Annotated in this window: 49 protein-coding genes (1 of these 49 only partly in view); 14 read left to right on the top strand and 35 right to left on the bottom strand. The window is 69.8% G+C overall.

Going from position 1 to position 56,748, the window contains the following annotated elements:
- Positions 1-418: 418 nt before the first annotated feature.
- Both ABZY12_RS00005 and ABZY12_RS00010 read right to left on the bottom strand, forming a co-directional pair.
- A complete protein-coding gene (locus ABZY12_RS00005) occupies positions 419-712 on the bottom strand; it encodes a DUF397 domain-containing protein (RefSeq protein ID WP_356885373.1) in 294 nt (97 codons plus the stop codon).
- The gene (locus ABZY12_RS00010; protein ID WP_356885375.1) at positions 684-1,523 is read right to left on the bottom strand and encodes a helix-turn-helix transcriptional regulator; all 840 of its coding nucleotides are present in this window, start codon (positions 1,521-1,523) and stop codon (positions 684-686) included. Before ABZY12_RS00010 ends, ABZY12_RS00005 begins: the two co-directional genes overlap by 29 nt.
- 111 nt (positions 1,524-1,634) lie before the next feature.
- On the opposite strand from ABZY12_RS00010, the gene ABZY12_RS00015 reads away from it, so the two are divergent.
- The gene (locus ABZY12_RS00015; protein WP_356885377.1) at positions 1,635-1,859 is read left to right on the top strand and encodes a hypothetical protein; all 225 of its coding nucleotides are present in this window, start codon (positions 1,635-1,637) and stop codon (positions 1,857-1,859) included.
- Positions 1,860-2,128: 269 nt separating this feature from the next.
- Positions 2,129-3,079 carry a hypothetical protein gene (locus tag ABZY12_RS00020; RefSeq protein WP_356885379.1) on the top strand — a complete coding sequence of 317 codons (951 nt, stop codon included), beginning with the start codon at positions 2,129-2,131 and terminating at the stop codon, positions 3,077-3,079.
- Between the two features lie 59 nt (positions 3,080-3,138).
- On the opposite strand, the gene ABZY12_RS00025 is transcribed toward ABZY12_RS00020, so the two are convergent.
- The 4 genes from ABZY12_RS00025 to ABZY12_RS00040 form a co-directional block, all read right to left on the bottom strand.
- Positions 3,139-5,247, bottom strand: coding sequence for a hypothetical protein (locus ABZY12_RS00025; RefSeq protein WP_356885381.1), 2,109 nt, complete (start codon positions 5,245-5,247; stop codon positions 3,139-3,141).
- 174 nt (positions 5,248-5,421) lie between these two features.
- Positions 5,422-5,790, bottom strand: coding sequence for a DUF6113 family protein (locus tag ABZY12_RS00030; RefSeq protein ID WP_356885383.1), 369 nt, complete (start codon positions 5,788-5,790; stop codon positions 5,422-5,424).
- Positions 5,787-6,677 (bottom strand): N-acetyl-1-D-myo-inositol-2-amino-2-deoxy-alpha-D-glucopyranoside deacetylase, encoded by an 891-nt coding sequence (gene mshB, locus ABZY12_RS00035; protein WP_356885385.1) that lies wholly within the window; start codon positions 6,675-6,677, stop codon positions 5,787-5,789. The genes ABZY12_RS00030 and mshB overlap by 4 nt, the downstream gene beginning before the upstream one ends.
- 64 nt (positions 6,678-6,741) lie before the next feature.
- Positions 6,742-6,936: a hypothetical protein gene (locus tag ABZY12_RS00040; protein WP_137993529.1), complete on the bottom strand. Its 195-nt coding sequence runs from the start codon at positions 6,934-6,936 to the stop codon at positions 6,742-6,744.
- 166 nt (positions 6,937-7,102) lie between these two features.
- Here ABZY12_RS00040 and ABZY12_RS00045 point away from each other — a divergent pair, with 166 nt between their 5' ends.
- Complete coding sequence (locus ABZY12_RS00045) at positions 7,103-9,253, top strand: prolyl oligopeptidase family serine peptidase (protein ID WP_356885387.1); 2,151 nt, start codon at positions 7,103-7,105, stop codon at positions 9,251-9,253.
- Positions 9,254-9,266: 13 nt separating this feature from the next.
- Here ABZY12_RS00045 and ABZY12_RS00050 read toward each other — a convergent pair whose 3' ends face one another.
- From ABZY12_RS00050 to ABZY12_RS00110, 13 genes are all read right to left on the bottom strand, one after another.
- A complete protein-coding gene (locus tag ABZY12_RS00050) occupies positions 9,267-10,211 on the bottom strand; it encodes a hypothetical protein (protein WP_356885389.1) in 945 nt (314 codons plus the stop codon).
- Positions 10,212-10,547: 336 nt separating this feature from the next.
- Positions 10,548-11,618 carry a dipeptide ABC transporter ATP-binding protein gene (locus tag ABZY12_RS00055; RefSeq protein WP_356885391.1) on the bottom strand — a complete coding sequence of 357 codons (1,071 nt, stop codon included), beginning with the start codon at positions 11,616-11,618 and terminating at the stop codon, positions 10,548-10,550.
- Positions 11,611-12,594 (bottom strand): ABC transporter ATP-binding protein, encoded by a 984-nt coding sequence (locus tag ABZY12_RS00060; RefSeq protein WP_356885393.1) that lies wholly within the window; start codon positions 12,592-12,594, stop codon positions 11,611-11,613. Before ABZY12_RS00060 ends, ABZY12_RS00055 begins: the two co-directional genes overlap by 8 nt.
- 5 nt (positions 12,595-12,599) lie before the next feature.
- Positions 12,600-13,580 carry an ABC transporter permease gene (locus ABZY12_RS00065; RefSeq protein ID WP_356885395.1) on the bottom strand — a complete coding sequence of 327 codons (981 nt, stop codon included), beginning with the start codon at positions 13,578-13,580 and terminating at the stop codon, positions 12,600-12,602.
- Entirely contained in the window at positions 13,573-14,496 is a 924-nt protein-coding gene (locus ABZY12_RS00070) for an ABC transporter permease (protein WP_356885397.1), read from the bottom strand. The genes ABZY12_RS00065 and ABZY12_RS00070 overlap by 8 nt, the downstream gene beginning before the upstream one ends.
- A 79-nt stretch (positions 14,497-14,575) precedes the next feature.
- Positions 14,576-16,201: an ABC transporter substrate-binding protein gene (locus ABZY12_RS00075; protein WP_356885399.1), complete on the bottom strand. Its 1,626-nt coding sequence runs from the start codon at positions 16,199-16,201 to the stop codon at positions 14,576-14,578.
- Positions 16,202-16,363: 162 nt separating this feature from the next.
- The gene (locus ABZY12_RS00080; RefSeq protein WP_356885401.1) at positions 16,364-17,512 is read right to left on the bottom strand and encodes a dipeptide ABC transporter ATP-binding protein; all 1,149 of its coding nucleotides are present in this window, start codon (positions 17,510-17,512) and stop codon (positions 16,364-16,366) included.
- Complete coding sequence (locus tag ABZY12_RS00085) at positions 17,505-18,563, bottom strand: ABC transporter ATP-binding protein (RefSeq protein ID WP_356885403.1); 1,059 nt, start codon at positions 18,561-18,563, stop codon at positions 17,505-17,507. The genes ABZY12_RS00080 and ABZY12_RS00085 overlap by 8 nt, the downstream gene beginning before the upstream one ends.
- 17 nt (positions 18,564-18,580) lie before the next feature.
- Complete coding sequence (locus tag ABZY12_RS00090; RefSeq protein WP_356885405.1) at positions 18,581-19,531, bottom strand: ABC transporter permease; 951 nt, start codon at positions 19,529-19,531, stop codon at positions 18,581-18,583.
- Entirely contained in the window at positions 19,524-20,450 is a 927-nt protein-coding gene (locus ABZY12_RS00095) for an ABC transporter permease (RefSeq protein ID WP_356885407.1), read from the bottom strand. Before ABZY12_RS00095 ends, ABZY12_RS00090 begins: the two co-directional genes overlap by 8 nt.
- 91 nt (positions 20,451-20,541) lie before the next feature.
- Positions 20,542-22,176 (bottom strand): ABC transporter substrate-binding protein, encoded by a 1,635-nt coding sequence (locus tag ABZY12_RS00100; protein WP_356885409.1) that lies wholly within the window; start codon positions 22,174-22,176, stop codon positions 20,542-20,544.
- 446 nt (positions 22,177-22,622) lie between these two features.
- Positions 22,623-24,524, bottom strand: coding sequence for a translational GTPase TypA (typA, locus tag ABZY12_RS00105; RefSeq protein ID WP_356885411.1), 1,902 nt, complete (start codon positions 24,522-24,524; stop codon positions 22,623-22,625).
- Between the two features lie 290 nt (positions 24,525-24,814).
- Positions 24,815-27,295 carry an ABC transporter family substrate-binding protein gene (locus tag ABZY12_RS00110; RefSeq protein ID WP_356885413.1) on the bottom strand — a complete coding sequence of 827 codons (2,481 nt, stop codon included), beginning with the start codon at positions 27,293-27,295 and terminating at the stop codon, positions 24,815-24,817.
- A 305-nt stretch (positions 27,296-27,600) separates the two neighbouring features.
- Here ABZY12_RS00110 and ABZY12_RS00115 point away from each other — a divergent pair, with 305 nt between their 5' ends.
- The 5 genes from ABZY12_RS00115 to ABZY12_RS00135 all read left to right on the top strand — a co-directional run bounded on the left by ABZY12_RS00115 (position 27,601) and on the right by ABZY12_RS00135 (position 32,550).
- Complete coding sequence (locus ABZY12_RS00115; RefSeq protein ID WP_356885415.1) at positions 27,601-27,825, top strand: hypothetical protein; 225 nt, start codon at positions 27,601-27,603, stop codon at positions 27,823-27,825.
- A gap of 10 nt (positions 27,826-27,835) precedes the next feature.
- Complete coding sequence (locus ABZY12_RS00120) at positions 27,836-28,675, top strand: hypothetical protein (protein ID WP_356885417.1); 840 nt, start codon at positions 27,836-27,838, stop codon at positions 28,673-28,675.
- Between the two features lies 1 nt (position 28,676).
- Positions 28,677-30,578 (top strand): fumarate reductase/succinate dehydrogenase flavoprotein subunit, encoded by a 1,902-nt coding sequence (locus ABZY12_RS00125; protein WP_356885419.1) that lies wholly within the window; start codon positions 28,677-28,679, stop codon positions 30,576-30,578.
- On the top strand, positions 30,575-31,348 hold the full coding sequence (locus tag ABZY12_RS00130) for a succinate dehydrogenase/fumarate reductase iron-sulfur subunit (RefSeq protein ID WP_356885421.1): 774 nt from the start codon (positions 30,575-30,577) through the stop codon (positions 31,346-31,348). The genes ABZY12_RS00125 and ABZY12_RS00130 overlap by 4 nt, the downstream gene beginning before the upstream one ends.
- Before the next feature lie 83 nt (positions 31,349-31,431).
- A complete protein-coding gene (locus tag ABZY12_RS00135) occupies positions 31,432-32,550 on the top strand; it encodes an amidinotransferase (protein ID WP_356886244.1) in 1,119 nt (372 codons plus the stop codon).
- A 69-nt stretch (positions 32,551-32,619) separates the two neighbouring features.
- Here ABZY12_RS00135 and ABZY12_RS00140 read toward each other — a convergent pair whose 3' ends face one another.
- Positions 32,620-33,639, bottom strand: coding sequence for a hypothetical protein (locus tag ABZY12_RS00140; RefSeq protein ID WP_356885423.1), 1,020 nt, complete (start codon positions 33,637-33,639; stop codon positions 32,620-32,622).
- Between the two features lie 126 nt (positions 33,640-33,765).
- On the opposite strand from ABZY12_RS00140, the gene ABZY12_RS00145 reads away from it, so the two are divergent.
- Both ABZY12_RS00145 and ABZY12_RS00150 read left to right on the top strand, forming a co-directional pair.
- Positions 33,766-35,874 (top strand): TPM domain-containing protein, encoded by a 2,109-nt coding sequence (locus ABZY12_RS00145; protein WP_356885425.1) that lies wholly within the window; start codon positions 33,766-33,768, stop codon positions 35,872-35,874.
- A gap of 86 nt (positions 35,875-35,960) precedes the next feature.
- Positions 35,961-36,668, top strand: coding sequence for a PspA/IM30 family protein (locus ABZY12_RS00150; protein WP_356885427.1), 708 nt, complete (start codon positions 35,961-35,963; stop codon positions 36,666-36,668).
- Positions 36,669-36,676: 8 nt separating this feature from the next.
- Here the strand turns inward: ABZY12_RS00150 and ABZY12_RS00155 are convergent, their stop codons facing one another.
- From ABZY12_RS00155 to ABZY12_RS00175, 5 genes are all read right to left on the bottom strand, one after another.
- Complete coding sequence (locus ABZY12_RS00155; RefSeq protein ID WP_356885429.1) at positions 36,677-39,244, bottom strand: SpoIIE family protein phosphatase; 2,568 nt, start codon at positions 39,242-39,244, stop codon at positions 36,677-36,679.
- Positions 39,245-39,391: 147 nt separating this feature from the next.
- Positions 39,392-39,811, bottom strand: coding sequence for an ATP-binding protein (locus ABZY12_RS00160; RefSeq protein ID WP_356885431.1), 420 nt, complete (start codon positions 39,809-39,811; stop codon positions 39,392-39,394).
- Positions 39,812-39,953: 142 nt separating this feature from the next.
- Positions 39,954-40,385 carry a (deoxy)nucleoside triphosphate pyrophosphohydrolase gene (locus tag ABZY12_RS00165; protein ID WP_356885433.1) on the bottom strand — a complete coding sequence of 144 codons (432 nt, stop codon included), beginning with the start codon at positions 40,383-40,385 and terminating at the stop codon, positions 39,954-39,956.
- Between the two features lie 24 nt (positions 40,386-40,409).
- Positions 40,410-40,589, bottom strand: coding sequence for an SPOR domain-containing protein (locus tag ABZY12_RS00170; protein ID WP_356885435.1), 180 nt, complete (start codon positions 40,587-40,589; stop codon positions 40,410-40,412).
- Between the two features lie 302 nt (positions 40,590-40,891).
- Positions 40,892-41,644 carry a GntR family transcriptional regulator gene (locus ABZY12_RS00175; protein ID WP_356885437.1) on the bottom strand — a complete coding sequence of 251 codons (753 nt, stop codon included), beginning with the start codon at positions 41,642-41,644 and terminating at the stop codon, positions 40,892-40,894.
- Between the two features lie 225 nt (positions 41,645-41,869).
- Between ABZY12_RS00175 and ABZY12_RS00180 the strand changes: the two genes are divergently transcribed.
- Complete coding sequence (locus ABZY12_RS00180; RefSeq protein ID WP_356885439.1) at positions 41,870-43,210, top strand: glycoside hydrolase family 18 protein; 1,341 nt, start codon at positions 41,870-41,872, stop codon at positions 43,208-43,210.
- A gap of 109 nt (positions 43,211-43,319) precedes the next feature.
- Here ABZY12_RS00180 and ABZY12_RS00185 read toward each other — a convergent pair whose 3' ends face one another.
- Positions 43,320-44,480 (bottom strand): DUF4190 domain-containing protein, encoded by a 1,161-nt coding sequence (locus ABZY12_RS00185; RefSeq protein ID WP_356885441.1) that lies wholly within the window; start codon positions 44,478-44,480, stop codon positions 43,320-43,322.
- Positions 44,481-44,742: 262 nt separating this feature from the next.
- On the bottom strand, positions 44,743-46,317 hold the full coding sequence (locus ABZY12_RS00190) for a S8 family peptidase (protein ID WP_356885443.1): 1,575 nt from the start codon (positions 46,315-46,317) through the stop codon (positions 44,743-44,745).
- Positions 46,318-46,521: 204 nt separating this feature from the next.
- On the opposite strand from ABZY12_RS00190, the gene ABZY12_RS00195 reads away from it, so the two are divergent.
- Positions 46,522-47,655, top strand: a complete 1,134-nt coding sequence (locus ABZY12_RS00195) for a threonine synthase (RefSeq protein WP_356885445.1) — start codon at positions 46,522-46,524, stop codon at positions 47,653-47,655.
- Here ABZY12_RS00195 and ABZY12_RS00200 read toward each other — a convergent pair.
- On the bottom strand, positions 47,640-48,122 hold the full coding sequence (locus ABZY12_RS00200) for a cupin domain-containing protein (protein WP_356885447.1): 483 nt from the start codon (positions 48,120-48,122) through the stop codon (positions 47,640-47,642). The genes ABZY12_RS00195 and ABZY12_RS00200 overlap by 16 nt on opposite strands.
- A gap of 128 nt (positions 48,123-48,250) precedes the next feature.
- On the opposite strand from ABZY12_RS00200, the gene ABZY12_RS00205 reads away from it, so the two are divergent.
- Positions 48,251-48,676, top strand: coding sequence for a nuclear transport factor 2 family protein (locus ABZY12_RS00205; protein ID WP_356885449.1), 426 nt, complete (start codon positions 48,251-48,253; stop codon positions 48,674-48,676).
- Positions 48,677-48,771: 95 nt separating this feature from the next.
- Here the strand turns inward: ABZY12_RS00205 and ABZY12_RS00210 are convergent, their stop codons facing one another.
- The 7 genes from ABZY12_RS00210 to ABZY12_RS00240 all read right to left on the bottom strand — a co-directional run bounded on the left by ABZY12_RS00210 (position 48,772) and on the right by ABZY12_RS00240 (position 56,163).
- Entirely contained in the window at positions 48,772-49,638 is an 867-nt protein-coding gene (locus ABZY12_RS00210; RefSeq protein WP_356885451.1) for a TauD/TfdA family dioxygenase, read from the bottom strand.
- A 31-nt stretch (positions 49,639-49,669) separates the two neighbouring features.
- Positions 49,670-50,683 carry a pyridoxal-phosphate dependent enzyme gene (locus ABZY12_RS00215; protein WP_356885453.1) on the bottom strand — a complete coding sequence of 338 codons (1,014 nt, stop codon included), beginning with the start codon at positions 50,681-50,683 and terminating at the stop codon, positions 49,670-49,672.
- Entirely contained in the window at positions 50,680-51,435 is a 756-nt protein-coding gene (locus ABZY12_RS00220; RefSeq protein ID WP_356885455.1) for a GNAT family N-acetyltransferase, read from the bottom strand. The genes ABZY12_RS00215 and ABZY12_RS00220 overlap by 4 nt, the downstream gene beginning before the upstream one ends.
- 117 nt (positions 51,436-51,552) lie before the next feature.
- The gene (gdhA, locus tag ABZY12_RS00225; RefSeq protein WP_356885457.1) at positions 51,553-52,929 is read right to left on the bottom strand and encodes an NADP-specific glutamate dehydrogenase; all 1,377 of its coding nucleotides are present in this window, start codon (positions 52,927-52,929) and stop codon (positions 51,553-51,555) included.
- Positions 52,930-52,987: 58 nt separating this feature from the next.
- Complete coding sequence (locus ABZY12_RS00230; protein ID WP_356885459.1) at positions 52,988-53,830, bottom strand: AfsR/SARP family transcriptional regulator; 843 nt, start codon at positions 53,828-53,830, stop codon at positions 52,988-52,990.
- A gap of 146 nt (positions 53,831-53,976) precedes the next feature.
- On the bottom strand, positions 53,977-55,125 hold the full coding sequence (locus ABZY12_RS00235) for a transposase (RefSeq protein ID WP_356885461.1): 1,149 nt from the start codon (positions 55,123-55,125) through the stop codon (positions 53,977-53,979).
- 402 nt (positions 55,126-55,527) lie between these two features.
- Entirely contained in the window at positions 55,528-56,163 is a 636-nt protein-coding gene (locus tag ABZY12_RS00240) for a ScbR family autoregulator-binding transcription factor (RefSeq protein ID WP_356885463.1), read from the bottom strand.
- 127 nt (positions 56,164-56,290) lie between these two features.
- On the opposite strand from ABZY12_RS00240, the gene ABZY12_RS00245 reads away from it, so the two are divergent.
- Positions 56,291-56,748: the 5' portion of a ScbA/BarX family gamma-butyrolactone biosynthesis protein gene (locus ABZY12_RS00245; protein ID WP_356885465.1), read on the top strand. Its footprint extends 427 nt past the window's final position; 458 of the gene's 885 nt are visible here — the first part of the coding sequence; its start codon is at positions 56,291-56,293; the stop codon falls past the right edge of the window.

Here is a 56,748-nt window from a genome sequence, read left to right on the forward strand (position 1 = left end):
ACTCCCAGCAGGTCACGGCAGCAAGGTCCGGCCATCCCACCACACATCACTGACATCACACTCAGTCAGCCCTCCACAGAAAGTGAGCCAGAACCCGTACTCATGGACATAGCCACCACGCCGGGGCCCGCTCGGCGCGCGGCGCCGTGGGCGGCGGTCGGGTCCGTGGACGGGTTGCGCTGCGGTGGCGTGGGGCTGCCGAGCCGTGCGAGCCACCCCATTCAACTGCGGCGCAGCTCTGACCCGCGGACGCTCCACGGAGCCGGACAACGAACTCAGCCCGGGCGTGGGACCCCACCCGAGCCGCCCTCCGAGTGTGAAAAGGCGCCCGGAGCCGGCCGGTCAAGGGTGGAGCGCAGCGGAATCGGCGAAGCCACACTCGGAGGGCGGCCATGTGCCAGGAACCGACAGACCCGGTTCAGCGGAGGCCGCCCGCCTTGACCGCGTCGACGAAGGGCGCCCAGGCGGTGGGGGCGAAGACCACGGCGGGGCCGGTGGGGTTCTTGGAGTCGCGGACGGGGACGTGGGCGGTGCAGGCGTCGTTGACTTCGAGGCAGTCGCCGCTGTTGCCGCCACTGTACGAGGACTTGTGCCAGGCGGCGTAGGCGTCACTGACTTCGAGACAGGCACCGCTCTCGCCACCGCTGTAGGAGGACTTCCGCCAGGCGGAGAGGACGGAGGCGTCAGGGATGCTGTTCGTGCTGTGCTGCATGCTCGTATTCCTCCGCGATGGACCTGATCAGAGCCAGCGACTTGCGGTGCGAGAGCGCGTCGCCCAGGGCGTGATCGTAGTCCAGCTGACAGGCCCGAACCATGGCCGGAGTCTCCCAGACACGGCCGGTGTTGAGGGCCTCCACGTACGCGATCGGCGGCAGGTCCTCGAACCACATCAGCGAGACCACACCTTCCAACAGCGCGTGATAGCCCGCGCCGAACGGCAGGGCATGCACCCGGATACGGCGGCTCTCCCCCAGGGCCACGATGTGACGCAGCGCCTCGCACATCACCCTCGGGCCGCCGATCTCACGCCGCAACGCGGCCTCGTCCAGGATCACCCAGACCATCGGTGAATCGAAGTTCTCCAGGATGCGCGCCCGCTCCAGCCTGGTGACGAGCAGCTTGTCACGCTCTTCGTCGCTCTTCGGTACGGAGCCCGAACTCAGGACGCTCTCGGCGTATGCCCTCGTCTGGAGGATGCCCGGGACCAGCGTCTGCCCGTACACCCGAATCACCGTCGCCTGCCCCTCGAACTCCAGCGCCTCCGCGAAGTGCTCCGCCACCGCCTTCCCGTCCAGCGTCGGCAGGAACCGTTCGAAGAAGCCCCCCGTCCCCAGCACCCGGTCCAACCGTCTCGCGTCGCTGACGTCCGGGCGGCGTCTCCCCGCCTCCATGTGTGCCAGGTGCGTCCGCGAGATGATCGTCTGTTCGCTCAGCTGTTCCTGCGTCAGGCCCACCGCCTCCCGGCGGCGTTTCAGCTCTTCACCGTATTTACGACGGGACTCCGGATTGTCCTCGATCGCCATGATCCAACTCCCCCACGTGCCGGTCGCGTTGTCACGTGAAAACCCCTACCGAGCGTAACGTGAGCCACGCCACTGTGTGACCGGATCGACACACAGAGCGAAAGGCTCGCAATGAACTCCCCTCACGGCCCGGGCGCCTTCGTCGCCCACACGGGCACCGACGTCTACGGCCCCGGCAAGGTCATCGGCGTGGACGGCGCGCACCGGCGTGTGCGCTTCGTGCACTTCGTCGCGACGATCCGCGCCGACGACCTGCGCCCCGCAACGCCCAGCGAGACCGAGGAGATCCAGGACTGGCTGCGGGCGAAGAAGCAGCGGTACGGGGGCGAGTGGTGATGACACTCCGCGTCTCGCGGGACGGCGGACGGACCTGGTCCGCGCCCCAGACGCACCGGCCTCGGCGCGGGACGGTGCCGAGCCAGTCGGCGCTGCGCCATCCGCCGTGCGCGTGCCCACGGTGCGTGCGCCAGGGGGAGAAGGCCATCATCACGTGAAGTGACGGTACGACTACGGATGTTGCGGTACGGTGTGCGCAAAGCGGCCCCCGAGCTGGTTGCAGCCAGCACCGAGGGCCTTCACTTCGAGTGCCAGGGAGGGCACCCGGAATGCTTCGGCATGCTATCGCGCCTGCTGCGCGCTTCACCCAGATCCCCAACGAGATCCTGCGCCATCCCCGCCTCAACGCGGATGCCGTACGCCTTCTCAGCTGGCAGCTCTCCCTCCCCGACGGGGTCGACGAGCCGCTGTCCAAGACCGCCGAACGAGCGAGCATCGGGAAGATCTCCTTCCTGCGCGCCAAGGGGCAGTTGAAGGCCGAGGGGTACGTCCACGAGTGGCGCGAGCAGGGGGAGCGGGGGCTCTGGCGCACTCGGCAACTGGTCTCCAACGTGCCCTTGAGCCCGGCCGAGGCCGCGCTCGTACGGGCGCCGGAGCACGTACCGGCACCCGCCCCCGCTCCCCCGCCCGCCCCCGCCCCCGCCCCCGTCACCGCGGCGTCACCGGCGATCGGCCTTCCGGCCGCCGGTGAGCCGTCGGTACGGTCCGTCGGACGTCATCCAGACAAGACCTCCGGAGGAAACACCTCCAACCCTCCCCCGCCGCCGCCTCCCGAGGCGCGGCGAGCCGTCGACGACCTCGCGTCCCTGGACCCCCGGCTGCGCGTCCCCCGCGCCATGCTTCCCGAACTCGCCGGGCTCGCCGCCCGGTGGCTGGAGGCGGGGCATTCGATCGAGTCGCTCAGGAGCGGGATCGCCCGCTGCCTGCCCGCCCGTGGGGAGCCGGTGCACCGGCCGGGCGGACTGGTGCGGTACATCCTGCGTGACGTACCTCCGCCGCGCCTCGATCCGCCGCCTGCGGCGCCGCCGCTGTCGGCGGTCGCTTCGATGCGGGAGTGCGAGGCGGACCGGCACGTCCAGCCGATGCTGTTCCGGCCGGTGGGGGACGAGACGCTGTGCGCGGCCTGCCGCCAGGACCAGGCGGCCGGCTCGGCGCCTGCGTCGCCCGCTCCCTTCGGCGCCGCCCTGGCGAGGACCGCGCTCCGGACCGGCGTGGTGTGACGAGGGCCCCCGTCCGGGGTGTCCGGACGAGGGCCCTCGTACATCGGGCGATGGCGGCGTCAGCCCTGCCCGCTCAGGTCGATGACCTTCGTGCGCTCGGCGGGGGTCTTGCCCAGCAGGGCCTCGCGCATCGCGAAGGCGACGTCGTCGGCGGAGACCTGATGCTTCTTGCCGTCGCCCTTGGTGATCATGATGCCGTCGAAGACGCCGTCGAGGAGCTCCTCGATCGCCGCCTTGTTGTAGACCTCCACCAGGCGGCCGTCGACCGCCTTCATGGAGAGGATCTTCGGCAGGGACCGCGCCGGACCGAACTGGATCTGCTTCGTGCCCGCCTTGATCGTGATCAGGTCGGACATGGCGGGCTTGGCGAAGTCGTTCATCGCCCGGTCCAGCTCGGCCTTGGTGATCGTGGGCTGGCGGGTCACGACGGGCAGCTCGACGGTGTTCGTCTTGCCCGTCTGGACCTGGGCGCGGTACGCGTCCTTGACGGAGATCATGGAGCGCATGACGTCCAGGCCCTTGCCCGGCTTGCCCTCCACGGCGGTGACCTTGCCCGGGGAGAACTTGATCGTGCCCTCGGTCGCCGAGCCGGAGGCTCCGGCCACGTCCTTCAGGGCAACGCTCAGCTTCTCCTCGTCCACCGGGAGCACCGGCTCGGCGACGCGTTCGCCGCCGAAGAGGGTGCTGATCACGGAGACGGGGTTGTAGTCGCTGCCCGCGGCACCCCGGACGGTCTCCTGGCTGTCGAGGGAGAGGCCCGCCTTGTCCGGTGCCAGCTCGACCTTCTTGCCGTCGACGCTGAGCTGGAGGGGGGTGCCGGCGCGCTTGCCGAGGGCCGCCTCCAGCTTGTTGACGGCCTCCTCCTTCGTACCGCCGCCGATGTCCACGCCGAGGACCGTGGTGCCCTTCGGGACGTCGGAGTGGTTGAGGAGCAGGCCGGCGCCGTAGGCGACACCGGCGAGGCCGACCACGCCGAAGGCGAGGAGGGGGAGCTTGGAGCGGCCCTTCTTCGCCGGGGCCGAGGAGGACGACGAGGAGGCAGGGCGTGCGGGTGCCGGCCTGCCGGAGGAGGCGACCTCCGGGGTCGAGAACCCTTCCTGGCTCCGGGGAGCGGCGTGCGGGCCCGGGGGGACGACGGGGATGCCGCTGGTGAGGGTGTCCCCGGAGATGTGACCGCCGTCGGCCGGCGGTCCCGGTGCGTGGGGAGTGACCGGTCCGGGGTTCTGCGGGGTCAGGACCGCGGTGTCGTCGGACATCTGCGGCACCGCCCCGAAGGGGTTGACGGCCAGCGGGTTGCCGCCCACGGAGCTGTCGCCGGTGACGGGGCCGGTCGTCGGGCCGCTGGGCGGCTGCGGGGCCGTGCCGTACGCGGCGTCGTCGTCCAGGGGCGGGGTCGTGAGGAACATCGGCGTACCGCCGGCGGGGGTGGCCGAGATCGAGGCGCCGCCGACCGTCGGGATACCGCCGGTCGCGGGTCCGGCGAAACCGGAACCGCGCGGGCCGCCGGCGGGCTTGCCAGGCTGCCCGGGCGCCCCCGGCCCAGAGGGACGAGGAGCACCCGCACCCGGACGCGGACCCGCGCCGCCCGTGCCACCGGCACCGGCACCGGCCCCAGAACCGCCCGCGGCACCTGTCACCGCGGCACCCGCGCCCATGCCGGACGGACCCGAACGAGGCGCGGGGGAGACCGGGGCGGCCGGGGCGGCGGGCGCCGCCGGCTTGCGCGGGGCGAACCAGTCGCTGGTCTTCTCCCCCGCCTTCGGCCGCTCCGGCCTCGCGGGCTCCGCCGGAGCGGGCGCGGGGGCGGGCTCCGGCTCGGGCGCCGGGGCCGGCGTCCGGGACGCTGCGGCCTCCGAGCCACCCTCTCGCGACGCGTCCGAGGCCGAGTCGGCGACGGGCTTGCGGACGACCACGGGCGGGATCGGACGCGAACCCGGAATGTTGATCCGGATCCGGGTCGTCAGCGTCGTCTCGGTCTTCGGCTCCTCCGGCTGCGGCCGCGACCGCGCGGGCGCGGCGGCACTCTCCTCCGCCGCGTCCTGCGTCGGGTGGAGCGACGGATACTGGCGGGATCCGTACGGCGGTGTACCCGAGGGGTACGCGGCTCCACCGCGCCCCTGGGCGCCGGAGGACGAACTGTCAGTCTCTCGACCAGTTTCACGACTCAAAGCAGGATCTCCCGGTTGGCTCCGCCGCCCGCTCTTGCTGATGCTCGTATACCCGGGCGGTTCGGCGGCGCGCACCACCATACTGTCCGCCGCCGCCCGGTACCGGACTGCCGTGCAATGAGCGACGGGCATTCCGGCCGAAGTCCGGGCAGCCCTCCACTCAAGTCGGCCTGCTCACGGGGCCGGTCGCGGAAGCTTCACCATCGTGGCGCACATCACAGCGATGGCCATGCCGCCCAGGAGATAGATCATCTCCGCGAGCCCGCCGCCGAAGACACCGTCGCCTTCCGGCCGTCCGAAACTCAGCAGCACGATGGTGAGGAGCCATCCCGCGCCGGGGACCATGACGCCGAGTTGTGTCTCGGTGGCGCGGAGCCCGCCGTAGAACACGCCCGCGGCACCGAGCAGGGCGAGGAGCAAACCACCGGGGAACCAGGCGTTTTGGACGAGCGAACCCGCCGCCGCGACCAGCACCCCGAGGGCGAAGAGGAATACGTACCAGACCACACGGCCGTTCACACGCCCGTCCACGCGCCCGTTCACGCGCTCACTCCCGCGAAGAGGTCGTCCTCGCGCACGCCTTCGGGTGCGCCGGGCGTACCCGCTACCAACTGGTAGTACTCCGTGGTGAAGATCGGCTGACCGAGGTTATTGGAGAGGGCGAAGAAGGGACCGTCCACGGCGATTTGTGTGACATGGGCACGCATCGCGGCGGTCTTGCGGGCCGTGTGGACCGTGCCGCCGTCGATCTCGGCGGTGATGAGCGCGTCGTCGACCACGCCGGGGACGTCGGTGATGTCCGCGATGCCGGGGAAGTCCGTTCCCTCGGCGCGCAGCCGGGCGAAGCCGGCCTCGGCGACGGAGCGCGGAACCCGGTTCCAGTAGATTTTGGCGATCTCGTGGGTCGGACCGAGGTCGGGACGGTAGGCGCCGTCCGCGGCCAGTTCGGCGGCTCGCATGGCGACGCGGTGGGCCTGGATGTGGTCGGGGTGGCCGTAGCCGCCGTCGGGGTCGTAGGTGACGAGGACCTGCGGACGGGTCTCGCGGATCACCTCGACGAGGTACGGGGCGGCGTCGTCGACGGCCGTGTTCCAGAAGGCTCCCTCACGCCGGTTCTGCTCGACGCCCATCATTCCGGAGTCGCGGAAGCGGCCGGGGCCGCCGAGGAAGCGGTGGTCGGTGACGCCCAGCTCCTTCATCGCGACGGCGAGTTCGCCGACGCGGTGGTCGCCGAGCCGGTCCTCCCGGTCGGGTGCGAGATGGGCGAGGCCGGGCGGGATGACCTCGCCCTCCTCGCCGAGGGTGCAGGTCACCAGGGTGACCTGGGCGCCCTCGGCCGCGTACCTGGCCATGGTGGCGCCGTTGTTGATCGACTCGTCGTCGGGGTGCGCGTGCACCAGAAGCAGACGACGGGCTGGGAGATCCGTCATGGCCCCACCCTACGAGGCGGGGCCGGTGACCAGCACGAGGCTCAGACTTCGAGGCCGCCGGCGCTCAGAACTTGAGACCGCCGATCATGCCCGCGACGTTGGTGGTGAGCGTGCTGATGGACGGGGCGATGGACGAGCTCGCCAGATAGAACCCGAGGAGCGCGCAGACCGCCGCATGTCCCGCCTTCAGCCCGGATTTCCGGATCAGGAGGAAGACGACGATCGCCAGCAGCACCACCGCCGAAATCGAGAGTGCCACGGCGGTTCACCTCCACACTTCTTCGGTCGGATATTCGGACGGGCAAGTCGGCGAGCATGTGCCAGGAGTTCCTTACCCACCTAGCGCTACGGATCATAACTATGTGTGGCTCCGTATCCATGGTGTACGGGGGCACAGGGGGGCGCACAGCGCTAGGTTCGGTCGTATGACCTCGTCGCGACAGCAGCAGTCGTACCCGCTCTCGTTTCCGCGGCAGTACGCCCGGACTCAGCGCTTCACCCTGGGCGTTCCGCGTGGCTTCACGGTGTCGCCCGACGGTGAACGCGTGGTGTTCGTCCGTTCCGGTTCGGGTACGGACCGGTCCCACAAGCTGTGGGTCCTCGATCTGGCCGGGCCGACGGGTGAGGCGCGGGAACGGGTCGCGGCCGATCCGGGGACGCTGCTCGCGGGACGGGCCGAGGAGTTGTCGGCGGAGGAGCGGGCACGGCGGGAGCGCAGCCGTGAGGGCTCGGGCGGGATCGTCTCCTACGCGGTGGACGCGGCCGTGGAGTTGGCGGCCTTCCCGCTGTCGGGGCGGCTGTACGCGGCGGAGTTGAGGGCCGGGACGGCGCGGGAGCTGGCGGTTCCGGGGCCGGTGATCGATCCGCGGCCCTCGCCCGACGGGCGGCACATCGCGTACGTGGCACGGGGCGCGCTGCGGGTGACGGGCGCGGACGGGCAGGGGGACCGGGCGCTCGCGGAGCCGGAGGACGCGCACACGACGTACGGCCTCGCGGAGTTCGTGGCGGCCGAGGAGATGGGTCGCGGGCGCGGTTTCTGGTGGTCCCCGGACTCGGACCGGCTCCTGGTGGCGCGGGCGCACGACCGGCCGGTGCGCCGGTGGTGGATCTCGGACCCGGCCCATCCGGACCGGGAGCCGCAGGCGGTGGCCTACCCGGCGGCGGGGACGCCGAACGCGGAGGTGCGGCTGTATCTGGTGGATCTGGCCGGGGAGCGTACGGAGGTCGGCTGGGACCGGGACCGGTATCCGTATCTGGCCCGGGTGCACTGGTCCGCGGACGGGGCTCCGCTGCTGCTCGTACAGGCCCGGGACCAGCGCACCCAGCTCCACCTGGCGGTGGACACGGAGACCGGGGCGACCCGGACGGTGCACGTGGACGAGGACCCGGACTGGCTGGAGCTGCTGCCGGGGGTGCCGGCCTGGTCTCCGGACGGGCGGCTGGTCCGGATCGCGGACGAGGGCGGGGCGCGAGTGCTCGCGGTCGGGGACCGGGCGCTGACCGGGGCCCGGCTTCATGTGAGGGCGGTCCTCGACATCGGCGAGAACGACGTGCTCGTGTCGGCGTCGGCCGGTGCGGAGGCGGCGGAGCCGGAGATCGGCGAGATCCATGTGTACCGGGTGAGCGAGCTGGGCGTGGAGCGGGTCTCCGAGGGGGTGGGCGTGCACTCGGCGGTGCGTTCCGGTGCGGTGACCGTGCTGGTCTCGGCCCGTCCGGACGTTCCGGGGAGCGTGGCGCGGGTGCTGCGGGACGGTGGACGGGTGGCGGTGGTCGCCTCGTACGCGGAGCCTCCGGTGCTGTCCGCGCGGGTGCGTCTCCTGGCGGGGGGCGCACGGCGGATTCCGTGCGCCGTCCTGCTTCCGGAGGGGTACCGGGAAGGTGACGGACCACTCCCCGTACTGATGGATCCGTACGGCGGGCCTCACGGGCAGCGTGTGGTCGCCGCACACCATCCGCATCTCACGTCGCAGTGGTTCGCCGACCAGGGGTTCGCGGTGATCGTGGCCGACGGGCGGGGCACGCCCGGCCGCTCCCCCGCGTGGGAGAAGGCGATCAGGAACGATCTGACGCCGACCCTGGACGACCAGGTCGAGGCGCTGCACGCGCTGGCGAAGGAGTTCCCGCTGGACCTCGGGCGGGTGGCGATCCGGGGCTGGTCGTACGGCGGTTATCTCGCCGCGCTGGGGGTGCTGCGGCGGCCGGACGTCTTCCACGCGGGCATCGCGGGGGCGCCGCTGACCGACATGCGGCTGTACGACACCCACTACACCGAGCGGTATCTGGGAATGCCGCAGGACAGTCCGGAGGTGTACGCGGCGAACTCGCTGGTCACCGACGACGGGCTGTCGGCGCCGGAGAACCCGGCACGGCCGCTGATGATCGTCCACGGGTTCGCGGACGACAATGTGGTGGTGGCCCACACACTGCGGCTGTCGTCGGCGCTGCTGGCGGCGGGCCGGCCTCACGAGGTGCTGCCGCTGACGGGTGTGACCCATATGACTCCGCAGGAGCAGGTCGCGGAGAACCTGCTGCTGCTTCAGGTGGACTTCCTGAAGCGGTCGTTGGGGATGAGCTAGACACCCCGGGGCGTCACCAACCGGGCGGCCGCGGGGACGGCGGGGCGGGCGGTGGGACCGGGAGGGACGGCGGGGCCGGGGTGACGCGGTGCTCGCCCCGGCCGACCAGGACGGCGAGCACGGCGGCCCCGGCCAGTAAGTAGAACACCGCCGTGAGCTGCGAGAGTTGCTCGACCCCGGCGAGGCGGGAGATCCGGTCGAGGATTTCGTACCGTACGGCCAGGGCGAGGCCCATGACGCCCGAGCCGCACAGCAGGACGCCGACGATCAGGCCGAGCGGGCGGGAGAAGGGGGACCGGGCGAAGGCGCCGCCGGCGGCGGTGAGGGCGAGCAGGACGAGAACGGCGCTGAGCCAGCCGGGCGGGGGCGCGAGCAGCGGCGCGAGGACGGAGCGTCCGCCGGTGAACCGGTCGATGCTGATCTCGACGGGGAGTTCGAGCGCCAGGTAGACCTCCCAGGCGGCGCGGACGAGGGCGGCGAGCAGCAGCAGGACGCCGGCGGCGACGGCGGGGCCCGGGTGGGGGCGGGCCGGAAGCGGCGTGTAGGGCGTGTCGGCGGAGCGCCGGCCGACGGCGGCGATGACGAGGAGACCGGCGGCGAGCCCGAGATCGAGGAGGGTGGTGACCAGGGCGGCGTTGCCGGCGCCGGTGGCCCACAGGCCGGGCAGGCGTACGGCGAGGGTGACGGACCCGGCGGCCGCGAAGGCGGGGGCGGCGAGCGGGGAGCGCAGGGCGGCGACGGCGGTGGCGGCGTAGACACCGATCAGCACCGGATCGAGCCCCGAGGTGGCGGACCGCTCCCGCGGCGGCAGGCGGTGGTCACCGGCCCAGTACCAGCCGAGGTCGCCGGGCGAGCCGGTCAGGACGGCGAGGTCCCGCAGGATCCAGCCGACGGTGATGAGGGCGAGCGCGGCGCAGAGAGCGGCTCCTGTGAGACGTGCTGCGCGGGTCACTGTCACGACGCCGATACTCACAGTGGCGACGCACCGAAACAAGAGGTTCCGCATGGGGGCGCACCTGCCCCGGCGAGTGAGCCGAAGGGCGCGCGGCTGCCGAAAGGGAGAACGCGCGCAGGCGGCGAGGAACGAGCGGCCGAGCACGATCGACCGTCGGCAGGCGCACAAAGCGCCCGGAGGAGAACCGAGCCCAAAAAAAGGGGGCGGCCGGCCGGGGCGGCATGGCGCGTCCCGGCCGGCCTACGGCACCCGCACGGCCGTACGCTGTCGAGCTTGGCGGGTTCGTATATCGGAGCCGGGTCGGTGAAGTTGCCTGTTGGTTAAGCGATCTGACGGCCGCTACCGCGATTCGTCCTCCGTCGGCACCACGTGCTTCTCCTCCGCGAAGTGGCAGGCCGAGTCGTGCCTCGCCGGGGAGTCCGTCAGCCGGAATTCCGCCGGGACGGCGAGGGCGGGCACCTCCAGGGCGCAGCGCTCCCGCGCCTTCCAGCAGCGCGTGCGGAAGCGGCAGCCGGAGGGGATGTTGGCCGGGGAGGGGACGTCGCCGGTGAGGATGATGCGCTCGCGGTGGGCGCGGGCCTCGGGGTCGGGGACCGGGACGGCGGAGAGGAGCGCCTGGGTGTAGGGGTGCGTGGGGTGGTCGTAGATCTCGGCGTCCGTGCCGATCTCGACGATCCGGCCGAGGTACATGACGCCGACCCGGTCGGAGATGTGCCGCACGATGGACAGGTCGTGGGCGATGAAGACGTACGACAGCGAGAACTCTCTCTGGAGGTTCTCCAGGAGGTTCACGACCTGTGCCTGGACGGAGACGTCGAGCGCCGAGACCGGTTCGTCGGCGACGATGATCTCGGGCTGGAGCGCGAGACCGCGGGCGATGCCGATGCGCTGCCGCTGGCCGCCGGAGAACTGGTGCGGGTAGCGGTTGATGTACTCCGGGTTGAGGCCGACCACGTCGAGCAGGTCCTGGACCTTCTGGCGCCGGGAGCCCTTGGGGGCGACCTCCGGGTGGATCTCGTACGGCTCGCCGATGATGTCGCCGACGGTCATCCGGGGGTTGAGCGAGGTGTACGGATCCTGGAAGACCATCTGGATGTTGCGTCGGACCGCCCGCAGCGCCTTGGCGGACATCTTGGTGATGTCCTCGCCCTTGTACGAGATGGTGCCGGACGTCGGGCGCTCCAGGTTGACCAGCATCTTCGCCACGGTCGACTTGCCGCAGCCGGATTCGCCGACGATGCCGAGGGTCTCGCCCGCCGCGAGGTCGAAGGAGACGCCGTCCACCGCCTTGACGGCACCGATCTGCTTCTTGATCACGATGCCCCGGGTCAGGGGGTAGTGCTTGTACAGGTCCCGGACCTGGAGGATCGCCTCGCCCTGGAGGCTGGCCTCACCGCGAGCCTCAGCCATGGAGGCACTCCTTCCAGTAGTGGCAGGCGCTGGTGCGCGGCACCGGGGACTCGGTGACCTCGTAGAGCGGCGGCACGTCGGTGCGGCACCGGTCCTGGGCGAGGGGGCAGCGCGGGTTGAAGGCGCAGCCGGGCGGGATGGCGAGGAGGTTGGGGGGCAGGCCCTTGATCGCGTACAGCTCCGAGCCCTTCTGGTCCAGGCGCGGAATCGATTCGAGCAGGCCCTTGGTGTAGGGGTGGGCGGGTGCCTTGTAGATCTCGTGGACGGGGGCGTGCTCGACGATCCGGCCCGCGTACATGACCGCGATCTTGTCGGCGACGTCGGCGACGACACCGAGGTCGTGGGTGATGAGGATGAGCCCCATGTGGAGCTCGCGCTGGAGTTCGGCGAGCAGCTCCATGACCTGGGCCTGGACGGTGACGTCGAGGGCGGTGGTCGGCTCGTCGGCGATGATCAGCTCGGGTTCGAGGGCGAGCGCCATGGCGATCATGATGCGCTGGCGCATACCGCCGGAGAACTGGTGCGGGTACTGGCCCACCCGCTCCTTCGCCGCGGGGATGCGGACCCGGTCCATCAGCTCGACGGCCCTCGCCCGGGAGTCCTTCTTCGACATCCCCCGGTGCACCTGGAACATCTCGCCCAGCTGGTCGCCGACGCTGATGACGGGGTTCAGCGAGGACAGCGCGTCCTGGAAGATCATCGCCATCTTGGCGCCCCTGACCTTGCGGCGATCCTCCTCCTTGAGCTGGAGGAGGTCCTGGCCCTGGAAGAGGATCTCCCCGCCGGTGATCCTGCCTGGCGGGACGTCGAGGATGCCCATGATGGCCTGGGCGGTGACGGACTTGCCCGAGCCGGACTCGCCGAGCACGGCGAGCGTCTCGCCCTCGTCCACCGAGTAGTCGACGCCGTTGACCGCCTTGGCCACCCCGTCCCGGGTGTGGAACTCCACGTGCAGATCGCGCACTTCGAGCAGCATGGGCTCTACCTCAGCTTGGGGTCGAGGGCGTCGCGCACCGCGTCGCCGAGCATGATGAACGCGAGGACGGTGACGGCCAGCGCGCCGGCCGGCCAGAGCAGCATGTGCGGGGCGTTGCGGATGTACTGGGAGGCGGAGGAGATGTCGATGCCCCAGGACACGGTCGGTGGCTTGAGGCCGACGCCGAGGAAGGACAGGGTCGCCTCCAGGGCGATGTACGTCCCCAGGGCGATGGTCGCGACGACGATGACGGGCGCGAGGGCGTTCGGTGCGATGTGGCGCAGCAGCATGCGGGAGTTGGAGGCGCCGAGCGCGCGGGCCGCCTGGACGTAGTCGTTCTGTTTGGCGGTGATGACGGAGCCGCGGGCGATCCGGGAGAGCTGCGGCCAGCCGAGCAGCACCATGAATCCGATGACGGGCCAGACGGTGTTGCTGGTGACGACCGACAGCAGGACGAGTCCGCCGAGGACGACGGGGATGGCGAAGAAGATGTCGGTGATCCGGGAGAGGATCGCGTCCCAGACGCCGCCGAAGAAGCCGGCGAGACCGCCGAGGACGGATCCGAGGACGGCGACGCCGAGGGTGGCGAGGACGCCGACGGTGACGGAGGTCCGGGCGCCGTGGACCGTACGGGTGTAGACGTCGCAGCCCTGGCCGTTGAAGCCGAAGGGGTGGCCGGGCTGGGAGCCCTCCTGCGCCTTGGCCAGGTCGCAGTCGAGGGGGTCGCCGGAGGCGATCAGGGAGGGCCAGATCGCGATGACGATCAGGAAGAGGATGACCAGCCCGGAGAGGAGGAAGACGGGGTTGCGGCGCAGGTCGTGCCAGGCGTCGGACCACAGGGAGCGGGGTTTGCCGGCGGGTCCTGTGCCCAGCGGTCCTCCCGGTGTCTTCTCCAGGGTCTCGCCCTCGCTCATGGCGAGGTCGACGGCGCCGCCGGCTCCGGTGGGGGCGATGGCGGCTCCTTCGTCGTAGTTCGGCTCAGGCATAGCGGATCCTCGGGTCGAGTACGGCGTACAGGAGGTCGACGAGCAGGTTGGCCAGCAGGAAGACCAGGACGAGGACGGTCACGAAGCCGACGACGGTCTGGGTGTTCTGGCGGAGGATGCCCTGGTAGAGCTGGTAGCCGACGCCGTGGATGTTGAAGATCCGCTCGGTGACGATGGCGCCGCCCATCAGCGCGCCGACGTCGGTGCCGATGAAGGTGACCACGGGGATGAGCGAGTTGCGCAGCAGGTGGCGGGTGATGACGCGGCGCCGTGGCAGGCCCTTGGCGACGGCGGTTCGGACGTAGTCGGCACGCTTGTTCTCGGCGATCGAGGTCCGGGTGAGCCGGGTGACGTACGCCAGCGAGACGGAGGCGAGGACGAGGCCCGGGACGATGAGTTCGCCGACGGGGGCCTCGGGTGAGACGGCCGGTTTGATCCAGCCCCATTTCACGCCGAGGAGGAGCTGGAGGAGCAGGCCGGTGACGAAGGTCGGCACGGAGATGACGACCAGGGTGAGCAACAGCACGCTGGTGTCGACGGGGCGGCCGCGGCGCAGGCCGGTGAGGACGCCGAGGGTGATGCCGATGACGATCTCGAAGACGATCGCCACGAGGGTGAGACGGATGGTGACCGGGAAGGCGTTGCCCATCAGTTCGGTGACCGGCTGGCCGTTGAAGGCCGTGCCGAAGTCACCGGTGAAGACGTTGCCCATGTACGTCAGGTATTGCTGGACGACCGGCTTGTCGAGGCCGAACTCCTTGCGCAGCTGGGCGGCGGTCGCCGGGTCGCAGGCGCGGTCGCCGCAGAGTCCGGCGATGGGGTCGCCCATCACGTTCACCATCAGGAAGATCAGCAGGGTGGCGCCGAAGAAGACGGGGATCATCTGCAGCAGTCGCCGGATCACATAACGACCCATGGGGGGCTCCGGGGGGTGGGGGGAAGGCGTACGGCCCGGCGCGGGAGGGACGCCGGGCCGTACCGCCGCTGCCCATACGTCAGTTGACCGTGATCTCGTTGTAGACGGGCACGCTGAACGGGTCCAGCGCGACGTTGGAGACCCGGTCCGAGTAGCCGGCGCTGCCGTTCTGATACCAGAGCGGGATGGCGCCCATGTCGTCGCGGAGGACTTCCTCGGCCCGCTGGAACAGCGCGACGGCCTTCGCGGTGACGGTCTCCGCGTTGGCCTGGTCGACGAGCTTGTCGAACTCCGGGTTCGAGTACTTGCCGTCGTTGGACGAGGCGTTGGTGTAGTACATCGGCTGGAGGAAGTTCTGGATGAGCGGGTAGTCCATCTGCCAGCCGGCCCGGAAGGGGCTCTTCAGCTTCTGGGTGGTGACCTGGTTGCGGTAGTCGGCGAAGGTGCCGACGGGGTTTCCGACGCAGGCGTTGTTGTTGCCGAGGGCGTTGTTGATGGAGTTGCAGACGGCGTCCACCCACTCCTTGTGCGAGCCGGTGTCGGCGTTGTACGAGATCCTCATCGTGCCGCCGGGGATGCCGCCGCCCTCGGCGACCAGCCTCTTCGCCTCGGCCGCGTTGAACTCGCAGGCCTCGCCGCAGAGCTCCTTGTAGCCGCCCTCCGCGCCGAGCACCGGGGAGGTCCAGTCCTTGGCCGGGGTGCGGGTCTTCTGGAAGATCGTGTCGGTGATCTGCTGCCGGTTGATCGCCATGGAGATGCCCTTGCGGAGCTTCTCCTGGCCCGGCCTGTTCCAGGCGGGGTCGTAGAACGGGATGGACAGCGTCTGGATGATGCCGGCGGGCACGTTGATGTACCGGTCGCCCAGGTCGGCCTGGACGTTCTTGAGCTGGGAGGCGGGCACGTCGTCGACGAGGTCGAGGTTTCCGGCCGTCAGGTCGGTGTAGGCGGTGTTGTTGTCGGTGTAGACCTTGAGGGTCACTCCGCCGTTCCGCGCCTTGTCCTCGCCGGGGTAGCCGTCCCACCTCCTGAGGGCCATCTGGGAGCCCTTGGCGTACGAGTCGACGGTGTACGGGCCGTTGCCGACGGGCTTGGAGAGCCAGGCGGCGTGGTCGTCGAAGAACGCTCTGGGCAGCGGGGCGAAGGCGGCGTAGCCGAGGGTCTCGGGGAAGGTGGAGAACTTCTGCGTGAGCTTGACCGTGAACGTCCTGTCGTTCACGACCTTCAGGCCGGACATCGTCTCGGCCTTGGGCTGGCCCTGTGCGGGGTGGACCTGCTCGTAGCCCTCGATGTAGCCGAAGAAGTAGGCGTTCTTCTGGTTGTTCCTCAGGTGGGCGCCGTAGTTCCACGCGTCCACGAAGGACTTGGCGGTCACCTTCTCGCCGTTGGAGAAGGTCCAGCCGTCCTTGACGGTGATGGTGAAGTTGGTCGAGTCGGTCGTCTCGATCCTCTCGGCGAGCATGTCCCTGGCCTCGCCGGTCTTCGGGTCGTACTTCTTGAGACCGCGGAAGATCATGTTGAGGACCTTGCCGCCCTGGACCTCGTTGGTGTTCGCGGGTTCCAGCGGGTTCTGCGGGTCGCCCCACGAGGAGCTCACGACGCCGTCGGCGCCACCGGCGCCGCTGTCGCTTCCACCGCCGCAGGCGGTCGCCGCGAGGGCGACGGCCACGGCCGCTGCGGCCCACCTGGCGTGCGTGGCTCCGCGCATGAGGTGCCTCCTGAGTCTCCCGAGTCTCACGTAGGCCTCAATATCACCCCATATACGATGTGATGCACTTTATTGACACCCGGACGCCGACCCCGGACGCACGGAGCCCCCGGCACCCTGAGGGGGTACCGGGGGCTCATCCCGTACAGATGTACGAGCACGTCAGACCGCGTGGACGACGTCCTTCTCCTCGGCGAAGTGGCACGCCGACTCGTGCGCCGCCGGAGTGTCCTGACCCTGGAACCGCTCGGGGATCGCCAGCAGCGGGACCTCGGTGGAGCACCGCTCCTCCGCCTTCCAGCAGCGGGTGCGGAAGCGGCAGCCCGACGGCGGGTTGGCCGGCGAGGGGACGTCACCGGTGAGGATGATCCGCTCGCGGCCCTCACGGGCCTCGGGGTCCGGAACCGGGACCGCCGACAGCAGCGCCTGGGTGTAGGGGTGCGTCGGGTGGTCGTAGATCTGCGTGTCCGTACCGATCTCGGCCATCTTGCCGAGGTACATCACGCCGACCCGGTCGGAGATGTGCCGGACGATCGACAGGTCGTGTGCGATGAAGACGTAGGAGAGGTTGAACTCGTCCTGCAGCTTCTCCATGAGGTTGATGACCTGCGCCTGGACGGAGACGTCCAGGGCCGAGACCGGCTCGTCGCAGATGATGATCTCCGGGTTGAGCGCGAGGCCGCGGGCGATGCCGATGCGCTGGCGCTGGCCGCCGGAGAACTGGTGCGGATAGCGGTTGATGTACTCGGGGTTCAGACCGACCACATCGAGCAGCTCCTGCACCTTGCGGCGCCGGTCGCCCTTCGGGGCCACCTCGGGGTGGATGTCGAAGGGCTCGCCGATGATGTCGCCGACCGTCATCCGCGGGTTGAGCGAGGTGTACGGGTCCTGGAAGACCATCTGGATGTTCCGGCGGACGGCCTTCAGCGCGCGGCCGGACAGCTTCGTGATGTCCTGGCCCTTGTAGAAGACCTCGCCCGCGGTCGCCCGCTCCAGGTTCATCAGCAGCTTGGCGACCGTGGACTTGCCACAGCCGGACTCGCCGACGATGCCGAGGGTCTCGCCCTGGTAGAGGTCGAAGGAGACCCCGTCCACGGCCTTGACCGCGCCGACCTGCCGCTTGAACAGGATGCCCTGGGTCAGCGGGAAGTGCTTGACCAGGTTGCGCACCTGGAGGATCGGCTCCCCGCGCCCGACCGGCGCCTCGATGGCGGCTACGGCCTCCGCCTCGGTGGCCGCGTCGACCGTCTCCACGCTGGTGACGTTCGGGGTCGCGTCCACGGCCTCATCCTTCTTGCCGAGCTCAGCCATGGATCGTCTCCTTCCAGAAGTGGCAGGCGCTGCCGCGGCCCGGCAGCTCCGTGCCGTCCTGCTCCGACACCGGCGCGAGCGCCGGCACCTCCGTACGGCAGATGTCCTCGGCCTTCGGGCAGCGCGGGTTGAAGGCGCAACCGCTCGGGATCTTGAGCAGGTTGGGCGGCAGGCCCTTGATCGCGTACAGCTCCTGGCCCTTCTGGTCCAGGCGCGGGATCGAGTCCAGCAGACCCTTGGTGTAGGGGTGCGCCGGGCGCTTGTACAGCTCGTGCACCGGCGCCTGCTCCACGATCCGGCCCGCGTACATGACCGCGATCTTGTCCGCGACGTCGGCGACGACGCCGAGGTCGTGGGTGATCAGGATCAGGCCCATGTTGTATTCCTGCTGGAGCTCCGCGAGGAGGTCCATGACCTGGGCCTGCACAGTCACGTCGAGCGCCGTGGTGGGCTCGTCCGCGATGATCAGGTCGGGCTCCAGGGAGAGCGCCATCGCGATCATGATGCGCTGGCGCATACCGCCGGAGAACTGGTGCGGGTAGTCGTTGACCCGGGCCGCCGCGGCCGGGATCTTCACCCGGTCCATCAGCTCGATGGACTTGGCCTTGGCCTCCTTCTTGGAGAGGCCCTGGTGCACCCGGAACATCTCGCCGAGCTGGTAGCCGACGCTGAGCACGGGGTTGAGCGAGGACAGCGCGTCCTGGAAGATCATCGCGATCTTGCTGCCGCGCACCTTGCGGTGCTCGTCCTCGGACATCTTGAGCATGTCCCGGCCCTGGAAGAGGATCTCTCCCTTGGTCACGAACCCCGGCGGGGTGTCGAGGATGCCCATGATGGCCTGCGCGGTCACGGACTTGCCGGAACCGGACTCGCCCAGGACGGCGAGCGTCTCGCCGGCCTTCACGGAGTACGAGACTCCGTTCACGGCCTTGGCGACACCCTCACGGGTCCTGAACTCCACATGGAGGTCCCGCACGTCGAGCAGCGGGCCGTCGAAGGTCTCGCCGTCACGCGGCGCGGGGACGCTCGCGGTCTTGTCGATGGTAGTCACTGCGTTCGTCCTCACTCTCAGCGCAGCTTCGGGTCGAAGGCGTCACGGACCGCGTCGCCGAGCATGATGAACGCGAGGACCGTGATGCTGAGCATTCCGGACGGGAACAACAGCGGGTGCAGGCCCTGCGAGATGCGCTGCTGCGCCTCGGAGATCATCACGCCCCAGGAGATGGCCGGGGGCCTGATGCCGATACCGAGGAAGCTCAGGGTCGCCTCCGCGCCGATGACCACACCCAGGGAGATCGTGGCGACCACGACCACCGGAGTGATGGAGTTCGGCATCACGTGACGGAACATCAGCCGCCAGGTCGAGGAACCCAGCGAGCGGGCGGCGGCCACGTAGTCCGCCTGCTTGACCTGCATGACGGCGCCGCGCATGACGCGGGCCATGGACATCCAGCCGACGACGGAGAGCGTGATGACCACGGCCATCACACCGGCGTTGCGCATGCCCTTCTCGTCACGGAAGTTGTTCAGGATGACGATCGCGGCGAGCAGCAGCGGCAGACCGAAGAAGACGTTGGTGACGAACGAGAGGAGGGCGTCCGTCCACTTGCCGAAGAAGCCGCCGAGGACACCGACGAGAACGCCGATGACGAGGGAGAACGCGGTCGTCAGCACGCCCACGATCACCGAGTTGCGGGTGCCGTAGATGGTCTGCGAATAGACGTCGCAGCCCTGGAAGTTGTAGCCGAACCAGGCGGACCCGCTCGGGCCCTCCATCGAGTGCTTCAGGTCGCAGTCGAGCGGGTCGACGCTGGTGAAGAGGCCCGGGAAGGCGGCGATGACCAGGATGAAGAGGATGAGCACCGCCGAGACGAGGAACATCGGCCGGCGGATCAGATCGCGGAACGCGTCCTGGGCGAGACTGCGCGGCTTCTCCCGGAGGGCCGCGGCCGGTGCCGGCGCGTCGGGCCCGGCGGTGTTCTCGACGACCGTGTCGGTCTTCTGGGTGGTTTCACTCATAACGAATCCTCGGGTCGAGCACGGCGTACAGCAGGTCCACCAACAGCGCGGTGATCAGATAGACGAGCACCAGCAGGCTGACGAATCCGACGACGGCGGGGCCGTCCTCCACGTTCAGCGAGCTGAACAGCTGGAAGCCCACTCCGGGGATGTTGAAGATGCCCTCGGTGACGATGGCGCCGCCCATGAGCGAGCCGAGGTCGGCGCCCAGGTAGGTGACGACGGGGATCAGCGAGTTGCGCAGCACGTGGATGCCGATGACGCGGCTCTTCGGCAGGCCCTTGGCCCTGGCGGTCCTGATGTAGTCGGCGCGGAGGTTCTCCGCGACCGATGCCCGCGCGAGGCGTGCGATGTACGCGAGCGAGACCGAACCGAGCACCATACCCGGCAGCAGATAGCTCACGAATCCGTCGTCGGTGCCCGCGACGGGGAACAGTCCCCATTCCTGCCCGAGGAACGTCTGGCCGACGTTGCCGAGCACGAAGATCGGGATGGCGATGACGGTCAGGGTGGAGACCAGCACCAGGTTGTCGATGAAGCTGCCGCGGCGCATGCCGGCGAGCACACCGGCGACGACGCCGATGACGAGCTCGAAGGCGAAGGCGACACCGGCGACCTTCAGCGTCTCCGGCCAGGCCTCGGCGAGGAGCTCGACGATGGGCCGGCCCTGCGCGATGGACTCACCGAAGTCGCCCTGGAGCAGCCCGGTGAAGTAGTACCAGTACCGCACCAGGAACGGGTCGTTCAGGTGGTACTGAGCCGTGAGCGTGGCTCTGATGTTCTCGGGTACGGGCTTCTCGCCGTACAGGTTCTGGATGGGGTCGCCACCCATCTGCGTGACGAGAAAGTAGACGATCAACGTGGTGCCGATGAAGACGGGCACCATCTGAAGGATTCGTCGGATGACGAACCGGCCCATGGGTCCTCCTCGCGAGAAACGGCGGGGGCCGGTGTTGCCGGCCCCCGCCGCCGTTCTCGACTCTTAAGTGTGGGTCAGATGTCTGAGGCCGTCAGGCCTTGGAGATCTTGGTGACGTCGACCCGGTTGAAGAGGTCCATCTCGACGTTCGTCACGTTCTTGGTGTGCGCGAACACGTTCTTGCCGAAGCGCAGCGGGATGACCGGCATGTCCTGGGCGAGGACGTCCTCGGCCTGCTGCCAGATCTTCTGGGCGTCAGCCGGCGACTTGGCGGCGCGGCCGTCCTCGACGAGCTTGTCGAAGTTCTTGTTGCTGTAGCCGTAGTAGTTCGAGGAACCACCGGTGGTGAACAGCGGGCCGAGGTAGTTCTCCATGGACGGGTAGTCCATGATCCAGCCCATGCGGAACATGCCGGAGAACTTCTTCTGCTCGACCTGGGTCAGCAGCTCCGCGAACTGCGGGACCGCCTGGCCGACGCAGTCGACGCCGAGGTTCTTCTTGACCTGGTTGCAGGTGGCGTCCACCCACTCCTTGTGACCACCATCGCCGTTGTAGCCGATGTTGATCTTGTTGCCCTCGATGCCGCCGGCCTTGGCCAGCAGCGCCTTGGCGGCGGCCGGGTCGAACTTGCAGGACTCACCGCAGGTGTTCTCGCGGTAGCCACCCACGACCGGGGAGACGAAGGAGCGAGCCGGGGACTGCGAGTCGTTGAAGATCACCTTGGTGATCTCCTCGCGGTCGATGGCCATCGAGATCGCCTTGCGGACCTCGGGCTTCGAGTACTTCTTGTCGTACGTCGGGAAGGCGACGAACTGGAAGGTCGAGGCCGGGGACGACTTGAAGCGGTCGCCGAACTGCTTGGTGGCGTTGGCCAGCTCGGAGGTCGGAACCTGCGGGATGACGTCAAGGGCGCCGGCGACGACGTCCTTATACATCGTCTCCTGCTTCTGGTAGATCTTGTACGTCACCGAGTCCACGAGGGGCTTGTTGGTGCCCGTGTAGTCAGGGTTCTTGACGACCTTGATGGCCTTGTTGTGGTCCCACTTGCCTTCGATCTTGAAGGCGCCCTGGCCGATCGGGGCCTGCTCGTACGCCTTGATGTCCTTGAAGGCGGCGTCCGGCATCGGGTAGAAGACCGTGTAACCGAGAACGGTCTTGTAGTCGGCGAACGGCTTCGCCAGCTTGACGGTGAAGGTGGTGTCGTCCACGACCTTCAGACCGGAGAGCTCCTTGGCGGTCGGCTCGGCGGCCTTCTTCGGGCCGTCCTCGCCGTCCGGGTCCGCCGGGTTGAGGGCGTCGTAGCCCTCGATGGTGGCGAAGAAGTAGTTGCCGTCGGCCGCGTTCGGGCCGTAGGCGCCCCAGTTCCAGGCCTGGACGTAGCTCTTGGCGGTCACCGGGGTGCCGTCGTGGAACTTCTGTCCCGGCTTGATCTTGATGGTCCAGAGCGAGTTGTCGGTCGTGGTGATCGACTCGGCGGCGTCCTCGACCGGCTGGTTCTTGTCGTCGTAGCTGACGAGCGGACGGAACAGCGCGTCCAGCACCTGCGAGCCCTCGGACTCGGTCGTGGTCGCCGGGATGAGGCGCTTCGGCTCGGAAATGCCGACGCTCACCGCGCCTCCGGCCTTCGCCTTGCCTTCCCCACCCTTGTCACTGCCGCCACAGGCGGTTGCTGCCAGGGCGACGACGATCGCGCCCGCTACCCACTTGGCGCTCTTGGCACCGCGCATGGGTTCCTCCTCATGAGTCCACTTGTCACTACGAGAGGGGGCACTTCGAGTCCGCCGACACCCCTGACGGCGATGTACTCAAGTTCCCCGAGTGTGCTCGTGAGTCGGCACTCCCCACAGTGCGAGACCCATTGACCCGAGCTCAATGGAGCCAACTATTAAGTACGTCCGGGCTGTAAACCACACTTAAGTGGTCTCGTTTTGACAACATCACCAAGGGCCTTGGGACCGAAATCCGGACAAAGCGATCACAGACAGACACCCCCGAAACGGACCGTTAACACACGTTCCGGAGAGCGACGGCCGATATCCGGACACCCGGCCCATGAAATGGATTTGACGAAAGGCCCGGGCCCCCGCAGTGACTGCGGGGGCCCGGGCCTTGAAGGTGAGACTATGTCAGGTCGACGCGGCGGAGATCACCACGTCGACCGTCTGACGGACGATCAGCCGTGCTTGGCACGGGAGGCGGTACGGCCGCGCTCCTTCTGGTCCAGGACGACCTTGCGGATACGCACGGCCTCCGGGGTCACCTCGACGCACTCGTCGTCGCGGCAGAACTCCAGCGACTGCTCCAGGGAGAGCTTGCGCGGCGGGATCACGTTCTCGGTGTTGTCCGCGGAAGCCGCACGCATGTTGGTGAGCTTCTTCTCCTTGGTGATGTTCACGTCCATGTCGTCGGAGCGCGAGTTCTCACCGACGATCATGCCTTCGTAGACCTCGGTGCCGGGCTCGGTGAAGAGCACACCGCGCTCCTGAAGGTTGATCATCGCGAACGGCGTGACGGAACCGGCGCGGTCGGCGACCAGCGAGCCGTTGTTCCGCGTGACCAGCGGGCCGAACCACGGCTCGTGGCCCTCGTGGATCGAGTGCGCGATGCCCGTACCGCGGGTCTGGGTCAGGAACTCCGTACGGAAGCCGATGAGGCCACGGGACGGAACGACGAACTCCATGCGGACCCAGCCGGAGCCGTGGTTCGACATGTTGTCCATCCGGCCCTTGCGGACGCCCATGAGCTGCGTGACCGCACCCATGTGCTCCTCGGGGACGTCGATCGTCAGGCGCTCGACCGGCTCGTGCACCTTGCCGTCGACCTCCTTGGTGACGACCTGCGGCTTGCCGATGGTGAGCTCGAAGCCCTCGCGGCGCATCTGCTCGACCAGGATGGCGAGCGCGAGCTCACCACGGCCCTGGACCTCCCAGGCGTCCGGACGCTCGGTGTCGAGGACACGGAGCGAGACGTTACCGATCAGCTCACGGTCCAGACGGTCCTTCACCTGGCGGGCGGTGACCTTGCGGTCCTTCACGGCGGACTTGGCGTCCGCGCCCTTGCCGGTGCCACCGCGGCCGACGAGCGGCGAGGTGTTCGTACCGATGGTCATGGAGATCGCCGGCTGGTCGACCGTGATCAGCGGCAGCGCGACCGGGTTCTCCGGGTCGGCCAGGGTCTCGCCGATCATGATGTCGGGGATACCGGCCACGGCGCAGATGTCACCGGGGCCCGCGACCTCGGCCGGCTTGCGGGTGAGCGCCTCGGTCATCATCAGCTCGGTGATGCGGACGTTGGAGATCGAGCCGTCCCGCTTGATCCACGCGACCGTCTGGCCCTTGCGCAGCTCGCCCTGCTCGACACGGAGCAACGCGATACGGCCGAGGAAGTTGTCGGCGTCGAGGTTGGTGACGTGGGCCTGGAGCGGCGCGTCCTCCTCGTACGTCGGGGCCGGGACGTGCTCCAGGATCGTGGAGAAGAACGGCTCCAGGTTGTCGCTGTCGGCCGGGACGGTGCCGTCCTCCGGCTTGGTCAGCGACGCGACGCCGTCACGGCCGCAGGCGTAGACGATCGGGAACTCGATCTGGTCCTCGTCCGCGTCCAGGTCGAGGAAGAGGTCGTAGGTCTCGTTGACGACCTCGTCGATCCGGGAGTCCGGGCGGTCCGTCTTGTTGATGCAGAGGATGACGGGCATCCGGGCCTGGAGGGCCTTGCGCAGCACGAAGCGGGTCTGCGGGAGCGGGCCCTCGGAGGCGTCGACGAGAAGGACGACCGCGTCGACCATCGACAGACCGCGCTCGACCTCGCCACCGAAGTCGGCGTGGCCGGGGGTGTCGATGATGTTGATCGTGATCGGGGCCCCGCCGTCCTTGGGGTGGTACTTCACCGCCGTGTTCTTGGCGAGGATCGTGATGCCCTTCTCACGCTCCAGGTCGTTCGAGTCCATCATGCGGTCGTCGAGGTGCTGGTGGGCGGCGAAGGCACCGGCCTGCTTGAGCATGGCGTCGACGATGGTCGTCTTGCCATGGTCGACGTGGGCGACGATGGCGACGTTACGGATGTCGTGGCGCGTGGGCATGGGTGCTTGCGCTTCTCTCGGATCGTGGGATGCGGCGTCAGTTCCTCTTACGCCCGCCGGGCGGACGCGCCACGGCTACGTCCCATGGTACGGGGCCGCCGCGCAAGGGGCTTCCCCGACCGTATTCGAGTGGATCTTCCGGGAGGTTCCGGGCTGTCTCGGTGGTGCCGTGCACTGGGGGTGCGGATACGAGCCGGCCGGGTCAAGGGGCCGGACGCGATCCTGCCCGCCGGGGATACCGGCGGGCAAGGCACTTGAGCGGGTTCTGAGGTTGTGACCTGCTCTTTTGGCTAGTTCTTCGTGTTTCGCTCGGCTCCCTTGGCGGTTTCGGCCTTCTTGAACCCGATGTCCTGGTAGAGCGGGGCGGCGAAGCCCCAGGCGCCCGCGTTCACCACGTTCTTCCTGGCCGCGACGAGCTGGGGACGCTGATAGAGAGGAATCGATCCGGCAGCGGCCCAGATCCGGGCGTCGGCCTGGCGGACCAGCTCGCGGGCCTCCTCCTCGTTCAGCGTGGCCACCGCCTGGTCGAACAACTGGTCGATACGGTCGGTGCCGACCCTGGCGTAGTTCTGCTCGACCAGGAGGGAGCCGTCCGAGGCGGGCTCGGGCTTGGCGAAGATCGGCCGGGCGTCCGTGGCGGGGAACGCCGACGCCGGCCAGGAGTAGAGGGCCAGGTCGTACTCGCCGGACGCGATGTGGTCCTTGAAGAAGCTGTCGTCGGAGACCTTGGTGACCGTGGTGCGGATGCCCACCGCGTCGAGCATCTGGACGATCTTGTCGCCGACCGCCCGGAGGGTCTCCGAGCCCGGTCCCGAGGGAAGGACGAAGCGGAGGCTGAGCGCCTTTCCGTCCTTGCCCAGGGGCTGGGTGGCCGCCCCCGGCGCGGCGGGGGCGGCGGTGCCGCGCGGGGCGTAGGCGCCGGCGACGCCCTTGTCGGCCCTGTCGTCCGCCTGCTGGGCCCTGGCCTCGGTCGTGGTGCGGGCGTCGGAGCCGAAGCCGGAGCCGGAGTCGCGGGTGGCGCCGAGCGCGGCGGCCTGGCGGAGCAGAGCCACGTTCTGGAGGGCCGCGCCCGGGGCGGGAGCGAGGATGTCGGTGCCGTTCTCCGGGCCCGCGGCGCCGAAGGCGGGCTCGGCCGCCTTGCCGTCCGCGGGGGCCGGCGCCGTACCGCCGGGCTTGTCGTCGCCGACGATGTACAGGCCGTCGTCGGAGGCGACGTCGGCCTCGGGCTTCTTCGCCTCGGGCCGCTTCTCCTCCCCTTGCTTCTGGCCTTCCGGCTTGTTCTCGCCGTCCGTCTTCGCCGGGGCCTTCTCCGTATCCTTCTGCGCGCCCGCCCCCGCCTCGCCGCCGGCCTTCGCCCCGGCCGGCTTCTTGTTCGCGCCGCCCGGCACCCAGCCCGCGTCCGCGAGGAGCGCCCGTGCCTCCTCGGTGTCCTGGCCGCCGAGCGCGTCACTGTTGTCCGCGTACGCCGCCTGCCCGGCCAGGGCGAGGTGGCTGCCCGGCGGCTTCGCGGGCAGCCCGAGCGGCTTCAGGACGAGCTCGGCCAGTTCCTGGCGGTCGATCGCCCGGGCCACCGCCCGCCGCACGCGCTCGTCGCCGAGCGGCCCCGACTCCCCGTTCAGCGACAGCTGGGTGTAGGCGGGTTCCAGGGACTTGCGCACCACGAAGGCGCTCAGCGCCCCCTGCTCGGTCGCGTACCGCTCGATCTCCCGCTGGTTCTTCTCGCGGGCGGCCTGGACCTCCTCCGCCCGCTCCGCGTCGGAGCCGTGCGCCAGCGCCCAGGACTTCAGCGCCGCGGACGGTGTGATCGCCGCGCCGGGCCCGTGGGACAGCGGCTGACCGCCGCTCCGGCCGGAACGGGCGTCGCGTACCGCCAGCGCGATCCGCTCCGCGGCAGCCCGGTCGATCTCGGCGAGGTCGAGACCGCCCGCGGCCAGCGCCGCCACGCGTTCCGTGCGCGGTACGGCCTTCAGGACGATCTTGTCCAGCTTGGCGGGCCGGCCCCACCAGCGAGGATTGCGGACGAGCGTGACGGTGCCGGCCTTCTGGTCGACCGGGCCCAGCTGGAACGGGCCGGCGGTCGACTTCAGCGTGGTGCGCGCGCCCTCGTTGAAGCTGTTCGGGGACCCCATCACCTCCTTCGGGTAGAGGGGGGTGAAGAGGGACTGCCAGTCGGCGTACGGCTTGCCGAAGGTGACGCGTACCTCCAGGTCGTTCTTGCCGCGCTCGATCTTGTCGATCCGCTCGTATCCGGAGTTGCGGGCGGTCCAGTACGCCGTGTCCCGGCCGCTCAGCGCGCGCCACTGGGCGACGAAGTCGGGCGCGCCGATCTCGCGGCCGTCGCTCCAGACCGCTTGCTGGTTGAGCTTGTAGAGGACGACCTGCTTCGGCTCCGTCTCGATGATCTGCGCGGACTCCAGATAGTCGGCGTTGCGCTGCGGCCGGCCGCGCGCGTCGAGGGTGTAGAGAGAGGGGAGCGCGGCCCCGGCGATGCGTGCGGTGGCCCCGTCGGCGTCGGCCTGGAAGGCGTTGAGCGTGGTGGGCATCGCGTCCACGGCCCAGTTCAGGGTGCCGCCGTCGGTGACCTGGTCGCGGACGGTGGGCGCGTGGTCCTGGGCGGCGACCGGGGCGTCGTCGGCATCGTCGCCGGAGCTGCAGCCGGCCAGCACGGAGACGGACAGCACCGCACTCGTGAGGGTGGCGACGGAGCGGAGGGTGCGGGAGCGGGGGCTCCTGGAGCATGCCCTCCCGCGAGGGGCGCCGACCTGGGCCATGACTTGTACCCCTTCGTCCAGTTTTATGGCATTTAGAGATGATCACACCTATTGCTCATACACTGAAGGGGACGCGGTCGGCCCGAGGACGGCGACACGGCGGCGCGGCGGGCGAAAGCCACCCGTGCGGCCCAACCGCCGGGCGAGTCGGCCGCCTCGGACGAGTGGAATCCCGGCACATCGCTTCAGATGGCTTCACAAGCGGGATGTGACGCGCGACACTCTCCCCCGAGCTCGGCTTCGCTCGAGCAGGGGGGACCCCAGCGCGTGTTCGCCACCCGCAATCGCGGAAGTGAGGGCAATCCATGACCCTTCAGGACGATTTGGCGGCCGTCAAACGCTGCCTCGAAGACCTGGTCCGTACCGTCGGACAACTCGAACGCAGCATCGCCGCGGAACACGGCGTCACCCCGGCGCCGACCACCGACCGGACGGACTTCGTGACGATCCCCGACACCCCCTACGACAGCGGGCTGTGGACGGACTCGGACGACGAGGGCCTGGGAGCACGCGACCGGCACGCGCCCTAGGAGACCTCCGTTGGCCACAGGTACCGAACCACCCTCCCTGAACACGGGGGCGTCGCCCTCCACCGGAGTGCACGCCCCCTCGCGTGCGGCCATCGCCCCCCGCCACCTGCGGACCGACCGCTGGTGGCTGGCGCCCGCCGCCACCGCCGCCGGACTGCTCGCCTTCGTCGTCTACTCCACGTGGCGAGCCTTCGCCAACAGCCACTACTACGCCGCCCCTTACGTCTCGCCGTTCTACTCGCCCTGCCTGGCGGAGAACTGCGTCCCGATGAAGGACGGACCCAACTGGGAAATCTTCGGCGGTTGGTGGGGCCTCTCCCCCGCCCTGCTGATCCTGATCTTCCCGCTCGGCTTCCGGCTGACCTGCTACTACTACCGCAAGGCGTACTACCGCGGGTTCTGGGCCTCGCCCCCGGCCTGCGCGGTCGCCGAGCCGCACAAGAAGTACACCGGCGAGACCCGCTTCCCGCTGATCCTGCAGAACATCCACCGGTACTTCTTCTACGCCGCACTCCCGGTCGCCGCGATCCTCACCTACGACACGGTGCTGGCCTTCCGGGACGCCTCCTACGCCTGGGGCCACGCGGGGCTCGGGACGGTGATCTTCCTCGTCAACATCGTGCTGATCTGGGCGTACACCCTCTCCTGCCACTCCTGCCGGCACATCGTCGGCGGCCGGCTGCGGCACTTCTCCCGGCACCCCGTCCGCTACCGCATGTGGGGTCTCGTCGGGAAGCTGAACGCCCGCCACATGCTGCTCGCCTGGACCTCGTTGATCAGCGTCGCGCTCTGCGACCTGTACGTGTACCTGCTCGCCACCGGCACCTTCGACGACCCGAGGATCTTCTGACATGGCGCAAGTCGAACGGCAGCAGTGGGACGTGGTCGTGGTCGGCGCGGGCGGCGCCGGGCTGCGCGCCGCCATCGAGGCGCGCGAACGGGGCGCCCGTACGGCCGTGATCTGCAAGTCGCTCTTCGGCAAGGCCCACACGGTGATGGCGGAGGGCGGCATCGCCGCCTCCATGGCCAACGCCAATCCGCACGACACCTGGCAGATCCACTTCCGCGACACCATGCGCGGCGGGAAGTTCCTCAACCAGTGGCGGATGGCGGAGCTGCACGCGCGCGAGGCGCCGGACCGGGTGTGGGAGCTGGAGACGTGGGGCGCCCTCTTCGACCGTACGCCCGACGGCCGGATCTCCCAGCGCAACTTCGGCGGACACGAGTACCCGCGGCTCGCGCACGTCGGTGACCGGACGGGCCTGGAGCTGATCCGCACGCTCCAGCAGAAGACCGTCGCCCTGCAGCAGGAGGACTTCCGCGAGACCGGGGAGTACGAGTCCCGGCTGAAGGTCTTCCAGGAGTGCACCGTCACGCGCGTGCTGAAGGACGAAGCGGGCCGGGTGAGCGGGGTCTTCTGCTACGAGCGGGAGACCGGGCGCTTCTTCGTCCTGGAGGCGCCGGCGGTGGTGCTCGCCACGGGCGGGATCGGCAAGTCCTTCAAGGTGACCTCGAACTCCTGGGAGTACACGGGCGACGGGCACGCGCTGGCACTGCTCGCGGGCGCGCCGCTGGTGAACATGGAGTTCGTGCAGTTCCATCCGACCGGGATGGTCTGGCCGCCGTCGGTGAAGGGGATCCTGGTCACGGAGTCGGTGCGCGGCGACGGCGGGGTGCTGCGGAACTCCGAGGGCAAGCGGTTCATGTTCGACTACGTCCCCGACGTCTTCAAGGACAAGTACGCGCAGACGGAGGAGGAGGGCGACCGCTGGTACGAGGACCCGGACAACAACCGGCGCCCGCCCGAGCTGCTGCCGCGTGACGAGGTGGCGCGGGCCATCAACTCCGAGGTGAAGGCGGGACGGGGCTCGCCGCACGGCGGGGTGTTCCTGGACGTGTCGACACGGATGCCGGCGGAGGTGATCAAGCGGCGCCTTCCGTCGATGTACCACCAGTTCAAGGAGCTGGCGGACGTGGACATCACGGCGGAGGCCATGGAGGTCGGACCGACCTGTCACTACGTGATGGGCGGTGTCGCGGTCGAGTCGGACACGGCGGCCGCGGTGGGCGTGCCGGGTCTGTTCGCGGCCGGTGAGGTCGCGGGCGGCATGCACGGCTCCAACCGGCTGGGCGGCAACTCGCTCTCGGACCTGCTGGTGTTCGGGCGGCGGGCGGGGCTCCACGCCGCCGAGTACGCGGCGGGGGCGGGCCGGCCCGCCGTTCCCGAGGACGCTCTCGACGCGGCTGCCGCGGAGGCCCTGGCGCCGTTCGGTGCGGCCGAGGCGCCGGCCGCGTCCTCGGAGGGGCCGGCGGAGAATCCGTACACGCTCCACCAGGAACTCCAGCAGACGATGAACGACCTCGTCGGCATCATCCGGCGGGAGAGCGAGATGACCGAGGCGCTGGAGCGGATCGCGGAGCTGAGCAAACGGGCCCGGCGGGCCGGGGTCGAGGGACACCGGCAGTTCAACCCGGGCTGGCACCTGGCCCTGGATCTGCGCAACATGCTGCTGGTGAGCGAGTGCGTCGCCCGGGCGGCGCTGGAGCGGACCGAGAGCCGTGGCGGGCACACCCGGGAGGACTGCCCGTCGATGGAACGGCAGTGGCGCGCGGTGAATCTGCTGTGCCGCGCGGAGGGCGACGGCATCGCCCTGGAACGGACACGTACGGAACCCATCCGTCCCGACCTGCTCGCGCTCTTCGAGAAAGAGGAGCTGGTCAAGTACCTCGCCGAAGAGGAGCTGTACGAGTGAGCAGCAGCTATCAGGCCGCTTTCAAGGTGTGGCGCGGTGACGCCGACGGCGGGGAACTGACCGACTTCACGGTGGAGGTGAACGACGGCGAGGTGGTCCTCGACATCATCCACCGTCTGCAGGCCACACAGGCCCCCGATCTCGCCGTGCGCTGGAACTGCAAGGCGGGCAAGTGCGGTTCCTGCTCGGCCGAGATCAACGGCCGGCCGCGGCTGATGTGCATGACCCGGATGTCGGTCTTCGGCCCGGACGACGTCATCACGGTGACCCCGCTGCGGGCCTTCCCGGTGGTACGGGACCTGGTGACGGACGTGTCCTTCAACTACGAGAAGGCGCGTGAGGTCCCGGCCTTCGCCCCGCCCGAGGGCCTCGCGCCGGGCGAGTACCGCATGCGCCAGGAGGACGTGGAGCGGTCGCAGGAGTTCCGTAAGTGCATCGAGTGCTTCCTGTGCCAGGACACCTGCCATGTGGTGCGCGATCACGAGGAGAACAAGGCCGCCTTCGCCGGCCCGCGCTTCCTGATGCGGGTCGCGGAGCTGGACATGCACCCGCTGGACGCTGCGCGGGAGACGGGCCTCGACCGCAAGCGGACCGCGCAGGAGGAGCACGGGCTCGGCTACTGCAACATCACGAAGTGCTGTACGGAGGTGTGCCCCGAAGGCATCAAGATCACGGACAACGCGCTGATCCCGCTGAAGGAGCGGGCGGTGGACCGGAAGTACGACCCGTTGGTGTGGCTGGGCAACAAGATCCGCAGGCGGGGGGCGTAGCCACGACAGGCCGCATCGCGCCACTTTGAGTAAGGTGGCCGGTACAGCAAGTCACGGACTCTGTGAGGAAGGCGGTACGCGTGATGGCGGCGCCGGCCACGACGGACAGCATCGCGGAACCTCTCGTTTCGCCGGTCAGTTCGCACAACGAGTGGGACCCGCTGGAGGAGGTCATCGTCGGGCGCCTCGACGGCGCGACGATCCCCTCCGATCATCCGGTCGTGGCCTGCAACATCCCCCCGTGGGCGGCGCGGTTCCAGGGGCTCGCCGCAGGCTTCCGGTATCCGCGCAGGCTGATCGAGCCGGCGCAGCAGGAGCTCGATCAGTTCATCGTGCTGCTGCGGTCCCTCGGCGTCACGGTCACGCGCCCGGACCCGGTCGACCACAGGCAACGCTTCAGCACCCCCGACTGGTCCTCACGAGGGTTCTGCAACACCTGCCCGCGCGACAGCATGCTCGTGATCGGCGACGAGATCATCGAGACCCCGATGGCCTGGCCGTGCCGGTATTTCGAGACCCACTCCTATCGCACGCTCCTCAAGGACTACTTCCGGCGCGGTGCGCGCTGGACGGCGGCGCCGAGACCGCAGCTCACCGACGAACTCTTCGAGGCGAACTTCCGCACCCCCGGGCCCGACGAGCCCATGCGCTACATCCTCACCGAGTTCGAGCCGGTCTTCGACGCGGCGGATTTCGTGCGCGCGGGACGGGACCTCTTCGTCACGCGGAGCAACGTCACCAACCGCATGGGCATCGACTGGCTGCGCCGCCATCTGGGACCCGGCTACCGCATCCACGAGATCGAGAGCCGCTGTCGCACCCCCATGCACATCGACACGACGTTCCTGCTGCTCGCGCCCGGCAAGCTGCTCGTCAACCCCGAGTACATCGACGTCGACCGCCTGCCCGACGTCCTGAGCTCGTGGGACGTGCTGGTCGCGCCCGAGCCCGATCCGCTCGACGAGCGCCTGCTCAAGATGACCTCGCTGTGCGGCAAGTGGCTCAGCATGAACATCCTGATGATCGACGAGAAGCGGGTGATCGTGGAGCGGCACCACACCGCGATGCTGCGCGCGCTCGAAGGATGGGGCTTCGAGCCGATCCCGTGCGACCTGCTGCACTACGCGCCGTTCGGCGGCTCCTTCCACTGCGCGACGCTCGACGTCCGGCGCCGCGGCACGCTGGAGTCGTACTTCTCCTGACTCACCCCCTGTCCTCGTGGCTCCGCCTTTCTCGTGGCTCCGCCTTCGCCCGACCGCCCTTTCCGGAGCTCAGTGCCAGCCCTCGCGGTAGGCCGTCCAGTCGCCTTCCTCCGCGGCGAAGTCGACGTAGAGCGCCACGCCGAACCGTTCGCGATCCCGGTCCGTGCGCCCGAGGCCCAGGCGGGTGCCGCGGATGGCGGCCTCGACGGTCTCCGCCGACTCGTGGTGACCGAGGTCGTCCTCGTGGAAGAAGGGCAGACCCATCAGCAGGTCGGTGTCCTCCGGCGTGACTTCGAGGGCCAGGCTGGTCTGCTGGGCGACATAGCCGCCGTACAGGCCCTCCAGCGGCATCCAGGTGTCGTAGGACATGACGGCGATCTGGTCGACGCGGCGGGCCACCTGGCCGAAGAACTCCTGCGACCACCACTTCTCGCTGCCGGTGAGCCCGCCGACCACGGTGTGCGCCGCCGGCAGCGGGTCTATCTGGTGGGCGGCGACGGACAGCGGCACCTTGCGGGCCTTCGTCAGCTTCCCCAGGTCGTCGAGGAGGGAGAGGTAGTGCTCGTCGTCCGAGTGCAGGGGTTCCAGGTCGAAGTGGACTCCGTCGAAGCCCGCGTCGAGGATCTGGCGGGTCGAGCCCACCACGGCCGCCCGGGAGGCCGCGTTCTCCAACCGCAGCCCTTCGGGGCCCTCGGTGGCCAGGATGTCGCCCAGCCAGGCCTGGACCCGGATGCCCGGCATCGTCCGGTGCACGCTCTCGATCAGCCACTTCGCCCGTGGGTAGCGGGCGGCGGGGAGCGTGCCGTCGTGTTCGAGCGGTCCGGCGTGGACGTACAGGTCGCGTATCCCGGTCCCCTTGATCCGGGCGGCGAACGCCTTGAGGTCGGCGTCCTTCTTCCGTCCGTCCACCCAGGCGTGGCCGAGCCAGATGGCGTCCTTGCCGCGCGTCAGGGTGCCCTCCTGGAGATCGCCCGCGTAGTTCATCCGCAGCGCGAGCGCGCTGCCGGCCGTCGGCACCAGCAGAAGGAGCACGAGGCCGAGGACGATCCAGCGTCCCCGCCGCCACCAGCCGCGCACGCGTGTGTTCATCCGAGCCCCCGAGATTCCCGTCGTCGTGATCATCACCGTAGAGGCGACCACTGACAGTGACGCCCTGGCCGGGGATACGGGTTCCGCCCGGTCGCGGGCGACTAGATCGGGACATAACCTCCCCATGTGACGCGAATAGCCACCCGAGCCCTTCTCGCGGTGCTGGTGGCGGCGTGGTGGCTGATCGTGCCCGCCGTTCACGGCGCCCGTGCCGACGACCCCGTCGTGCTGTCCCGCGAGGGTCAGATCACCGACAGGGTCGGGGCGCTGGGCGACCGCCGCGCAGCGGTCATCCAGGCCCTGGACCGGCTGTACGACGACAGACGGGTGCAGCTCTTCGTCGTCTACGTACGCGACTTCTCCGGCCGCTCGGCCGGGAGCTGGGCCGACGCCACCGCCGACCGCAACGGTCTGGGGGTCGACGACGTCCTGCTCGCGGTGGCCACCCACGACCGGCAGTACGCCTATTCGGCCGATCCCGCCTCCCGTTTCACCCAGGCCCAGCTCGACGACGTGGCGCAGACCGCCATCGAGCCGGCGCTGCGCCAGAACGACTGGGCCGGGGCGGCGATCGGCGCGGCGAACGGCCTCGACGCCGTACTCGCCGGACAGCCGGTTCCCACTCCCACGATCACGCCGGGCGCCGCCGATCCGGGCGGGGCGGGCGACGAGGGCGGCTCGGCGACGGACCTGGTGCTGCCGCTCGTTCTCGTCGGCGGGGCGGGGGCCGTGGCGGCCTACGCGTACACCAAGCGCCGACGGCGCACGGAGACCCGCACGACGCCGCAGGGCGGGCAGGCCGGCTGGGGCGCGCCGAAGGAGCCCGCGCAGCCTTCGCTGGACGAGCTGGACGGACGAGCCCGGCAGGAGCTGGTCGCCACCGACGACGCCGTACGCACGAGCCAGGAGGAACTGGGCTTCGCCACCGCCCAGTTCGGCGAGGCGGCGGTGGAGCCGTTCACCGAGGCCGTGGCCTTCGCCAAGGAGGAGCTGACGGCCGCTTTCCGGCTGCGGCAGCGGCTCGACGACGCGTTCCCTGAGGACGACGCCACACGCCGCTCCATGCTGGAGGAGATCGTCCGGCGGTGCGGCGAGGCCAACGCGCGACTGGACGGGGAGGCGGAGGCCTTCGACGAGTTGCGGGCCCTGGAGCGCCGTGCCCCCGAAGCGCTGGAGACGGCCGAGGCGGCGTTCCGCGAACAGACCGGGCGGGTCGCCACGGCGGAGGCGACGCTCACCGCGATGCGCGAGCGGTACGCCGAGACGGCCGCCTCCCCGGTCGCGAGCGACGTCGAGCAGGCCAAGGACCGGCTGGTCTTCGCGACGACCAACCTCGACCAGGCCCGGCAGGCGATCGACGCGGGCGACAACGGCGCCGCGGCCGTGCACATCAGGGCGGCGGAGGGCGCCGTCGACCAGGCGGCGCGGCTCGGCGAGGCGGTGGACCGGCGGGCACGGGAGCTCGCCGAGGCGGTGGGGAGACTGCCGACCGCGCTGAACGAGACCGAGGCCGACCTCGCCGACGCCCGCGGCCTGCTCGAGGGCACGGCGGAAGCGGTCTCCACCGCCGACCTGCAGGGCCGCATCGCCCGGGCCGAGACCGTGGTCGCCGATGTGCGGCGGACGGTGGACGCGGGACGCTACGACCCGATCGACGCGCTGCGGCGGGTCGAGGAGGCCGACGCGGCGCTCGACGAGGCGCTGGAGGGCGCGCGGGAGCGCGAATCGGGAACGCGGCGCGCCCGTGCGCTCCTGCAGCAGGCGATGCTGACCGCTCGCTCGGCGATCGGAGCGGCCGCCGACTACGTCACGACGCACCGCGGGGCGGTGGGGAGTGAGGCCCGTACCCGCCTGGCCGAGGCCCAGCGCCGGCTGGAGGAGGCGCGGGCGCTGGCCGCCGCCGAGGACCCGCAGGGCGCGCTGGCCGAGGCCCGGCAGGCGGACGCGCTGGCCCAGCGGGCGCAGGACCTCGCCGAGCAGGACGTCCGTATGTATGGGAACCCGAACGGCTTGGGCGGTGTAACAGGGGTGGGAGGTGGCGGCGGGCTCGGCGGTGCGGTGCTCGGCGGCATCATCCTCGGCGGACTGTTCGGGGACGGAAGAGGAGGCGGCCGCCATGGCGGGGGGTTCGGCGGAGGTTTCGGTGGAAGTTTCGGCGGGGGCGGAAGGGGCGGTCCCGGCAGCTTCGGCGGCGGGGGGACTCGCGGCCGGCTGGGCGGCGGCGGCCGTTTCTGACCCCGTCGACCTCACCGCGTTCATCGCGCTCACCGCGCTCGTCTCGTTCGTCTCGTTCGTCTCGTTCGCGTTCAAGGAGAAGGAACATGAGCAAGCAGACCATCCTCGGCCGTGTCGCCCAGCTGGCGAAGGCCAACATCAACGCCTTGCTGGACCAGGCCGAGGACCCGCAGAAGATGCTGGACCAGCTGATCCGCGACTACACCAGCAACATCGCGGAGGCGGAGCAGGCCGTGGCGACGACCATCGGCAATCTGCGGCTGATGGAGCAGGACCACCGGGAGGACGTGGACGCGGCGAAGGAGTGGGGCGAGAAGGCCCTGGCCGCGAGCAGGAAGGGGGACGAGCTGCGGGCCGCCGGACAGACGGCGGACGCGGACAGGTTCGACAACCTGGCGAAGGTGGCGCTGGGCCGCCAGCTCCAGTCGGAGAAGGAGGCGCGGACGGCCGAGCCGACGATCGCCTCCCAGACCGAGGTGGTGGAGAAGCTCAAGGCCGGCCTGGACCAGATGAAGAACAAGCTCGGCGAGCTCAAGGCGAAGCGCGACGAACTGGTGGCGCGGGCCAAGTCCGCCCAGGCGCAGAACCAGATGATGGACGCGGTGAAGAACATCGACGTCATGGACCCGACGAGCGAGCTGAGCCGCTTCGAGGACAAGGTGCGCCGCGAGGAGGCCAGGGCGATGGGCAAAGAGGAGTTGGCCGCCTCCTCACTGGACGCCCAGTTCGAGCAGCTGGACGCACTCGGCGACAGCGCGGAGATCGAGGCCCGGCTCGCGGCGCTCAAGGGGTAGGGGGCCGGTCAGAACATGCTCAGGAGTTGCTCCACCGTCGGCTCGGCGACGCCGTCGCCGTCCGGGAGGGGAAGTTCGAACCAGACCGTCTTCCCCCGAGGAGTGCGGCGCGAGCCCCAGGCGGCGCTGAGCAGTCCGACCAGTTGCAGTCCACGGCCGCCCTCGTCGGTGTCCCGGGCCCGGCGGCGCCTCGGCTGGACCAGGCCGGCGTCCCAGACCTCGCAGACCAGGGTGCGGTCGCGCAGCAGCCGCAGCCTGATCTCGCCTTCGCCGTACCGCAGGGCGTTCGTCACCAGCTCGCTGACGAGCAGCTCGACGGTGTCGACGAGGGGTTCGAGATCCCAGGCGGTGAGCTGGGCCCGGGCCAGTTCGCGGGCCCGGCCGACCGATCGGGGTTCCCTCGGCAGCCGCCAGTCGCCCACCGCGTCGGAGGGGAGCCCCTGGATACGGGCCATGAGGAGGGCGATGTCGTCCTCCCCGTGCTGGGTGTCCAGGGTCGTCAGGACGTGGTCGCACACGTCCTCGAGGGGCCGGGCGGGGTCGGCGAGCGCGCTGCGGAAGGCGCTCAATCCCTCGTCGAGGGGGTGGTCCCGGGACTCGACGAGTCCGTCGGTGTAGAGGGCGAGCAGGGAGCCCTCGGGCAGTTCGACCTCCACCTCCTCGAAGGGCTCGCCACCGACGCCGAGCGGCATCCCCGGGGGCACGTCGAGCAGCAGCGCCGCCTCGCCGGGTTCGACGAGGACCGGGGGCAGATGGCCGGCGTTGGCGAAGGTGCAGCGCCGGGTGACGGGGTCGTAGACGGCGTAGACGCAGGTGGCGAGGTAGACCTCGGAGAGTTCGGGTCCGCGGGCCTTGTGGGCGCGGGCGCTCTGCTGGGCGCCGGCCGGGGCGCCGAGGCCGCGGGCGATCTCGTCGAGATGGGAGAGGACCTCGGCGGGTTCGAGGTCGAGCTGGGCCAGGGTGCGTACGGCGGTGCGCAGTTCCCCCATGGCGACGGCCGCCCGCAGTCCGCGGCCCATGACGTCGCCGATGACCAGGGCGGTGCGGTGGCCGGGGAGTTCGATGACGTCGAACCAGTCGCCGCCGACCTCGGTGGCCGTGGTGCCGGGGAGATAGCGGCAGGCGATGTCGAGGCCGGCGGCCTCGGGGTCGCCGGGCGGGAGCAGGCTGCGCTGGAGGATGAGGGCGCGTTCGTGTTCGCGCCGGTAGAGACGGGCGTTGTCGATGCAGACCGCGGCGCGGGCGGCCAGTTCGACGGCGAGGGCCCGGTCGCGTTCCCCGAAGGGCTCGCTGCCCTTGGTACGGGAGAACTGCACGAGGCCGACGACGATGTCGTGGGCGACCATCGGCACCACGAGGGTGGACCGGACGAGGCCGCCGTCCGCGCCCGGCATGGTCCGTATGCGTCCGGTGCGCAGGGCTCCGGCGCAGGGCGAGTTGAAGGGGTAGCGGTGGACGGAGCCGACCTCGACGGGGTCGGTTCCGCAACAGCCGTCGCCGTGGGCGGTGTCCGGGGTCCTGGTCGGGGTGTCGGAGACGGCGCTGGCGACGGCGACCCGGCGCAGTTCGGCGCTGCCCGCTCCGTAGCCGACGTCGTGAGAGCTGCCCCACCGTCCGGGCGGAGCCTCGTCGCCGGTCAGCAGCCCTTGGTAGAGGTCCACGGAGGCGAGGTCGCAGAAGCCGGGTACGGCGACGTCGAGGAGTTCGCGGGCGGTGGCCTCCAGGTCGAGGGAGTTGCCGATGCGAGCCCCGGCCTCGTTGAGCAGGGCCAGATTGCGGCGGGCGTTGGCCGCCTCGCGGGCGGCGTTGTGCCGGCGGGTCACGTCGATGCCGAGCCCGGCGACCCCGATGGGCCGGCCCGTGCCGCTGTGTACGCGGTAGAGGTTGATGGACCAGTGGCGTCGGTCCGTGGAGCCGGGGGCCGCGCCGACGATCTGGAGTTCGGTGACGGCCTCGCCGGTCTCCAGCACCCGCTGGAGGGCGGCGGTCATCCGCTCGGCCTCGGTGTGCGAGAGGTAGTCGTGGACGGTACGGCCCCGGTGATCGTCGGCCGATCCGCCGAAGACGGTGGCGAAGCGCTGATTGGCGCGCTTGACGGTGAGGTCGGTGCCGAACAGGAGAAAACCGAAGGGCGATTGGCCGAAAATAGCCTGCGAGGCGGCGAGGTCGGTCTCGATGCGCCGCAGCGCGCGCACATCGACGACGATGCACAGCGCGGCCCGTTCCCCGGCGGAGGTCTCGCTGGGCATGACGTACATCTCGGCGATTCCCTCGGGGCGGTTCTGCCCCGGTATACGGAAGGGGACGAGGCCCGTCCACTCCTTGCCGTCGAGGATCTCCGCGACCCGGCGGCGGCCACGTTCGCGCAGGTCCGCGGGCATGAAGGCTTCGACCGGATCCTTGCCCATCGCCTCCTCGGCGGGCACGCCGAAGAGGTCGACGGCCCGCCGGCTCCACTGGTCGACGAGCCCGTCGGGCCCTATCGAGAAGGAGGCGACCCTGATGTAGTCATAGATCGAGCCGGGCGGGCTGCTCTGCCACACGACGCCGCTCGCCGTCTCAGGTATCTCGCTCACGCGACCGTCCCCTCCAGCTCACCGCACCGGACCGGCCATGCCCGCAGTATTCAGCACTACGGCCCCCGACGGCACGACGTTCACGATCACAGGGTGGTCTCGTTCATTTTGAGCCGAGCCCCCGTTGATCGTTGTCCCAACCCTCTTCTAACCAGGCAGAGCCAGCTCGAACCACACTGTCTTGCCCGTCCTGCCCTTGCGGGTGCCCCAGCGGCGAGCGGAACAGGCCACGAGCTGGAGGCCGCGGCCGCCCTCGTCATCAGGTCCGGCGGAGCGTTCGGTGGGCGGATCCGGAAGCGGATCGGAGACTTCCACGAGGAGGGCCGGGGGTTGGCCGGAGTCCTCGCCGTCGGTGTGGAGGAGGGCCAGCCGCACGCCGATGGGGCCCGAGGCGTAGCGAAGGGAATTGGTCACCAGCTCGCTCACCAGCAGGACCGTGACGTCACCGATCACCGCGTCGAGCCGCCAGGCCCGGAGCGTGTCGCGCACCGCGTGGCGGGCGGTGCGCACGGCATTCGCCTCCGCCGGAAAGTTCCATTCGGCGCAGTCGCCATCGGTGTCGATCACGCCCGATCACTTCCCCAGCCCAGCATCAGCAGGAAGGCCCACGTCCTATTTCGGGGGGTTAATCAGCACATACCCGATATTCAGGGCGGGATATCGCGAGCAGGGGTGCCGTAGGCGCACGGTGGCACGAACGGCGTAGAGCTCAGCCGCGCACTCCGTCCGCCGGGACGGCCGGCAGCCGCAGCCCGGCCTCGGCGACGGCGGGGCGGTCCTGGTCGAGCCAGTCGACGGAGGCCAGCTCGTGGCGGGCCAGCCAGCGCAGCTCGTCGTGGTCCTCCAGCGGGCGCGGTTCGCCGGAGAGCACGCGGGCGGTCCACACCTGAAGCACATAGCCGGGCTTCAGCGGCCACTCGCCTGGGATGCGCTCGCCGGGCTCGGTCTCGACGCCGAGTTCCTCGCGCAGTTCACGGACGAGGGCGTCCTCGGCGCTCTCCCCCGGCTCGACCTTGCCGCCGGGCAGCTCCCAGCGGCCGGCGAGCTCGGCGGGGGCGCTGCGGCGCGCGGCCAGCAGGCGCCCCCGGTCGTACACGGCTCCGGCGACCACGACCACGTGGTCCGCGCTGCTCTCTGTCATGGGCCGGAGCGTAACCCGCGGGGCTCAGACGGCGGGCTGTCCGATGCGCTCCACCCAGTAGAGCTGCTTGTGTCCACGGTCGTCGAGGCTGTCGGCGATCTTCTGGGCCTCGTCCTCGGTCGCGTACCGTCCGACGCGATAGCGGTTGCCGTTGTCGTCCTGGCGTATGACCAGCCAGGAAAGGACAGGGCCACTGTCGGTCATCGGGCTTCTCCCTCCGCCGGTCCGGGCGTCTCTAAGGATCTCCAGGAAACCGCAATCCGCATATGCCCGAGCCTACGCCTGACCTTTACACAGCGGATATGGATTTTCACAAAGAGAGACGAATCCGGCCGGGAACCGACGGAGGGAGGCCGAAGGTCATGCCCCGGAGCTCGACTCGCCGGCACGTGCGCAGCGCGAGAGCGGCGGCAAGATAAAGGAAGGCGAAAAAGATGAGGACGCGGGAAGTTGAGACGCCCTCACGTGGGATCACTCGGCGCGGACGCGACCGTCCGCCCGCCGGGTCACCGCACGGGCAGGTGGTACGCGATCCGGTAGCGGTCGGCCGGAACGACGACATCGGCGGTCTCCACCGCCCGCCCCGAGGCGTAGTACGTCCGCTCGACCACCATCACCACATGGCCGGGCACCCCGCCGAGCGCCAGCAGCTCCTCCGCGAGGCCCGGACGGGCGCCGACCTCCTCCACCACGTTGTCGACGACCACGTCGATCGCCGCCATCCGCTCGACGACCCCACAGCCGCCCAACGGCCCCTCCTCGGGAAGCATGACGGGCGTCCGGCCGGTGACCGCGAGCGGCTCCCAGGAGGTGGAGAGCATCATCGGCTCACCCGCGTCCCGGTAGACGTACCGCGTGCGCATCACGCGCTCCCCCGGCTCGATGCCGAGCCGGGCCGCCACGGCCGCGCTCGCCTGCTCCTGTTCGCTGTCGGACTCCCAGGTGCCGCGCGCGCCGTCGGCGGCCTGCTCCTGCCGGAAGGGGCTGGCGCCGGACGGCGGCCGGTACCCGGAGCGGGCGATCCGGCGCGGCACCGGCCTCTCCCGTACATACGTCCCCGAGCCGGATCGGCCCTCGACCAGACCTTCGGCCATCAGGACCTTGCGGGCCTCCAGGGCGACGGTGTCCGAAACGCCGTACTCCTCGCGGATGCGCGCCTGCGAGGGCAGTCGGGTGTGCGGCGGCAGCGAGCCGTTGGCGATCTTCTCCCGGAGATCGCTCGCCACGCGGAGATAGGCGGGCTGCTCACCGAACGTCACTGGACACTCCCCTCAGGTTGACGGACAGCTACAGCCTGACAACCCTGGGTGTCCACCCGCAAGCATGGGCCAAAGTTTCACTCGAAGTGATGACTTGCGTTTAGGGACAGCCTTACCGCGAGTATGGCCAACCAATCCATCCAACCCCTTGCGCTCTATTGGTCCAGACCAATACTTTCCTGTGCAGCACAGCTCCCTTCCGGCACACGCACAGGAACGAGCCTCATGCGTCGAACACCCCTTGCCCGACTGACGATCGCCGCGGTGTCCCTCGGCCTCATGGCCGCCTTCGCGCCCGCCGCCGACGCGTCCCCGGCCCCCCACCACGGCGAGCGCCCCTCGTACAAGCGCGTCGGCTACTTCACCCAATGGGGCGTCTACGGACGGAACTTCCAGGTCAAGGACTTGGACACCAGTGGCACGGCGGCCAAGCTCAGCCACATCAACTACGCCTTCGGCAACGTCGGCGCCGACGGCAAGTGCTTCACCGGCAACGTCCCCGGCGAGGCCGACGCCTGGGCCGATTACGTACGCCCGCTGGACGCGGCGGGCTCGGTCGACGGGGTGGCCGACACCGCCGACCAGCCCCTGGCCGGCAACTTCAACCAGCTGCGCGAGCTCAAGGCCAAGCACCCGGGCCTCAAAGTCATGATCTCGCTGGGCGGTTGGAGCTGGTCGACGCACTTCTCGGACGCCGCGCGCACCCCCGCCTCCCGCAAGGCGTTCGTCTCCTCCTGCGTCGACCTCTACATCAAGGGCAACCTGCCCACCGACGGCGCCCGCGGCGGCGCGGGGGCCGCCGCCGGGCTCTTCGACGGCATCGACCTCGACTGGGAGTGGCCGGGGTCCGCCGGTGACGTCGACACCGTCTTCCGCCCCGAGGACAAGCAGAACTTCACCGCGCTCGTACGGGAGTTCCGCACCCAGCTCGACGCGTACGCCGCATCCCGGAAGGAGAGGGGCAAGCGCAAGCACTACGAGCTGACCGCGTTCGTCCCGACCGCCCCCGCCAAGATCGACGCCGGCTTCGAGGTCCGCAAGATCATGCGCGACCTGGACTTCGTCAATCTCCAGGGATACGACTTCCACGGCTCCTGGGAGTCCACCACGGCGCAGCAGTCCGCCCTGTTCGCGAAGAACGACTTCAGCGTCGACCAGACGGTCGACGACTGGCTGCGGCGCGGCGCGCCCGCCCGCAAGCTCGTGGTCGGCATGCCCTTCTACGGCCAGGGCTGGACGGGCGTCACGGGTGGCGGCGACGGACTCGGACAGCCGGCCACCGGCCCGGCTCCGGCGACCTGGGCGAACGGTTACGAGGACTACAAGGCCCTCAAGAAGCTGGCCGACTCGGGAACGTACACAGTGCATCGCGACCGGAAGAACGGTCACGCCTGGCTGTTCGACGGGACGACCCTGTGGACCTACGACGACCCACAGGTGCTGCGCACCAAGTCGGCGTACGTACGGGCCAAGGGGCTCGGAGGCGCGATGTTCTGGTCGCTGGACGGAGACACCCCGGACGGCGAACTGATCACGGCGGTCGACCGGGTCCTCGGCCACCGCTGAGACGCGTGTCGCACGCGCGCGTGGACCGGGCCGTCTTCGGCCCGGACGAGGCGGGGCCGGGTCTCCCGAAGGAGACCCGGCCCCATCCGCTCACCCGAGGGCGCGGTACTCAGGCGGACGACGTACCGGACTCCCTCTGCCCGGCCAGCCCCAGGGCCGCGCGCGCCTTGGACTCCGCGCCCCAGGTGGTCAGGTCGTACGCCGTGTCGTAGTGCTCCCAGAAGGCGTCCTCGTCGGACGCCTTCGCCAGCTCGTCCCACTCCTCGGCGGCCGCGTCCAGCTCCTTGACCATCTCGGCCACGGGGGCGGCCGAGGCGCCCGGCCAGCGATGGCCCTTCAGACCCTTGCTCGCGGCGGTGAGGGCGTCACGGACCTCGGCCGCCCAGGCCGTGTTGGCCTTCAGGTCCTTGTCCGCCGGCTCCTCCGGCTCCGCGAACACGGCGATGTCGACCGGGTTGAGGGACTTGAGGAAGTGGGCCTGGTGGGCGTCGAGCGTGGTCTCGTCATTGCGCAGCGAACCCTTGACCGGTGCGCCCTCGCTGACGAAGGAACAGGTCACGGTCCGGTCGCCCGCTCGCCAGCTCTCTCGGGTGGGCAGGTGGTAGTACGTCCAGATGTCCTCCGGGATCGCCCAGGAGTCCCACGCGTACGCGTAGCCGATCTCCTCGCAGCGCTGCCCCGCGAGCCGGTCGAGCGGCTTCTCGCCCGGCCAGCCGGTGAACCCGGTGACCGGGAAGGTGCCGGTCACCTCGCCCTCGTGCTCGCCCGCGCAGTCCACGACCCCGATCTCCGAGGTGTCCGACTCCAGCTCGCCGTCGACGTCGTAGCACTGGCCGGTGCGCAGCGAGAGGGCGGACTGGGAGCGGGCCGCGTCCTCCATGCCCGCCTTGAAGTCCGTCCACATCTGGCCGAAGCCGCCGGTCACGAGACCGACGACCATCAGAAGGGAACTGATCGAGGACAGGACGATGCCCGCGACCGCGAGCCCCTTGCCCGTCTGCCTCCTCTTCTTGATCTGCGGCAGGGCGATCAGGCCGAGGACCAGTCCGAGGGGCGGGAGGCAGCAGAGAATGCCGGACACCAGCGACCCGACGGCCAGTCCGTTGGTGCCGGGCGACGGGGTGCCGTAGGGGCCCGGGCCGGGCCCGTAGGGGGTGCCGTACGGGCCGTAGGGCGCGGGCGGGCCGTAGGGGCCCGGGGTGTGAGGCCCAGGAGCCGGCCAGCCTTGCTGAGGCGGCGGAGAATCCTGCGGCGGCTGGGTGGGCTCCACGAGTAGGTGCTCCTGTTGGCGCGGGCGGTACGAACATACGATCGGGCGCGCGCATCGTACGCGGGGCGTGGGGCCGGCTCGCTACGCGGGTGACGGATACGGGCTCCCGTACACCGCGCGATGAGCATGACGAGGGGGCGGTCGTCCGCCGACGACCGCCCCCTCACTCATGTGCACCTCTCACGGGCGCCACTCATGTCCGCCGCTCGTGGGCGAGGACCCATGTGCGACGACTCATGTGCGACGACTCCTGCGCGACGACTCAGAACTGGAGCGCCCAGGAGTCGATCTTCCCGGTGTCGTAGTTCGCGTTGTCGCTGACCCGCAGCTTCCACGTGCCGTTCGCGACCTCCGAGGAGGCGTTGACCGTGTACGTGGTGTTGATGTTGTCCGCGCTGCCGCCGGAGCCGTACGCCTTCAGCGTGTACGCCGTACCGTCGGGGGCGATCAGCTGGACCTGGAGGTCACCGATGTAGGTGTGAACGATGTTCACGGGCACCTGCAGGGTGGAGGGCGCGTTGCCCGCGACACCGCTGACGGTGACCGGGGACTCGACGGTCGCGTTGTCGGCGATGGCGTAGTCCGCGGTGTTCTCGAACTTCTTGCCGGGCGGCGGGGTGGTGCCGCCGTCACCGATGTACAGCAGCTTGTTCGGCGAGCCGGTGCCCGGGCTCGTCACCACGTTCGGCGTGGCGGCGTCGGTCAGCGCCGTCGACACCTGGGCCGGGGTCGCCGTCGGGTTGCCCGCGAGGTAGACCGCGGCCGCGCCGGCGACGTGCGGCGTCGCCATCGACGTACCGGAGATGGTGTTGGTGGCGGTGTCGCTGGTGTTCCAGGCCGACTTGATGGACGAGCCGGGCGCGAAGATGTCCAGCACGCTGCCGTAGTTGGAGAAGCTGGAGCGGGCGTCGGTGTTGGTCGTCGAGCCGACCGTGATGGCCTCGGAGACCCGCGCGGGCGAGTAGTTGGAGGCGTTGGAGTTGTCGTTGCCCGCGGCGACGGCGTACGTGACGCCGGACGCGATCGAGTTGCGCACGGCCGTGTCGAGGGCGGAGTCGACGCCACCGCCGAGGCTCATGTTGGCGACGGCCGGCTTCACGGCGTTGCGGGTCACCCAGTCGATGCCGGCGACGACCTGCGCGGTCGTGCCGGAGCCCTGGTTGTTGAGGACACGGACGCCGACGATCTTGGCCTTCTTGGCGACGCCGTGGGCGGACCCGGCGACGGTGCCGGCGACGTGCGTGCCGTGGCCGTGACCGTCCTGGGCGACGTTGTCGTTGTCGATGGCGTCGTAGCCGTTGGCGGCGCGGCCGCCGAAGTCGCTGTGGGAGATCCGTACACCGGTGTCGATGATGTACGCCGTCACGCCCTGGCCGGCGCTGTCCGGGTAGGTGTAGCTCTGGTTCAGCGGAAGGGCCCGCTGGTCGATCCGGTCCAGGCCCCAGGAGGGCGGGGAGGGCTGGGTGGCGTTGATCGTGAAGACGCGGTTCTGCACGACGGACTCGACCGCTGGGTCGGCGGCGAGCTTCTTGGCCTGCGCCTCGGAGAGCTCGACGGAGTAGCCGTTGAGCGCCGAGGTGTACGTCTTCTTGATCTTCGCGCCGTACTCGGCCGCGACCGCTCGGCCTTTCGCCGACTCGGCCCGGGCGGACTCGTCGAGGGTGACGATGTAGCTGCCCGCGACCGTTCCGGGGGCTCCGGCGTTCTGGATGACACCTTCCGGGGCGGCCTCGGCCGCGGTGGCCGGGAGGGCGGAGACGGTGCCGAGGGCCAGGGCGGCGACGGCTATGGCGCTGGCCGCGGCGAGTCTGCGCCGCGAATCACGCATCACTGACATGTGAGGGATCCTCCTCATTGGTGGTGCGCTGCTGTGGGGGACGGCATGCGCATGTCAAAGCGGCGCGTACAGGGCCACCGTGAGGTGTCCTCACCGTTTCGAGCATCCGGCTGCCGAGCGAAAGATTGGCGGATCCATAGGAATCACACAAGACCTCCGGGCGCCCTGTCACAGACACGCCATACGCCTGTCATCCTGGCGCTCATGACGGCCTACGTGTGCTCCCGATGCCAGGTTCACGCCCCCGCGGACGCCCTCACCTGGTGTTGTCCCCGGTGCCGCGGTCCCTGGGATCTCGAGTTCACGAGCGGGCCGGTGTCACGCGCGTCCCTCACGTCACGCGTGAATTCCCTGTGGCGTTACGAGGAGGCGTTGCCACTGGCGACGCACGCGCCCGCCGTCACCCTCGGCGAGGGCCGCACACCACTCGTGCCGCTCACTGACACCGTTTCAGCCAAACTCGACTTCCTCATGCCGACACTGTCGTTCAAGGACCGGGGCGCGGCCATGCTCGCCGAACTCGCCCTCCGCCTCCGCCAGGGCGGCGGCCTGAGCCATGTGCTCGCGGACAGCAGCGGCAACGCGGGAACGGCGATCGCCGCGTACTGCGCGCGGGCGGGCCTCGACTGCGTCGTGTACGTACCGGAGGGCACGTCCCCCAAGAAGCTGGAGCAGATCCGGGCGCACGGAGCCCGCCTGACGGTGGTGGCGGGCGACCGCGAGGCCACCGCGCGGGCGGCCCGCGCCGCCGCCGACGCACCGGGCGCCTTCTACGCCTCGCACGTCTACAACCCGCACTTCCTGCACGGCACCAAGACGTATGTGTACGAGCTCTGGGAGGACCTCGGCGGCCGGCTGCCGGACACGCTCGTCGTCCCGGTCGGCAACGGCACCCTCCTCCTGGGCGCCGCCCTCGCGGTCGACGAGCTGTACGGTCACGGGCTCGTCGACCGGCGCCCGGCGCTCGTCGCCGTACAGGCCGAGGCGGTCTCCCCGCTCGCGGCGGCCTTCCACGCGGGCGAGGAGGAGCTGTCCGCGCCGGCGGCCGCCCACCCCACGCTCGCCGAGGGGATCGCGATCCCGAACCCGCCCCGCGCCCGCCAGATCCTGCGGGCGGTCCGCGCGTCGGGCGGCACCTTCCTGACCGTGACGGACGATCAGATCCGTGTCGCCCAGCGGGACCTCGCGCGACGCGGCCTCTTCGTCGAGCCGACGGGCGTGGCCTGCTGGGCGGCCGTACGGGCGGCGCCGCAGCGGGGCCGATGCGTCGTACCCCTGTGCGGGGCGGGGGCGAAGACGGGCCTCGCGGCGGGCGTGACCCCTCAGTCCGTCCAGTAGGTGTCGTGCTTGACGAAGAACTCCGTCCGCTCCTCGTCCGACATCCGCGCGACCGTCCCGACCTTCTCGAAGTACTCCTCACGCGGCGCGCCCGGCGCGAAGAGGATCAGGAACGACGCGGGATCGTCGGACGCGTTGTGGAAGGCGTGCAGCCCGCCGGTCGGCACGTACAGGAAGTCCCCCTTCTTCGCGTCGACCCACCGGGCGCCGTCGTAGAGACGGACGGTCCCGTCGAGGATGAAGAAGCTCTCGGAGATCGTCTTGTGGAAGTGCGTACCGGGGCCGCCGGCCTTGGGCGTCATGTCGACGCGGTAGAGGCCGAACTCACCGCCGGTGGAGGCGGTGGTGGCCAGATAGTGGGTCTGCGTGCCGTTGCCGACGGTGAGCTCCGCGGGAGCGTCGGCGCGGCGGAAGGAGGCGCTGACCTCGCCCTTCTCACCGTGGTAGCGGGGCTCGGGATACGACATGGCTGCTCCGTTCGTCATCGCTGTGCCCTCAAGATCCCAGGATCCCCGAGCCGCCACGCCGCGGTCACGGCACACGAGTGGGAAAATGAGGGGGAGGCACCACCCGGATCCGTACCAGGAGGTGGATCATGGGAGAGGCACGCGCGGTCATGGACCGCCTCACCGAAGCGATCACCACCCCGGACCTCGACACGCTGGCCGACCTCTTCGCCGAGGACGCCGTGGCGATCACCCCGGACGCCGGCGAGCTGCGGGGCCGCGACGCCATCGTCGAGTACTGGCGCTCGATGACGGGCTCCATCCCGGAGGCCACGTACACACCTGTGCACTCGTACGAGATCGGCGACACCGCGATCGACGAGGGCATCTTCAGCGGCAAGAACACGGGCCCGACCCCGCTCCCCACGGGCGAGACCCTGCCGCCGACGGACAAGAACGTGACCCTACGCGGCATCGACCTGGCCACGGTCAAGGACGGGCGCATCGTGAGCCACCGGCTCTACTTCGACCAGATGGAACTGCTGGGCCAGCTCGGCCTGCTCCCGGAGGTCTGACCGCACTTTCCGTCGGCCGAGTGCCGGCTCCTCGCTCCCGCCGCCCCTGGCGTCCCGGGCGCCGTCAGGGGCGGCGAGGAGCGGCGGCGGACGGGTCAGAGCTTCAGGAAGGGCTTCTCGCCGGCGATGTTGATCCGGTGCATCAGACGCTCGTGGGGGAAGTAGTCGGCCGCCGCGAAGTGCTGGGTGCAGCGGTTGTCCCAGATGACGAGGTCTCCCGTGGTCCACCGGTGGCGGTAGATGATCTCGTTGGTCTCGATGTGCCGGTAGAGGAAGTCCAGCATGGCGCGGCTCTCCGCGTCGGTGAGGCCGTTGATGCGTGTGATGTACGGGGCCGAGACGTACAGGGCTTGCCGGCCGGTCTCGGGGTGGGTGCGGATCAGCGGGTGTTCCACAGGGTCCTGGTCGGCGAACTGCTCGTCGGCGTCGATGCCCTTCTTCTTGAGTGATTTCTGCAGGGTGGCGTAGTCGGCGCCGAACGCCTTGCGGACGTCGTGGACCGCTGTGAGCTGGAGCAGCATCTGCCGCATGGGGGCGGAGAGCGTCTCGAAAGCGAGGTACATGTTGCCGAAGAGGGTGTCGCCGCCGACCTTGGGCGTGATCTTGGCGTAGAGCGCGGTGCCGAGCGGGGGCTCGGCCCAGCCGCTGTTGTCGGTGTGCCAGCTGTTGAGGCCCGGGGGCTTCTGCTCGTTGTTGTGGAGCACCATGACCTCGGGGTGGCCTTCCACGGTCAGGGGCAGGAGGTGGCTGTGGGCCAGGAGCTCGCCGAACCGTCGAGTGAAACGTTTCTGCTGTTCGACGCTCAGATCCTGGCCGGGGAAGACGAGCACGCTGTGCTGGTGGAAGGCGTCGTGGACGGCTTCCCAGACCTCGTCGGTGAGCTCCTGGGACAGGTCGAGGCCGAGTACCCGCGCGCCGATGGCGGGGCTGACGGGCTCGATGGTGGGCAGGGACGTGTTCATGTCTCTCCTCGGGATGGTGGAGGGGCGCCGGTCAGGCGCCGACTGCGGAACGGGTGCCGGTCATGGTCTGCAGGAGCACGTCGGGGTCGATCACGGCGCCGCTGACGATGGCGCAGGGCCGCTTCCAGCCGTGGGCGGCCTCGTGCTTGAGCACGGCGGCATACGCCGCTGCTCCCGCCCCCTCGGAAATGATCTTGTCGGTGAAGGCCAGGGACGACAGAGCGGCCGCGACCTCCTGCGGGGTCACGGTGAAGGTGCCGGCGAGTCTGTCCTGGATGCGCTCGAACTGGGCGGGGATGACGAAGCCGGCTCCTATGCCGTCGACGAAGGACGGGGTGTAGGGGACGCCGACGGGACGGCCGGCGCGCAGCGACGCGGTCAGCGGGGCGCCGGTGCTGATCTCGACGGCGTAGACGGATGCCTGGCTGCCCGCCTCGCGCAGCAGCGAGGCGATGCTGTAGGCGAGGTTCCCTCCCCCGTAAGGGACGAGGACCGCGTCGACGGTGGGCAGGTCCTCCAGGACCTCGAGGCCGACCGTGGCCAGCCCCAGCGAGACGTAGGGGTCGGTTTCGGACGACAGGAAGAATCCGGGCAGCTGCGGGAAGTCGGAGGTGACCATCGTCCGCTGCCAGACGGGGTAGGGGACCTCGGTGATCCGCGCATCGGGGTTGTAGCGGATGATCTGAGACCGCTTGGCCGCGGTGATCGATTCCGGCACCACGACGGAGTAGGGGATGCCCAGTTCGGCGGTGACGTGCGCGAGCCCCTGAGCGAAGTTCCCCGAGCTGCAGGTCACCACGCCGTCACGCACGATGCGTTCCCACACCTCGGGCTGGAAGCCGCGGTACCCGAGGAGTGCGCTGAAGGCTCCCCTGACCTTGAACGAGTCGGTGATCTGGAGGTTCTCGCACTTGAGGTAGGTGTCCGCGGGCCCGGTCCGCTTGGAGCGCAGCAACGGGGTGCGCAGCAGGTGCGGCTGGATCAGGTCACGCATGTGCGAGACGGAACGGGTCGAGACGGTGTCGAGGACGGGCGTGATCGTCATGCGATTTCCGCGGTCTGGTAGATGAAGTCCTCGACCAGTCCGAGTTTCCGGGAGATCGCGATGCTCGCCCGCTTGTCCGCGTTGCAGCTGGTGACGGTCTTCAGACCGCGGGCGGCGCCCCACTGCGAGGCCGCTGCCATGACCGGGTGGGTCAGACCCAGGCCGCGGTAGGCGGGGTCGGTGTGGGTGCCGAGCTCGATCAGCCCGCCCCCGATGACACCGTGCGCGTCGGCGACGATCCGCCCCTGCCTGCGCAGTCCGAAGCCGACGGAGTGCTCGGCGTACTGGCCGGGCGTGCCGAAGATGTCGCGGGCCATCGGGGATTCGAGCCCCGCGAAGGTCTCGGCGTCGATCCGGACCAGTTCGAACCCGTCCGGAACCGCCACGGCCGGGGGCTCCCACTGCCCGTCCGGCCGGCTGAACTGCCGGCGCTGCCCTACGGCGAACCCCGCGCGCTCCGCCATGTCCCCGACACCCGGGACGGGCGGAAGGACGAGTTGAACCCCGCCACGCCCGGCGAGGAGACCGGACGCCTCGGTGAAGAACGACCGCGACAGCGCTCCCGCGGCGAAGCAGAAGGGCGATTCGGTGGCGATCAGACAGGCCGCCTGCTCACCGCGGTCGAACAGGGCCCAGACCCGGCCCGGGATCGCCTCGTCGAGAACCGCGTGTACGAACGCGAGGTTCGGATACGAAGCCGAGAACAGCCTTCTCGTGGCGGCATAGTCACTGGGCTTGCGTTCATCCAGCATCACACGCTCCGTCTTTCTGGCTCTCCAGCCATCGGGTACAAACATCGCCGAGGCGACACACGTCGGGGCCGGGGACGGAGCCCCGGCCCCCACGTTCCGGTCGGTCGGTCCCCGCCGTCAGATGAGGCCTTGCGCGGTCATCGCCTCCGCCACCCGCTCGAAGCCGGCGATGTTGGCACCGAGGACGTAGTCCCCGGGGGCTCCGTACTTCTCGGACGTCTCGTACGCGGTGTCGTGGATGCCGCGCATGATGGTCCGCAGCCGGTCCTCGACCTCGGCGAAGTCCCACGAGTCCCGGGCGGCGTTCTGCCGCATCTCCAGGGCGCTCGTGGCGACCCCGCCGGCGTTGGCGGCCTTGCCGGGGCCGAAAGCCACCCCGTTCTCACGCAGGATCTCGACGGCCTGCGGGGTGCAGGGCATGTTCGCGCCCTCGGAGACCGCCTTGACTCCGCCGCGCACGAGCGTCGCGGCGCTGTCGGCGCCCAGTTCGTTCTGGGTGGCCGAGGGGAGCGCCACATCCGCCGGGACGTCCCACACCTGCCCGCCGCTGACATAGCGGGCCGAACCGCCGCGGCGTACGGCGTACTCGCTGATGCGGGCTCGCTCGACTTCCTTGATCTCCTTGAGAAGCTCGACGTCGATGCCCTTCTCGTCCACCACGTACCCGGCGGAGTCCGATGCGGTCAGCACGTGGGCGCCGAGGGCCTGGGCCTTCTCGATGGAGTAGATGGCGACGTTGCCCGAGCCGGACACGACGACCTGCTGTCCTTCGAAGTCCTCGCCTCGCTTGGCGAGCATCTCGGCGGCGAACAGGACGTTGCCGTAACCGGTCGCCTCGGCACGGACGTTGGAGCCGCCCCACCCGAGCCCCTTGCCGGTGAGGACACCCGCCTCCCAGCGGTTGGTGATCCGTCGGTACTGGCCGAAGAGATATCCGATCTCCCGGCCGCCGACGCCGATGTCGCCCGCGGGCACATCGGTGTGCTCGCCGATGTGGCGGTACAGCTCGGTCATGAACGACTGGCAGAAGCGCATGACCTCGGCGTCGGAGCGGCCGCGGGGGTCGAAGTCGCTGCCGCCCTTGCCCCCGCCGATGCTCAACCCGGTGAGCGCGTTCTTGAAGATCTGCTCGAAGCCGAGGAACTTCACCACGCCCAGGTTGACGGAGGGGTGGAAGCGCAGACCGCCCTTGTAGGGGCCGAGCGCGCTGTTGAACTCCACCCGGAAGCCCCTGTTGACCCGGGTGACACCGGCGTCGTCCTGCCAGGGCACGCGGAACATGATCTGGCGCTCGGGTTCGACGATGCGCTCGAGCAGACCGGCGTCGAGCAGTTCGGGGCGCGCGGCGAGCAACGGTGCCAGGGAGTCGAGCACTTCGTTGAGGGCCTGGTGGAACTCGGGCTCGCCGGGGTTGCGGCGCAGCACTTCGGCCCTGAGGGAGTCGAGTGCGGTGGAGATGGCCGCGCTCGATGCTTCGGTGGGGTACTTCGGCATGGGGTCGTTCCGTTCCTGTCGGTCGGTGGCGCAGGGGCGGAGCCGGAGGGCGAATCCGTCAGCTGGCTACGGCGGTCGTCCACGGCGGGGTGATGGCGGACTCGGACACAGTGCCCTTACGGGGCCTCAGCCGCACCGCGTCGTGCTCGTCCACATGGAGGATCTCGGCCTGTAGCCGCTGCAGTTCCGCGGAAGGCTCCAGGCCCAGCTCGCGCCTGAGGATGTGGTACAGGTCCTGGTAGGCCTGCAGAGCCTCGCCGCGGCGGCCGGCGCGATGCAAAGCCGAGATGAGCTGGCCGTGGAACCACTCGTGCAGCGGGTGGTCGTTGACCAGCGTGCGCAGCTCCGGGAGGAACTCCCGGTAGCGACCCAGTCGGTTCTCGGTCTCCACACGCAACTCGAGGGCGCGGATTCTGAGCTCTTCGAGGTGGGCGATGCGCCCTGTGAGCACTCCTCCGACGGGCACGTTGCACAGCATGGGTCCGCGCCACAGGGCTTGCGCCCGCCTGAGATGGTGTGCCGCCCGTTCCGGGGATCCCTGGTCGAGTTCCCCTTGGGCGCGCCGCACGAATCGCTCGAAGAGATGCACGTCGACCTCGTCGTCGGCGATGTCCAGGCGGTAGCCGGGTGCTTGGGTCACCAGCAGCGTGCGCGCCGGGGCGTCGCCCTGTGCGTCCTCGAGCATCCTGCGCGCGTGGTAGACGTGCGTCTGCAGTGTCCCGATCGCGTTGCTCGGCGCGTCCTCGCCCCACAGTTCCCTGACGAGGGTGTCGCTGCCCACGGCCTCGCGTGGCTGCAGCGCCAGCACCGCGAGCATCTGGCAGACCTTGGGCGCCTTCGGAGCGTACGCCTGGCCGCCATCGGTCACGATCTCGAAGGGTCCGATGAGGTTGAACTGCACTACGCACGCTCCCGTTTCCGGCGCCCCCGCCCCCGTGACGGTGCTGTGTCGATCCCGACGTTAGGGAACTCGGGGCTCCAGGCCATCACGGCGGGAAGCGAGAGTGTCATATTACCGGATGGTAGGTAGGTTCTGTGGGGCCCGGCTCAGGGCGTGCGCGCCGGCAGGCTCGCGCCCCGCATGGCAGCGACATGATGGGCCACCGAAGCCAGCGTGACGTGGCGGTGCCAACCGGGGAACGAACGCCCCGCGAAGTCCTTCATGCCCACGCCCTCCGAGATGGCCGCGAAGTCACGGGCCACCACGGACGGCAGCCGGGTGAGCCGGAGCAGCCTGACCAGCGAGGGGCCGTCGGCGCTCGTCAGCCACAGCCGCGGAACCGCCTCCCCGCCGCGCCACTCCCCCACGAGCAACATCCCGTCGCCCCGGCCGCCGGACGGCACGACCACCGGTATCGCCGCCGCCATCATGGGCCCGTCACCCGGGTCGACCCGGTGCCTGAGGCGGGTCAGCTGAGCGGCGAGCTCCCCCGCCGTCCGCTCCCGATCGCCGAACTTCGGCAACTTGGTCCGGTCCAGCCTGAGTTGGTCGCCGGCTCCCACCTGTACGAGATACTCGAGGCCCGTGGCCGAGAGATGACGGGCCAGTGCCACGGCATCGATCCCTTCGACGTCCACCACGACGGGGCCGGCCTGCACATCGGTGGCGACGGCGACATGAGCCACCAACTCGCGTACACACGCCTCCAGGCTTCCGGCGGTGACGTCGGAAGGTATGCCGGCACGCTGCCGAAGCGGGTCCTCCAGCCATCGGCCGCTGAGGCGCAGTTGCCAGTCGACGGGCACGGCGGAGCGGCTCGAGGCGAGCCAGGCCCCCACCGCCTGCTGACCCTTCACGGCCAGGCCCAGATGCGGCAGGTACTGGTGGTCGACCCCGATCGAGTGCGGCCCGGCCTTGGGAATCACGGTGGGCCTGATGACCCAGGCCTCCGGGGCCAGGGTCCGCTGGACGTGGCGGGCCAGGGTCCGGCGTATGGGCATCCACTCCCACGGTGACGTACTGATGAAGTGATGCACGCTCTGCTGGGCCGCGACCCCCTCGAACTGGCTGGAGATGTTGCGCAGCGTCTTGCGCCCCGGCAGCGCCAGCAAGCCGCCGACATACCGCTCCGCCTTGAGGCGCTGACCGGCGCGCGACAGCGAGCCGAACAGGTGAGCACTGAGCTCGGGGTCCAGGAAGGGGCGCGAGGGATGGTCGGTCCCCGTGCCCTCCTGATGCCGAACGTTCCGGTTCATCGATCCCCCAGGATGCGACGGCGGGCGAGCCACTGGACTCACTGCGCGCCTGACGTTGCGGCCCACTCCCCAAAAAAGGCCGGTCATCCGGTTGCATCATACAGGGGCGACTCTCGGGCCGGGGTGGTCCCGGCCCGCCGATGGTCCCTCCCGACGCCCCCGCGAACGCGCGTTTGTGACGTTGCGTCACTGGATTACCGGAAGAATTAACTCTGATGACATCTCGAGCAGTTGAAGCGAAACCGGCCGGGGCGTATGTTACCGAGGAGCCGCACACGTGTTCACAGGCAAGCAGGATCGCCGAGACTCGTGGCGGCAGACCAGACGGGGGATCATCAGGTGATCAGACAGTACGTTGCCAAACGGTATGAACCGGACGCCGCCGCGTGTCCGGAGGCGGGGTCACGAGGCCAGTGGGGCGGCCTCGAGCAACCGCTGGGCGCGGTAAGGGGAGATGTCCAGTTTCGCCAGGACGCCGGCGCAGGCGATATTGGGAAGCAGTAGCGCGAACATGCTCGAGATCTCTTCGCACAGGTTGCGGTCCGGCAGTGTCTCCGTGACCAGCTGCACTCCGGTCCACGCGCCGACGAGCAGCCGGGACGTCTCGCTCGGATCGACGTGGGGCAGCAACTCGCCCCGCTCCTTCGCCTCGTCGAGCAGCCGGTTGCCCACATCGATCCAGTCGGGCCACCGGGTGCCGAACAGGCTGCGGGCCTTGGGGTCGACGGACAGCCGGATCGAAGCACTGAGCACCGGCTCCCGAGGCAGGCGGTAGGCGAGGAGCAGGGCGACGTCCACCCACTCCTGGAGCTTGAACGTCTGCGGGGCGAGGCCCTCCAGAGTCACCGCCTCGTCGAGCACGGCGCGCGCCAGTTGCTCTTTCGAGGTGAAGTGGAAGTACAGCCCGCCTCGGGTGAGTTGGATCCGCTCGATGAGGCCGCCGATGGTGGTCGCGTCGTAGCCGAGCTCGTTGAACATCGCGGCAGCGGTCTCGAGGATCATCCTGCGCGTTCGAACCGCTCGCTCCTGCCTAGCCAACTCGCGCCTCCATGACGATCCCTTTACCCGGCCGCACTCACTTATGCCTTCGGTCATACCGACCGGACAGCCGGTAGTTTACAGCGCATCCACTTCCGATGCGTCCACCACCAAGACAGGGGGGGCCTTGTCGGAGACATCCCTTGCACCGCGCCTTTCGCTCGGTGCCTACACACACCTCAGGCGTGACGAGTCGATACTCGTCGTCGGCTGGGAGCGCAGCGGGGCGCATTCCTTCACGCTGGACATCAGGTGGCCCGGCGTCCAGGGGGACCTGCCGTACGATCCGCGCGTCCTCGCCCAGACCATCCGGCAGAGCGGTCTGCTCATAGCCCATGCCGAGTACGACGTCCCGCTGAGCCACCAGACGGTGCTGAACATCCTGGACTTCACCGTCGCACCGGGATTTCGGGCTCCTCGCGACGGGACCTCGGACCTGCGCGTCGAGCTCGATGTATCGGAACCGAGGCGCGGCCCGAGGAATCCCAGCGCGTTGCGCGTGAGCCTCCACATTCTGCACGGTGACGTCACGGTGGCCCGGGTCGATTCCGAGTTCGGTTGGGTGTCCCCGCCGGTCTACCGGCG

The sequence above is a fragment of the Streptomyces sp. NPDC006551 genome, assembly GCF_040611675.1.
GTDB lineage: Bacteria > Actinomycetota > Actinomycetes > Streptomycetales > Streptomycetaceae > Streptomyces.

What these genes read in the sequence shown, in the direction of transcription:
- ABZY12_RS00005 (WP_356885373.1), bottom strand. Translation starts at nt 712, where the DNA reads ATGCAGCACAGCACGAACAGCATCCCTGACGCCTCCGTCCTCTCCGCC.
- ABZY12_RS00010 (WP_356885375.1), bottom strand. Translation starts at nt 1,523, where the DNA reads ATGGCGATCGAGGACAATCCGGAGTCCCGTCGTAAATACGGTGAAGAG.
- ABZY12_RS00015 (WP_356885377.1), top strand. Translation starts at nt 1,635, where the DNA reads ATGAACTCCCCTCACGGCCCGGGCGCCTTCGTCGCCCACACGGGCACC.
- ABZY12_RS00020 (WP_356885379.1), top strand. Translation starts at nt 2,129, where the DNA reads ATGCTTCGGCATGCTATCGCGCCTGCTGCGCGCTTCACCCAGATCCCC.
- mshB (WP_356885385.1), bottom strand. Translation starts at nt 6,677, where the DNA reads ATGACGGATCTCCCAGCCCGTCGTCTGCTTCTGGTGCACGCGCACCCC.
- ABZY12_RS00045 (WP_356885387.1), top strand. Translation starts at nt 7,103, where the DNA reads ATGACCTCGTCGCGACAGCAGCAGTCGTACCCGCTCTCGTTTCCGCGG.
- ABZY12_RS00055 (WP_356885391.1), bottom strand. Translation starts at nt 11,618, where the DNA reads ATGGCTGAGGCTCGCGGTGAGGCCAGCCTCCAGGGCGAGGCGATCCTC.
- ABZY12_RS00060 (WP_356885393.1), bottom strand. Translation starts at nt 12,594, where the DNA reads ATGCTGCTCGAAGTGCGCGATCTGCACGTGGAGTTCCACACCCGGGAC.
- ABZY12_RS00065 (WP_356885395.1), bottom strand. Translation starts at nt 13,580, where the DNA reads ATGCCTGAGCCGAACTACGACGAAGGAGCCGCCATCGCCCCCACCGGA.
- ABZY12_RS00070 (WP_356885397.1), bottom strand. Translation starts at nt 14,496, where the DNA reads ATGGGTCGTTATGTGATCCGGCGACTGCTGCAGATGATCCCCGTCTTC.
- ABZY12_RS00075 (WP_356885399.1), bottom strand. Translation starts at nt 16,201, where the DNA reads ATGCGCGGAGCCACGCACGCCAGGTGGGCCGCAGCGGCCGTGGCCGTC.
- ABZY12_RS00080 (WP_356885401.1), bottom strand. Translation starts at nt 17,512, where the DNA reads ATGGCTGAGCTCGGCAAGAAGGATGAGGCCGTGGACGCGACCCCGAAC.
- ABZY12_RS00090 (WP_356885405.1), bottom strand. Translation starts at nt 19,531, where the DNA reads ATGAGTGAAACCACCCAGAAGACCGACACGGTCGTCGAGAACACCGCC.
- ABZY12_RS00095 (WP_356885407.1), bottom strand. Translation starts at nt 20,450, where the DNA reads ATGGGCCGGTTCGTCATCCGACGAATCCTTCAGATGGTGCCCGTCTTC.
- ABZY12_RS00100 (WP_356885409.1), bottom strand. Translation starts at nt 22,176, where the DNA reads ATGCGCGGTGCCAAGAGCGCCAAGTGGGTAGCGGGCGCGATCGTCGTC.
- typA (WP_356885411.1), bottom strand. Translation starts at nt 24,524, where the DNA reads ATGCCCACGCGCCACGACATCCGTAACGTCGCCATCGTCGCCCACGTC.
- ABZY12_RS00110 (WP_356885413.1), bottom strand. Translation starts at nt 27,295, where the DNA reads ATGGCCCAGGTCGGCGCCCCTCGCGGGAGGGCATGCTCCAGGAGCCCC.
- ABZY12_RS00115 (WP_356885415.1), top strand. Translation starts at nt 27,601, where the DNA reads ATGACCCTTCAGGACGATTTGGCGGCCGTCAAACGCTGCCTCGAAGAC.
- ABZY12_RS00125 (WP_356885419.1), top strand. Translation starts at nt 28,677, where the DNA reads ATGGCGCAAGTCGAACGGCAGCAGTGGGACGTGGTCGTGGTCGGCGCG.
- ABZY12_RS00135 (WP_356886244.1), top strand. Translation starts at nt 31,432, where the DNA reads ATGGCGGCGCCGGCCACGACGGACAGCATCGCGGAACCTCTCGTTTCG.
- ABZY12_RS00140 (WP_356885423.1), bottom strand. Translation starts at nt 33,639, where the DNA reads ATGAACACACGCGTGCGCGGCTGGTGGCGGCGGGGACGCTGGATCGTC.
- ABZY12_RS00150 (WP_356885427.1), top strand. Translation starts at nt 35,961, where the DNA reads ATGAGCAAGCAGACCATCCTCGGCCGTGTCGCCCAGCTGGCGAAGGCC.
- ABZY12_RS00165 (WP_356885433.1), bottom strand. Translation starts at nt 40,385, where the DNA reads ATGACAGAGAGCAGCGCGGACCACGTGGTCGTGGTCGCCGGAGCCGTG.
- ABZY12_RS00170 (WP_356885435.1), bottom strand. Translation starts at nt 40,589, where the DNA reads ATGACCGACAGTGGCCCTGTCCTTTCCTGGCTGGTCATACGCCAGGAC.
- ABZY12_RS00180 (WP_356885439.1), top strand. Translation starts at nt 41,870, where the DNA reads ATGCGTCGAACACCCCTTGCCCGACTGACGATCGCCGCGGTGTCCCTC.
- ABZY12_RS00190 (WP_356885443.1), bottom strand. Translation starts at nt 46,317, where the DNA reads ATGTCAGTGATGCGTGATTCGCGGCGCAGACTCGCCGCGGCCAGCGCC.
- ABZY12_RS00195 (WP_356885445.1), top strand. Translation starts at nt 46,522, where the DNA reads ATGACGGCCTACGTGTGCTCCCGATGCCAGGTTCACGCCCCCGCGGAC.
- ABZY12_RS00200 (WP_356885447.1), bottom strand. Translation starts at nt 48,122, where the DNA reads ATGTCGTATCCCGAGCCCCGCTACCACGGTGAGAAGGGCGAGGTCAGC.
- ABZY12_RS00205 (WP_356885449.1), top strand. Translation starts at nt 48,251, where the DNA reads ATGGGAGAGGCACGCGCGGTCATGGACCGCCTCACCGAAGCGATCACC.
- ABZY12_RS00210 (WP_356885451.1), bottom strand. Translation starts at nt 49,638, where the DNA reads ATGAACACGTCCCTGCCCACCATCGAGCCCGTCAGCCCCGCCATCGGC.
- ABZY12_RS00215 (WP_356885453.1), bottom strand. Translation starts at nt 50,683, where the DNA reads ATGACGATCACGCCCGTCCTCGACACCGTCTCGACCCGTTCCGTCTCG.
- ABZY12_RS00220 (WP_356885455.1), bottom strand. Translation starts at nt 51,435, where the DNA reads ATGCTGGATGAACGCAAGCCCAGTGACTATGCCGCCACGAGAAGGCTG.
- gdhA (WP_356885457.1), bottom strand. Translation starts at nt 52,929, where the DNA reads ATGCCGAAGTACCCCACCGAAGCATCGAGCGCGGCCATCTCCACCGCA.
- ABZY12_RS00235 (WP_356885461.1), bottom strand. Translation starts at nt 55,125, where the DNA reads ATGAACCGGAACGTTCGGCATCAGGAGGGCACGGGGACCGACCATCCC.